This window comes from Leclercia sp. LSNIH3 (assembly GCF_002935105.1).
GTDB lineage: Bacteria > Pseudomonadota > Gammaproteobacteria > Enterobacterales > Enterobacteriaceae > Enterobacter > Enterobacter adecarboxylatus.
Genome location: NZ_CP026387.1, coordinates 1662310 through 1719980, shown reverse-complemented (window position 1 = coordinate 1719980; position 57671 = coordinate 1662310). Strand labels below are relative to the sequence as shown.

The following is a 57671-nucleotide window of genomic DNA, read 5'->3' as shown; positions in this document are numbered from 1 at the left end:
GCTGGAAGGCTTCCTGCCGAACGCAGCCGCGAAGAAACAGGCTTAAGCATCAACGCCGGGTGACGCGCAGCGATCCCGGCCTACCGAATATGCCAACGCCAGTTTGCCGGGTAAGCGAAGCGCCACCTGGCAAACTGCGAGGCAATATTAAAGAGCAATGTTTATGTCTAAATCCGTACAGAGCAACAGCGCGATCCTCGTTCACTTCACGCTGAAACTGGATGATGGCTCTACCGCAGAATCCACCCGCAATAACGGCAAACCGGCGCTGTTTCGCCTGGGCGATACCTCCCTGTCCGAAGGTCTTGAGCAGCAACTGCTGGGGCTGAAAGAGGGAGAGAAGAAAGCCTTCTCTCTGGAGCCGGATGCTGCGTTTGGCGTGCCCAGCCCGGACCTGATCCAGTACTTCTCGCGTCGTGAATTTATGGACGCGGGTGAGCCTGAAATCGGGGCGATTATGCTCTTTACCGCTATGGACGGCAGCGAAATGCCTGGCGTGATTCGGGAAATCAACGGGGACTCCATCACCGTCGACTTCAACCATCCGCTTGCCGGGCGTACCGTCCATTTTGATGTTGAAGTGCTGGAAATTGACCCAGCGCTGGAGGCCTGAAATGCAGATCCTGTTGGCTAACCCGCGCGGTTTCTGCGCCGGTGTAGACCGCGCTATCAGCATTGTTGAAAACGCGCTGGAAATTTACGGCGCGCCAATTTATGTGCGTCACGAAGTGGTGCACAACCGTTACGTGGTCGATAGCCTGCGCGAGCGCGGGGCGATCTTTATCGAGCAGATCAGTGAAGTGCCTGATGGCGCGATCCTGATTTTCTCTGCCCACGGCGTCTCTCAGGCCGTACGTAACGAAGCGAAAAGCCGCGATCTCACCGTTTTCGATGCTACCTGTCCGCTGGTCACCAAAGTGCATATGGAAGTGGCGAGAGCCAGCCGCCGTGGTGAAGAGTCGATCCTGATTGGCCACGCCGGTCACCCGGAAGTGGAAGGCACCATGGGGCAGTACAGCAACCCGGAAGGGGGGATGTACCTGGTCGAGTCGCCGGAAGATGTGCTTACGCTGAACGTGAAAAACGAAGCGCGTCTGTCCTTTATGACCCAGACAACGCTCTCCGTAGACGATACGTCAGACGTTATTGATGCGTTGCGCCAGCGCTTCCCGAAAATTGTCGGGCCGCGTAAGGACGACATCTGCTACGCCACGACAAACCGCCAGGAAGCTGTGCGTGCGCTTGCTGAGCAAGCAGATGTGGTGCTGGTTGTCGGCTCCAAAAACTCCTCGAACTCCAACCGTCTGGCCGAGCTGGCGCAGCGGATGGGGAAAGCGGCGTTTTTGATTGACGATGCGACGGACATTCAGGAGGCGTGGGTTAAGAATGCCGCCTGTGTTGGCGTAACTGCGGGCGCTTCCGCCCCGGATATTCTGGTGCAGAACGTCATTGTCCGCCTGCAGGAGCTGGGTGGCGGTGAAGCGGTGCCGCTGGAAGGACGCGAAGAGAACATCGTCTTTGAAGTCCCGAAAGAGCTACGCATTGATGCCCGCGAAGTCGAGTAAGGTTTAAAAATGCCAGTCACTGAATGACTGGCATTTTTTCATTCAGGTAGTCGATCATGGCCCGCATTCTGGCTGGCATATGTTTGTTGCGGGTCCACAGCAGCCAGAGATCGCCCGTATAGCTACTGATAAACTCCCACTCCGGTAAGACCTGCACAATCTCCCCACTTTCCAGCGTCTCACGCGCCGTGAACAGCGGTAAACTCCCGATACCCAGGCCGCGCTTTACCGCATCCAGCCTCACACCCGTGTGGTTAGCGGCGTAACGACCATGGGTCTGTACCGTTTCCGTTTTTCCGTTCAATGCAAACTTCCAGCGTGAATCGGCCGGCGTTTCACCGAGCGAAATACAGCTATGTTGCCGGAGATCGTGCGGATGCTGCGGTATGCCCATGCGACGAAGGTACTCTGGGGTGGCGCAGATGACATGGGTGACCGGCATCAGCGGTTTACCGTACAGGCCAGGAGAGGGAGTATTAGTGATCCGTAGCGCCAGATCGACACCGTCGTCGATCAAATCCATGTAACGATCTTCCAGGCGCAGGCAGACATCAATCTGCGGATAGCGCTCAAGGAATGCCGGGATTAAAGGATGGATCACAAAGCGTCCCACGGCTTTCGGTACGCTCATGGTGAGTTTTCCCTGCGCAACGGTCTGCAGGCTGCTGCCTGAATCCATCGCCTGCTGTGCCGCGTCCAGCATATCCAGCGCATGCTCATAAACCGCTTTTCCGGTCACGGTAAGCGCCAGCTTACGTGTAGTGCGGTGCAGCAATTTACATCCCATCTCTTTTTCCAGACGTGAAACACAGCGGCTGATCGCAGAGGGCGTGGCGCCAGTGAGGCGGGCTGCGGTTGAAAAATTGCCATGTTCTACGATGGTGACGAAAGTGGCGAGATCGGGAAGCAAAGAAGGTTTCATTTGTGCATACCAGGCAAGAGTGCAATGTCTGAGCGGCCGATTATCGACACTTAAGTGATGAATATACTGTCAGGGTACAGAGGAGAACAACCATGACAGAACGACTTTATTACACCAGTGACGCGACAGAAGGGCGTGCACAGGTAATCCGTTGCACTGAGGAGCCTGACGGCCGCTACGCCATTGAACTTAATCAGACCCTTTTTCATCCGCAGGGCGGTGGACAGCCAGCAGATCGAGGATGGATCGCCGGGATAGCGGTAGAAGCGGTATCCCTGCGCGGGGATCATGTCGTCCACATTCTGCCCGCAGCGCTTACGCCAGGCGAGGTGGAGATGCAAGTCGATAAAGATGTGAGAGAACGTCACTCCCGCTGGCACAGCGCAGGTCACTTGATCGGCTATGCTGGGGAGCAGTTTGGTTGGAAGCCGGTAAAAGCCCACCACTGGCCTGGTGAAGGGCGGATTACCTTTACGCCTGGCGAGGGTCAGGATCCCCTGCCAGATGCCAGTGCCCTGATGGCCATTATTGACGGTTGGAAAGCCGATAACCTGCTTCGCCATACTGAAATTGAAACGGGCAGACGCAAGGTTCGCTTTGGCGATCTCCCGCACTACCTTTGCGGTGGAACGCACGTTAAACAGCTGGCGGATGTGGGGGCAATGCAAATCCTCGGGCTGAAAATGAAAAAAGGACAGTTGATCGTCATCTATAGCCTCGATTAACAGGGTTGTGATTAACCCGACATCGCGGGTGGCCTGGTATTTCTATTGAAAACGATGCCAGGCTCAGCGGTGATCCTCAACACTGCATGTTGAACGTTACATTGATGAACCATAACCTGGGCTGCTGGGTGCGGCTCGCGTAACGCCACGTACTTTTCTCTATGGCCGGAAGCGGGCCATATCCTGGCGATCATGTCTTTAACTGATATCTCTCCCTGTTTATCATTAAATTCTAATTATCGGCGTTTTCTGTGGCAGCCTTCGTCAGGGCTGGTTAATCTGAAAGCGGTTTACATCATTTTAACGTAAGAGAATAACTATGCATGATGCAGAGATCCGTGTCGCCATTGCGGGCGCGGGCGGACGTATGGGCCGTCAGCTTATTCAGGCGGCACTACAGATGGACGGCGTGGCCCTTGGCGCGGCGTTGGAGCGTGAAGGTTCATCTCTTCTGGGAGCCGACGCAGGTGAATTAGCAGGCGTGGCGAAAACGGGCGTGACCGTGCAGAGCAGCCTGGATGCCGTTAAAGATGACTTTGACGTCTTCATCGATTTCACTCGTCCTGAAGGCACGCTCGACCACCTGGCTTTTTGCCGTCAGCATGGGAAAGGAATGGTTATTGGCACCACGGGTTTTGATGATGCCGGTAAACAAGCCATTCAGGCTGCATCAAACGAGATTGCGATTGTTTTCGCTGCGAACTTCAGTGTAGGCGTTAACGTCATGCTGAAGCTGCTGGAGAAGGCGGCGAAAGTGATGGGGGATTACACCGACATCGAAATTATCGAAGCGCACCACCGTTATAAAGTCGATGCCCCGTCTGGCACCGCGCTGGCGATGGGTGAGGCGATCGCTCAGGCGATGGATAAAGATCTAAAAGAGTGCGCGGTCTATACCCGTGAGGGTTATACCGGTGAACGTGTGCCTGGCACCATTGGGTTTGCTACCGTCCGTGCTGGCGACATCGTCGGTGAACATACCGCGATGTTTGCTGATATCGGTGAGCGTGTTGAGATTACCCATAAAGCCTCCAGTCGGATGACTTTTGCAAATGGGGCAGTTCGTTCTGCAATGTGGTTGAAAGGCAAGAAAGATGGTCTCTTTGACATGCGAGATGTGCTTGATCTTAATAATTTATAATCATGATTACCCTTCGTGATGTGGTTATTGCAGTCATAATCAATTGATTGCACAGGGCAATATTTTATTGCCCTTTAATTTTGTCTGTTTTGATATAATTTCTTTCTTAAACCCTCATAAACAAACGTTATCCCCACTATTTTTGTTTCAAAAATGTGAATTTTGACCAAATGGTCCACTTTTTTGGGCTTGAGATGAGGGCTTGCTATTAAAACTGAGTCGCAAGCGTTTTCTTACGTGATTTAGTTGATCTTTTTGCCCGTTAATTACTTTCCAGCTCATCAGTGGCGCAAAAACAACAAACAAAACCCACTTTTTAAGTTGACTTTCCCCTGTCAAATCTCCAGAATGCCGCCGTTTGCCGAAAATCCACTGGCAGCAGATTTGCATTGATTCATACTATGGGTATGCATTAATATGCAAATAAAGTGAGTGAATATTCTCTGGAGGGTGTTTTGATTAAGTCAGCGCTATTGGTTCTGGAAGACGGAACCCAGTTTATCGGTCGGGCCATTGGGGCAACAGGTTCGGCGGTTGGGGAAGTCGTTTTCAATACTTCAATGACCGGTTATCAAGAAATCCTCACTGATCCTTCCTATTCCCGCCAAATCGTCACTCTAACTTATCCCCATATCGGCAATGTCGGCACTAACGCCGCTGATGAAGAGTCTTCCCAGGTACATGCACAAGGTCTGATTATTCGCGACCTGCCGCTGATTGCCAGCAACTACCGCAATACCGAAGACCTCTCTTCCTACCTGAAGCGCCATAACATCGTGGCGATTGCCGATATCGATACCCGTAAGTTGACGCGTCTGCTGCGTGAAAAAGGTGCCCAGAACGGCTGCATCATCGCTGGCGATAACCTGGATGTAGCTCTGGCGCAGGAAAAAGCCAAAGCCTTCCCGGGGCTGAACGGCATGGATCTGGCAAAAGAAGTAACCACCGCTGAGGCCTACAGCTGGACTCAGGGGAGCTGGACGCTGGCAGGCGAACTGCCAGAAGCCAAAAAAGAAGAGGAACTGCCGTTCCACGTCGTGGCCTACGACTACGGTGCCAAGCGCAACATCCTGCGTATGCTGGTGGATCGCGGCTGCCGTCTGACCGTTGTGCCGGCGAAAACCCCGGCAGAGGACGTGCTGAAGATGAACCCGGACGGGATCTTCCTCTCCAACGGCCCGGGTGACCCGGCGCCATGCGACTACGCAATCGACGCGATTAAGAGCTTCCTGGAAACCGATATTCCGGTATTCGGTATCTGCCTCGGCCATCAGCTGCTGGCGCTGGCGAGCGGTGCAAAAACCGTGAAAATGAAGTTCGGCCACCACGGTGGTAACCACCCGGTGAAAGATATTGATAACAACACGGTGATGATTACCGCGCAGAACCACGGTTTTGCGGTGGACGAAGCCTCCATGCCTGCCACGCTGCGCGTAACGCACAAGTCGCTTTTCGACGGCACCCTGCAGGGGATTCATCGTACCGACAAACCGGCGTTCAGCTTCCAGGGCCACCCGGAAGCCAGCCCAGGCCCGCACGATGCCGCGCCGCTGTTCGATCACTTCATCGAACTCATTGAGCAGTACCGTAAGACCGCTAAATAATCAGAATCTGTTTATGCCTTGCTGCGCTCAGGCAGACGGCGTCAAAAATTTGTCTGCCAGTCGCTCGCGACGCGCATAAACAGGTTCTCCGGAGAAAGAAGCTATGCCAAAACGTACAGACATAAAAAGCATCCTGATTCTTGGCGCTGGCCCGATTGTGATCGGCCAGGCCTGCGAATTCGACTACTCCGGCGCACAGGCGTGTAAAGCCCTGCGCGAAGAGGGTTACCGCGTTATCCTGGTGAACTCTAACCCGGCGACCATCATGACCGACCCGGAAATGGCCGATGCGACTTACATCGAGCCGATTCACTGGGAAGTGGTACGCAAAATCATCGAAAAAGAGCGCCCGGATGCGGTGCTGCCGACCATGGGCGGCCAGACAGCGCTGAACTGCGCGCTGGAGTTGGAACGTCAGGGCGTACTGGCTGAGTTCGGCGTGACCATGATTGGCGCGACTGCCGACGCGATTGATAAAGCAGAAGACCGTCGTCGCTTTGACGTGGCGATGAAGAAAATCGGCCTCGACACTGCACGCTCCGGTATCGCTCACAACATGGAAGAAGCGCTGGCGGTTGCCGCTGACGTGGGTTATCCGTGCATCATCCGTCCGTCCTTCACCATGGGCGGCACCGGCGGCGGTATTGCGTATAACCGTGAAGAGTTCGAAGAGATTTGCGAACGCGGTCTGGATCTCTCCCCAACCAAAGAGCTACTGATTGACGAGTCGCTGATTGGCTGGAAAGAGTACGAAATGGAAGTGGTGCGTGATAAAAACGACAATTGCATCATCGTCTGCTCTATCGAGAACTTCGATGCCATGGGCATCCACACCGGTGACTCCATCACCGTGGCACCCGCCCAGACGCTGACCGATAAAGAGTATCAAATCATGCGTAACGCCTCGATGGCGGTACTGCGTGAGATTGGCGTCGAAACCGGCGGTTCTAACGTTCAGTTCTCGGTAAACCCGAAGAACGGTCGCCTGATTGTTATCGAGATGAACCCGCGCGTATCCCGCTCTTCTGCGCTGGCATCGAAAGCCACCGGCTTCCCGATTGCTAAAGTGGCAGCGAAACTGGCCGTGGGTTATACCCTTGATGAGCTGATGAACGACATCACCGGTGGCCGTACCCCGGCATCGTTTGAGCCGTCTATCGACTACGTTGTGACCAAAATCCCTCGCTTCAACTTCGAGAAATTTGCCGGTGCGAACGACCGTCTGACCACACAGATGAAGTCCGTTGGTGAAGTGATGGCGATTGGCCGCACCCAGCAGGAATCCCTGCAGAAAGCGCTGCGCGGCCTGGAAGTGGGCGCGACCGGTTTCGACCCGAAAGTAAGCCTGGATGATCCGGAAGCCCTGACGAAAATCCGCCGTGAGCTGAAAGATGCAGGTGCCGAGCGTATCTGGTACATCGCCGATGCCTTCCGTGCTGGCCTGTCCGTTGATGGTGTCTTCAACCTGACCAATATCGACCGCTGGTTCCTGGTGCAGATTGAAGAGCTGGTGCGTCTGGAAGAGAAAGTTGCGGATCTGGGCATCAACGGCCTCGACGCTGACTTCCTGCGTATGCTGAAGCGTAAAGGCTTTGCCGATGCGCGTCTGGCAAAACTGGCGGGCGTACGCGAAGCAGAAATCCGCAAGCTGCGTGACCAGTACAACCTGCACCCGGTTTACAAGCGCGTGGACACCTGTGCGGCAGAATTTGCGACCGACACTGCCTATATGTACTCCACCTATGAAGAGGAGTGCGAAGCGAACCCATCGGTTGACCGTGACAAAATCATGGTTCTGGGCGGCGGTCCAAACCGTATCGGCCAGGGCATCGAGTTCGACTACTGCTGTGTACACGCCTCACTGGCGCTGCGCGAAGACGGTTACGAGACCATCATGGTTAACTGTAACCCGGAAACTGTCTCTACCGACTACGACACCTCCGACCGTCTCTACTTCGAGCCGGTTACGCTGGAAGACGTACTGGAAATCGTGCGTATCGAGAAGCCAAAAGGCGTTATCGTGCAGTACGGCGGCCAGACTCCGCTGAAGCTGGCGCGTGACCTGGAAGCCGCAGGTGTACCGGTTATCGGCACCAGCCCGGACGCGATTGACCGTGCCGAAGACCGTGAGCGTTTCCAGAAGGCGGTTGATCGCCTGAAGCTGAAACAACCGGCTAACGCCACTGTGACCGCGATTGAGCAGGCGGTTGAGAAGGCCAAAGAGATCACCTATCCACTGGTGGTGCGTCCATCCTACGTGCTGGGCGGCCGCGCAATGGAAATCGTCTACGACGAAGCCGACCTGCGTCGTTACTTCCAGACCGCGGTCAGCGTCTCTAACGATGCGCCAGTACTGCTGGACCGCTTCCTGGATGACGCAGTTGAAGTGGACGTTGATGCTATCTGCGATGGCGAAATGGTGCTGATTGGCGGCATCATGGAGCATATCGAGCAGGCGGGCGTTCACTCCGGTGACTCAGCCTGTTCTCTGCCGGCTTATACGCTGAGCAAAGAGATTCAGGACGTAATGCGTGACCAGGTGCAGAAGCTGGCCTTCGAGTTGCAGGTACGCGGTCTGATGAACGTGCAGTTCGCGGTGAAAGACAACGAAGTTTACCTGATTGAAGTTAACCCGCGTGCGGCGCGTACCGTACCGTTCGTCTCCAAAGCAACCGGCATTCCGCTGGCGAAAGTGGCGGCGCGCGTGATGGCTGGCCAGACTTTGGCACAGCAGGGCGTGACCAAAGAGATCATCCCGCCGTACTACTCGGTGAAAGAGGTCGTGCTGCCGTTCAACAAATTCCCGGGCGTTGACCCGCTGTTAGGGCCAGAAATGCGCTCTACCGGGGAAGTGATGGGCGTGGGCCGCACTTTCGCTGAAGCCTTCGCGAAAGCGCAGCTCGGCAGTAACTCCACCATGAAGAAACAGGGCCGTGCGCTGCTGTCCGTGCGTGAAGGGGATAAAGAGCGCGTAGTGGACCTGGCGGCGAAGCTGCTGAAACAGGGCTTCGAACTGGATGCCACTCACGGTACTGCGATTGTACTGGGCGAAGCGGGTATCAACCCGCGTCTGGTGAACAAGGTGCATGAAGGTCGTCCGCACATTCAGGACCGTATCAAGAATGGCGAGTACACCTACATCATCAACACCACTGAAGGGCGTCAGGCGATTGAAGACTCCAAGCTGATTCGCCGCAGCGCGCTGCAGTACAAAGTGCACTACGACACCACCCTGAACGGCGGTTTTGCAACAGCCATGGCGCTGAACGCGGATGCCACCGAGAAGGTCATTTCGGTGCAAGAGATGCACGCGCAGATCACGAAGTAATCGCTTCAGATTGCTCTCAAAACCCGCTTCGGCGGGTTTTTTTATGTCTTTCCGACCATTTTTGGCGGTTGTGCCTCCTCCCTTTTCAACGCACTGTAGGGCGATACCTGAAAAAAGGAGTTTATTGTGAAACAGGCCCTTACGTTGATATCCCTGGTAATACTGCTTGCTGGCTGTGCAGATTTTGCCTCGTCGGTGACCAATACCATCGATGGAATGGGGATGACTCCCGACTATGCAAAAGGCTTAAAGGACGATCTGGAGCCGCAGAAAAAGTTAACCACACCGGTGGTGAAGGTGGCAGATAGCGTGCCTGAGGGCAAGCTCGTCGAGAAGTATGACAATGGCAATAAGAAGTTTGAGACTGTCATCAAGAACCGCTGCTTTAACGACTATATCGACGTCTATTACCCGAACGGCGTCCTGCGGAGCCATACGCCGCTGGTTAACTGTCAGGCGGAAGGGCTGTCTCAGGGTTATACCCAGGACGGGAAGCTGCGCTCGACCATCACCTTCAAAGCGAGCGTGGCGAACGGCGAAGCGAAAACCTATGACGCTGGCGGAAAAGTGGTTCAGACAGTGATCTACAGAGATGGCTTCCCGCAGAAAAGCTAACCTTCAGAGTGTTCTGCATTTTTCCCTGAACGTAGCGTATTACGCTACAGTTTAGCCTGATGATAACAATGACGACCAACAGGGAGAATACTATGCAAAGCAAACTACTGATGGCCTCTGTCTTTGCGGCTGCAACGCTGTTTACCGTAGCGGGATGTTCGTCTAATCAGGCGGTGAAAACGACGGACGGCAAAACCATCGTTACCGACGGTAAACCGCAGGTAGATGATGATACCGGGCTGGTGTCATATGAGAATGCAGAAACCGGGCAAACCGAGCAGATTAACCGCGATCAGGTTAAATCCATGGGTGAACTGGATAACTGATAAAAAAATGCAGTGGCCTGAGCCACTGCATTGTTCGGTCTGGTGATGGGATTACCAGCGGTGGTTCAGCAGGATATGACCGCCATACGCGTCATAACCGTTTTCACCCCACTCGCCGCTGGCGCGTAACGAGATCAGCGTGGTTTCATTCAGTTTGCCGGTAACGCCCAGCTCCAGTTGACCGCGGTCTTCCGGGGTATCGTTACTGAACGCTTCGCCGTTGAAGGCGATATCATTCTGTCCGGCACCTTTCAGCCAGTTCACTGCTACGTAAGGCTGCCATGCCTGCACATCTTTCTGATCGAAGTAGCTGGTTTTCACACCTACGCGTCCCAGAATGCCGTCATTATCAGGGGTAGAGATACGTACGCCGTCGGCGTCTGTATGGTTTTCCTGATCAAGATAGCTGTAGATGGCCTGGATCTGCGGTTCGATTTTCCAGGTTCTTTCGTTTTCTGAGTCAACGATCCAGGCGTGGCCTGCTTCCAGTGATACGGCAAAGCCGTGGCTGTCGTAAGACTCGTCGCTGCGACCGTCACTGGTGAGCGAGTTGTGATACCAGCCGAAAGAGGCCCAGCTGTCGATATAGCTGCCTTTACGCAACTGTTGGTCTTCCTGCCAGGTGGCGTATACGCCGACGTTCACCCCATCGACTTTACCCTGCGCTGAACGTTTACTGCCTGTGGACGTGGAGTCAGTTTTTGCCTGACCGGCACCGAACATCACCCCGCTATGCAGTACACCCTTGTCCATCTTCTTGCTGATGAAATCACTGCCGACCTGCATCACGTACTGGGTGGTGTCATAGTTTACTTTACCGCCCGCCACATCGTTTTCGTGGTAGCGGCCTTTGACATACATCCAGGTGTTGAGATCTTCTTCATTACGCAGCGTCAGCTGATCGCGATCGTCGCGTTTGTGCAGGAACATGTCCTGGGCAGCCAGGTAGTTACCTAAATAGGCACCGACCTCAGGAGCAAGATTGCTCATCTCTGGTGGGGTATAGCCGCCGCTGTTGCCGCCGTCGTTGTTACCACTGTTACCGCCGTCGGTGTTGCCGCCGTTGCCGCCGTCGGTGTTACCGCCGTTTCCACCGTCGGTGTTACCGCCGCTACCGCCGTCAGTGTTACCGCCGTTGCCGTCGTCGTTGTTACCGCCGTTGCCGCCGTCGGTGTTGCCGTCGGTGTTATCGTCTTTGTCAGGAACCGGGGTAGTGTCTGCAGACTCCAGGTACCAGTTGCCATCGCTGTGCTGGTTCAGACTGTATTCCCACGCGCCAACGACGACCGGTCTGGAGAGGCTAAACGCAGCCCCGGAATCGCCACCCACACTCACGATCTGCATACCGTTGACGGTCTTCGCGCCCGCCCCACCGATATTGCTGATACGGATATCCGATACACCTGCACTGTTACCGGTGATGGTAAGATGGTCGGTCAACGCATTGTCATCCCCCAGCACGCTGTTCATGGCGATCAAACTGCCGCTCATGCCGGTGTAATCACCGTTGATGGTGAAATCATTTCCCACACTGTCGTTCAGACCGCTGATTTGCAGCGTACCGCTGTTGGTGACGTTGCCGTTGATGGTATCGGCGGTAGAAGCACTGGACAGCGTATTTCCCTGAACCGCATTCCATGAGGCCAGAACGCCGCCGCTGAGAATATTGACGTTATTGTTTACCGTACCTGCACTGGCGAAGGTAGCCCCGTCCTGAATCGTGACGGTGGCGGAATTGCCTGCACTTCCCAGCGTTGCGCCTTCGGCTACCAGCATCGTGCCGCTGTTCAACTGCGTGTCGCCTGTATAGCTGTTGTTGCCGGTCAGCGTCAGGGTATGGGCATCTGTTTTGATAACAGTACCGCTGCCCGTGATGCCAGTGGCAAAGTTGAAATCAGCAGCCTGATTAAATTCCAGCGTGCCGTTGTTGGTCAGCTTCCCACTTAAGGTACCGGTTTTTTCGCCAGTACCCAGTTGCAGGGTAGCGCCTTCTGCGATGAGGGTATTACCAGCGTTGCTGACGTTGCCTGCGAAGGTGAGCTTGCCGGTATCAACCTTGATTGAATCATCCGTGCCGATGATATCCACATTACCGGTCAGCTCCCAATCGGTGCCTAACATGGTGAGAGAGGCGAAACCGTCGCCTTCATTCAGGCCAATGAAATTGCTGTCTTCAGTTCCTGTGCCTGTTAGTCGTAAAGTATTGGTAGTTGAATTGGTTGAAATAACATCCCCTTCCAACCGGGAGCCGGTCGTCAGAGTAAGAACGTTGTTTTTTTCGCTGGTAAATGAAATAGCACTTTCGCCGCCTTTGATGATTCCAGCATTAGTCACTTCAACTCTTGTGATACCAGAGGTGTGAATACCATGCTCAATCCCTTCAATCGTGCCGTTATTAGTAATTTTACTATTGCTGGTGACGCCGGAGAGTTCGACACCATTATTTAAATTACCTTTTATTTCACCATTATTAATTAGAATTATTCCGATCTTACTGGCAATCCCTGTTTTGCCTTCGATATGGCCAGTTGAAGCATTCTCAATCCTGAGCATCGACGAATCTTCTTCAATTTGGATGCCGCTTTCTGCACCCGTCACGTTACCCGCGTTTTTAATGGTGCCTGTCATTGAGTGAACAGTAATGGCATTTCCAGTGCTCGATGAAATCACACCAGATTGTGTGTTGTTAATGACAGGTTCCTGCGTACCGGTATTAATATAGACAGCATCTCCGGTATTGGTAATTTTTCCCTCGTTATCAACAGTAAGTAACTGATCGCCTGCTATCGTAACAGCCGCAGTGTTTGAACCCGTAGATATGAGTACATTTTCATTAATTGTGTATGACGGGTCGATGGAAAAAGTCTGAGCCTCCGTCGTAGAATCCTCAATGATGGCCGCTGGTGCCATTAATGGAGCAAACATAAGCAAAGCAGGGAATATTCTGCTCATCGATTTTGTTATTTTATTTAATTGCGGGGTTTTTCTTTTCATTGCCACGTCCATTTGTGATTAAAAATGAATGGATATTTTAATGGCGATAAAAATTATTGTAAATATATGTTTTTACAGGTTAATTTGAGGGGTTGAAATTTAAATTATTCATTTTAAAATCAATTCTGTATATCAGTTTATTTTAAATTTTCAATTAACCATGAGTTAAATGCTTCATATTTCTTATTGTTAACAATTAATCGATCTGTGATTATAATATTATATCTTCTGATGATTTATTATTTGCGATATATATCTTTTGCCGCGACGGGATTTGCCAATCCTTGCGGTTAAGCCTGGCACAGGCGCAGACCCCTTCAAACGCCCGCCGTTCCTGTCTACACTGACTGCTACAACAAGAAAGCAGTTCAACCAGGTTAATCATGATACTCATTATTTACGCCCATCCTTATCCGCATCATTCCCATGCGAACAAACGGATGCTTGATCAAGTCAAGACGCTGGAGGGCGTAGAGATCCGTTCGCTCTACCAGCTCTACCCCGATTTCAATATAGATATCGCTGCCGAACAGGAAGCGATCGCCAGGGCCGATTTGATTGTCTGGCAACACCCGATGCAGTGGTACAGCACACCCCCGTTGCTGAAACTGTGGATCGACAAAGTGTTCTCGCATGGCTGGGCATATGGTCATAACGGCAATGCGCTCAGGGGGAAAAGTCTGCTGTGGGCCGTGACCACCGGTGGCGGTGAAAGCCATTTTGACATCGGATCCTTCCCCGGCTTTGAGGTACTGGCGCAACCGCTACAGGCAACGGCGCTGTATTGCGGCCTGAATTGGCTCCCGCCGTTTGCCATGCACTGCACCTTCGTCTGTGACGACGAAACGCTCCAGGCGCAGGCGCGCCACTATAAACAACGTTTACTCGACTGGCAGGAGACGCACCATGGATAGCCATACGCTGATTCAGGCGCTGATCTATTTAGGCGCTGCGGCTTTGATTGTGCCGGTTGCGGTACGCCTCGGGTTAGGATCAGTACTGGGGTATCTGATTGCCGGCTGCGTGATTGGGCCGTGGGGATTCCGGCTGGTTACTGACGCCGAGTCGATTCTGCACTTTGCCGAAATCGGCGTGGTGCTGATGCTGTTTGTCATCGGCCTTGAGCTGGATCCGCGTCGTCTGTGGAAGCTGCGCGCGTCGGTGTTTGGCGGCGGGGCATTGCAGATGCTGGCCTGCGGTCTACTGCTGGGCGGATTCTGTATCCTGCTGGGCATGGACTGGAAGGTGGCAGGGCTGATCGGCATGACGCTGGCGCTCTCCTCCACGGCCATCGCCATGCAGGCCATGAACGAACGTAACCTGACGGTTTCCCGGATGGGGCGCAGCGCCTTCTCGGTGCTGCTGTTCCAGGATATCGCGGCTATTCCGCTGGTGGCGATGATCCCGCTGCTGGCTGTATCCGGGGCGTCGACCACGCTTGGCGCTTTTGCGCTGTCGGCATTAAAGGTCGTCGGAGCGCTGACCCTGGTCGTCCTGCTCGGGCGGTACGTCAGCCGACCGCTGCTGCGCTTTGTCGCCCGTTCCGGCCTGCGGGAAGTGTTCAGTGCCGTGGCCTTATTCCTGGTCTTCGGCTTTGGCCTGATGCTGGAAGAGGCGGGGCTGTCCATGGCGATGGGGGCGTTTCTGGCGGGCGTTCTGCTGGCGAGTTCGGAATATCGTCACGCGCTGGAAAGCGATATCGAGCCGTTTAAAGGGCTGCTGCTGGGGCTGTTTTTCATCGGCGTGGGGATGTCAGTCGACTTCGGAACGCTAGTGACGCATCCGCTGCGCATTGCCATCCTGCTGGTAGGTTTCCTGGTCATTAAAATGACGATGCTCTGGCTGGTGGCTCGTCCGCTAAAGGTGCCCGGAAAACAGCGCCGTTGGTTTGCCGTGCTGCTGGGGCAGGGGAGTGAATTCGCATTTGTGGTCTTTGGCGCAGCCAATATGGCAAACGTGCTCGATCCAGAATGGGCCAAGGCGCTGACGCTGGCGGTCGCGCTCTCAATGGCGGTCACGCCACTGCTGCTGGTTGTGTTGACCCGTCTGGAAGCGGCCGACAGCGGTCAGGAGCGTGAGGCAGATGAAATTGACGAGGAACAGCCGCGGGTGATCATTGCCGGGTTTGGTCGCTTCGGCCAGATCACCGGCCGTTTGTTGCTCTCCAGTGGCGTTAAGATGGTTATCCTCGATCACGATCCCGATCATATTGAAACCCTGCGTAAATTCGACATGAAGGTTTTTTACGGTGATGCCACGCGCGTGGATCTGCTGGAGTCTGCCGGAGCGCACAAAGCCGAAGTGTTGATCAACGCGATAGACGATCCGAAAAATAGCCTGCAGCTGGTCGAGCTGGCGAAGACCCATTTCCCGCACCTGAAAATTATCTCCCGGGCGCGTGATATCGAGCATTACATCAAACTGCGTCAGGCAGGTGTCGATGCGCCGGAGCGTGAAACCTTTGAAGGGGCGCTGAAATCGGGTCGGCTGGCGCTGGAGAGTCTCGGACTCGGGGCATATGAAGCCCGGGAGCGAGCCGATCTGTTCCGCCGGTTTAATACTGAGATGGTCGAAGAGATGGCTGAAATGGCCGAGAATGATGCGAAGTCACGCGCGGCGGTGGTTAAACGTACCAGCGCTATGCTGATGGATATCATCAATGAAGATCGCAATCATCTCTCGCTGACGCAGCGTCACGGCTGGCAAGGAACGGAAGAGGGTAAGCATACCGGCGATCCGGGAGACGAGCCGGAAAGTAAACCACTGGCGTGAAGAGGGGTTGCCAGCAAATATAAAAAATTTCCTGTTCTTTACTCTGCCGCCAGTCGACGAAAGATTAAGCTTTCCGTATAGTGGCGGCAATTTTTTGCATCCGGGAAATAATCAATGATCAGTCTGATTGCGGCGCTTGCGGTAGATCGCGTGATCGGTATGGAAAATGCCATGCCGTGGAATCTGCCTGCCGATCTCGCGTGGTTTAAACGCACTACGTTGAACAAGCCGGTAGTAATGGGTCGCCTGACCTGGGAGTCAATCGGGCGTCCATTGCCGGGCCGTAAAAACATCGTTATAAGCAGCCAGCCCGGCACGGATGATCGTGTTGAGTGGGTCAAATCCGTTGACGAAGCCATTGCTGCCTGCGGTGATGCCGAAGAGGTAATGGTGATTGGTGGAGGCCGTGTGTATGAGCAATTCCTGCCGAAAGCGCAGAAATTATATCTGACACACATTGATGCTGAAGTGGAAGGGGATACCCATTTCCCGGACTACGATCCTGACGAGTGGGAATCGGTATTCAGCGAATTCCACGACGCGGATGCGCAAAATTCGCACAGCTATTGCTTCGAGATCCTTGAACGCCGCTAATGTTTTACTGCACCTTTCCCCACGGGAGAGGTGCAGCTCTCTGCTACGACGCTACCGCTTCATTCTCGCCTAAATCCAGATGCCGGTTCGACGGCTGAACAAAGTACGCTTTATCTTCCCAGCGCAGGCAGGTGAGTTCTCCACCCCAGCAGCAGCCGGTATCCAGCCCGTAAATACCCTCAGGCGTGCCTTTGCCCTCCAGCGACGCCCAGTGACCAAAGATCACGTTGTAATGGTCCGTCACCGGGCCGGGGATCGCAAACCAGGGTTTGAGCGGGGTCGGTGCGTTTTCCGGCACATCCTTGCAGTACATGTCCAACTGACCGTTCGGGAAACAGTAGCGCATGCGGGTGAAGGCGTTGGTGATAAAACGCAGGCGTGCTACGCCGCTAAGCTCCATACTCCAGTTGTTGGGCATGTCGCCATACATGGCATCAAGGAAGAAGGGGTAAGAATCGCTGGAGAGCACAGCTTCGACGTCGCGCGCGCACTCTTTCGCGGTTTGCAGATCCCACTGCGGGGTAATACCCGCGTGCGCCATTACCAGCTGCTTCTCTTCATCGACCTGTAGCAGTGGCTGGCGACGCAGCCAGTTAATTAAGTCATCGGCGTCAGGTGCATCCAACAGCGGGTTGAGCCGGTCTTTCGGTTTATTACGGCTGATCCCGGCGTAAACCGCCAGCAGATGCAGATCGTGATTGCCAAGGACGAGCCGCACGCTGTCACCCAGCGATTTCACATAACGCAGCACTTCCAGCGAGCCAGGCCCGCGCGCAACGAGATCGCCGGTGAGCCATAGTGTGTCCGTACCCGGCGTAAACTCCACCTGCTTTAATAATGCGATCAGTTCATCGTAGCAACCATGAACGTCACCAATGAGATATGTAGACATGTTTAGTGAATGAGTGTTGGAACAGCCAGACGGAAAACAGGAATGGCAACGCGGAATGCGTTGCCGTCGGCATCGACCATTTCATAATGGCCCTGCATGGTACCCAGCGGTGTTTCGATTACCGCACCGCTGGTGTACTGATACTCTTCGCCGGGATCAATGTGCGGTTGTTCACCCACCACGCCTTCGCCCTGCACTTCAATTTCACGACCGTTGCCGTTGGTGATAAGCCAGTAACGCCCAAGCAGTTGCACAGGCGTCCGCCCCAGGTTGCGAATGGTGACCGTATAAGCAAAGACAAAGCGCTCTTCATCCGGGGTGGACTGTGACTCAATATAGATGCTTTGTACGTGAACACATACGCGGGGCAAATCAATCATGGCTTAGCTCTCCTTCGGCGGCGCATTTTCGCTGATGTAATTAGCCAGCTTGCAGTACTGTTCTACAGAGATGTTCTCTGCACGCATTGCCGGATCAATACCCAGCTCAGCCAACACTTCAACGGTAAACGTATTGCCAAGGCTGTTACGAATCGTTTTACGACGCTGGTTAAAGGCTTCAGTAGTAATACGGCTCAGGACACGCAGCTCTTTGACCGGGTACGGCTTGGTTTTATGCGGCACAAGGCGTACAACCGCAGAATCCACTTTTGGCGGCGGCGTGAACGCGGATGGCGGCACTTCGAGTACCGGGATCACGTTGCAGAAATATTGCGCCATCACGCTTAAACGACCATACGCTTTACTGTTTGGCCCTGCAACCAGTCGGTTAACGACCTCTTTTTGCAACATGAAGTGCATGTCGGCAATGGCATCAGTATAGCTAAACAGGTGGAACATCAGCGGCGTGGAGATGTTATACGGCAGGTTGCCGAACACGCGCAGCGGCTGACCAAGCTTCTCCGACAGTTCACCGAAGTTCATGGTCATGGCATCTTGCTGATAAATAGTCAGTTTCGGCCCAAGGAACGGGTGCGTCTGCAGACGGGCTGCCAGATCGCGGTCCAGTTCGATGACGGTCAGTTCATCCAGACGCTCGCCAACCGGCTCGGTCAGTGCGGCCAGACCCGGGCCGATCTCGACCATCGCCTGGCCTTTTTGTGGATTGATAGCCGAAACAATACTTTCGATCACGAACTGATCGTTGAGGAAGTTTTGCCCGAAACGTTTACGGGCTAAATGGCCCTGGTGGACGCGATTATTCATTGAGTATTAACAATCATTTTGATGGCGAGATTAAGCGCCGTAATAAAACTGCCGACATCTGCTTTTCCCTGGCCCGCTAAGTCAAGCGCAGTGCCATGGTCAACAGAAGTGCGAATAAAGGGTAAACCGAGGGTGATATTCACGCCGCGGCCAAATCCCTGGTATTTTAGCACGGGAAGGCCCTGATCGTGGTACATCGCCAGCACGGCATCTGCATGATCGAGATATTTTGGTTGAAACAGGGTATCCGCAGGCAGCGGCCCGCTGAGATTCATCCCCTGGGCACGCATCTCGTCCAGCACCGGAATAATGGTGTCGATCTCTTCCGTGCCCATATGGCCGCCTTCGCCCGCGTGCGGGTTCAGGCCACACACCAGTACGTGCGGATCGGCGATACCGAATTTGGTGCGTAAATCATGGTGCAGAATGGCAATCACCTCGCGCAGCAGGTCCGGCGTAATGGCATCGGAAACCGCTTTGATCGGCAGATGCGTGGTCGCCAGCGCAACGCGCAGCTCCTCGGTAGCCAGCATCATCACCACTTTTGCGCTGTGCGAGCGCGCTTCAAAAAACTCGGTATGGCCGGTAAAAGCCACCCCCGCATCATTAATCACCCCTTTATGCACCGGCCCGGTGATCAGCGCGGCAAATTCGCCGCTCAGGCAGCCATCACAGGCGCGTGCCAGCGTTTCCACCACATAATGACCGTTTTCGGTACTGAGTTGTCCGGGAACAACGGGGGTACGCAGCGGGACAGGCAACAGCGTCAGGGTGCCCGCTTGCTGGGGGAGAGGCGCATTTTCTGCCTGATACGGCAGGAGCGTCAGCGGCAGATTAAGGGTTTTTGCCCGCGCCTCAAGCACGCTGGCATCGGCGCAAATCACCAGTTCGACCGGCCAGCTGCGCTGGGCAAGCTGGACGACCAAATCGGGACCAATCCCGGCAGGTTCGCCGGGAGTGATAACAACACGATGGTGTTTCATTAGTTGCTCAGAACTTTGACGTAAGCGCTGGCGCGTTGTTCCTGCATCCAGGTTGCCGCTTCTTCAGAGAACTTACGGTTGAACAGCATGCGGTACGCACGGTCTTTCTGGGCTGCGTCGGTTTTATCCACGTTACGGGTGTCCAGCAGCTCAATCAAGTGCCAACCGAAGGTGGAGTGAACCGGTTCGCTCAGCTGACCTTTGGTCATTCGCATCAGCGCATCGCGGAAAGCGGGATCATAAATATCCGCTGCCGCCCAGCCCAGATCGCCGCCCTGATTTGCAGAGCCTGGATCCTGAGAGAACTCTTTCGCGGCGTTAGCGAAGGAGGTTTTACCGCTGCGGATATCGGCAGCAATCTGCTGCAGCTTAGCCCGCGCCTGATCGTCATTCATCAGTGGGGATGGCTTGAGCAGAATGTGACGGGCATGCACTTCGGTGACGGAGATGCTCTTGCTTTGGCCGCGCAGGTCGTTCACTTTCAGAATGTGGAAGCCAACGCCGGAACGGATTGGACCGATGATATCGCCTTTCTTCGCCGTGCTCAGCGCCTGAGCGAAGATAGACGGCAGTTCCTGAATACGACCCCAGCCCATCTGGCCGCCTTTCAGTGCCTGCTGGTCAGCCGAGTAGGTGATCGCCAGTTTGCCGAAATCACCACCATTACGCGCCTGATCGACGATTGAACGTGCCTGGCTTTCCGCCTCAGCAACCTGGTCGGAAGACGGGTTTTCTGGCAGCGGGATCAGGATGTGGCTCAGGTTCAGCTCGGTGCTGGCATCATTCTGGTTACCCACCTGTTTTGCCAGCGCGTCCACTTCCTGCGGCAGAATGGTCACACGACGACGCACTTCGTTGTTACGCACTTCTGAAATCAGCATCTCTTTACGGATCTGATTACGGTAGGTCGAATAGCTGATGCCGTCATAGGCCAGACGGCTGCGCATCTGGTCGGCTGACATGTTGTTTTGCTTCGCAATGTTAGCGATAGCCTGATCGAGCTGCTCATCAGAGATCTTCACACCCATCTTCTGGCCCATCTGCAGAACGATCTGATCCATGATCAGACGTTCAAGGATCTGATGACGCAGTGTGGAATCATCCGGAAGTTGCTGACCTGCCTGACCCGCGTTGAGCTTCACAGACTGCATTAAACCATCAACGTCGCTCTCAAGTACCACACCGTTGTTCACAACGGCAGCGACTTTGTCGACAACCTGTGGGGCCGCGAAGCTGGTATTCGCGACCATAGCGATACCGAGCAGCAGCGTTTTCCAGTTCTTCATACTTTTTCCATATCAATTAACCGCAATGCGGATTACGTTGTAAATCAAGCACATTATAAGGAACTACGGTACGGCAGAATCGGTGAGCGCAGCATCTGCTGAGTGCCCAGGCCATAGTTGGAACTCAGGCCACGCAATTCGATGTTAAAGCCGATGACGTTATCGTACTCGCTCTGACCTTTGTCAGGATCCCAGCCATTCAGCTTACGCTCGTACCCGACGCGGATCGCGTAGCAGCAGGAGCTGTACTGCACACCCAGCATCTGATCGGCCGACTTACTCTGATTGGTATCAAAGTAATACGCCCCGACGATTGACCAGCGATCGGCAATCGGCCAGCTGGCGGTCCCCCCCACCTGCGAAATGCCCTCTTTGTACTGATCCGCCGTCGAGAAGTTAGGCAGCGTTGCCTGGATATATTCCGGGCTGGCGTAACGGTAGCTAAGCTGAACCATGCGATCTTCGTCACGGCGATACTCAATGGCGGCATTGCTGGTAGCAACGTTATCCAGACGCGTATCGTACTGCAGACCGCCACGCAGTCCCCAGCGATCGGTCATGCGCCAGTAGGTATCGCCCGCCCAGACCAGTGAACCCGTTTTGTTGTTTTTCTCCCAGTTGATGTTGTCATCGCCGGTACGCGATTCTGTGAAGTAGTAGATTTGACCCACAGAAGCATTAAAACGTTCAACGGAAGCATCATCATATACGCGGGTTGTGACGCCGGTCGTCACCTGGTTGGCCGAGGCAATACGGTCCAGACCGCCGTAGGTACGGTCGCGGAACAGACCGCTATAGTCGGATTGCAGTAATGAAGAGTCGTAGTTGTTGATTTTGCTCTGATCGCGATACGGCACGTACAGGTACTGCGCGCGCGGCTCCAGGGTCTGGGTATACCCCTCGCTCCAGTTCATGTCACGCTCGAAGACCAGCTTGCCGTCCATTTTAAACTGCGGCAGCGTACGGTTAACGGTCTCTTCCAGATGAGTACCGTTAGTGGCGTTGTACGTTTCCAGATTATCCTGCTGATAGTGGGTTGCCATCAGCTTCACTTCGGTATCCAGGCTTGCCCAGTCGTTAGATACCGGCAGGTTGATCGTCGGCTCAAGGTGAATACGGGTGGCTTCTGGCATATCCGAATTGGTATTCACGAAATGCACGGCCTGGCCGTAGATACGAGTATCAAACGGGCCGACATCATTCTGGTACCAGTTGACGTCCAGCTGCGGTTCAGCCCCGTAGGCGCTGGCGTTCTGACTGCTGAACACCTGGAACTGACGGGACGACACGGTGGCGTCAAAGTTTTTCACCGCGTAGCCTGCACTAAAGATCTGCGTGGCATAACCGTCGGTACTGGAACCGTATTTTGACGTAAAATCGTTGAAATAGTACGGATCGCTGACTTTGGTATAGTTGACGTTAAAACGCCATACCTGATCCATTACCCCAGCATGTTGCCAGTAGTATAACCAGCGGTGGCGATCGCCCTCGGTGGGGTGCTCGTCTTCAAAGACTTTATCCGATGGCAGATAGTCCAGCTCCATCAGACCTTCACCCGCGTGCGTCAGATAACGGAACTCGTTTTCCCACATGATGTTGCCGCGCTTGTGGATATAGTGCGGCGTGATCGTGGCGTCCATATTGGGCGCGATATTCCAGTAGTACGGCAGGTAGAATTCGAAATAGTTGTTGGTGCTGTACTTAGCGTTCGGGATCAGGAAGCCTGAACGACGTTTGTCGCCCACGGGCAGCTGCAGATACGGGCTATAGAAGACCGGTACCGGACCGAGCTTAAAGCGGGCGTTCCAGATCTCCGCAACCTGCTCTTCGCGGTCGTGGATCACTTCGCTACCGACCACGCTCCAGGTATCAGAGCCCGGCAGACAGGAGGTAAAGGTCCCGTTTTCAAGAATGGTATAGCGGTTTTCACCGCGCTGTTTCATCAGGTCGGCTTTACCGCGCCCCTGACGGCCCGCCATCTGATAGTCACCTTCCCAGACGTTGGTATCTTTGGTATTCAGGTTCGACCAGGCTTTCGGACCTTTCAGGATGACCTGATTATCGTCATAGTGCACATTACCCAGCGCATCCACGGTTCGTACTGGTTCTGCCGCGCCTTCTGGCTGTTTCTGGTGCAACTGAACTTCATCGGCCTGCAAACGGCTGTTGCCCTGGTTAATATCCACATTGCCGCTAAACACGGCGTCGTCAGGATAATTCCCTTTTGCATTGTCAGCCGTGATGGTGACCGGTAGCGTGTTCGTATCACCCTGTACCAGCGGGCGATCATAGCTGGGCACACCCAGCTTACATTGCGAGGCGAGATCGGCTGCGAGACCCTGTTGACTGTACAAAGCACTCGCTATCATCGTGGCCAGAAGGGTGGGGATACGTTTTTTCATACGTTTTATTTATTGTTCCGTCATCAGTGGCTTATCGCTGGCAAACGGTCAGAGACTATCTTACTCATCATCACAGTGCCAGCGTTAATCCTGCCCGTAAACAAGCCGTGGTGATAGGCTCGTTATTGAATGACGAGTATGATAATGCAAATTATAGGCGATGTCCTTCAATTGACCGTGGCCCGGCCACCGGAATGATGGCGTTCGCGGGATCAAATACATCACCATTTGGGGAGTATATGCAGTATTGGGGAAAAATTATCGGCGTAGCGTTCGCTTTACTGATGGGCGCGGGCTTCTGGGGTATCGTTCTGGGCCTGATTATCGGCCATATGTTTGATAAAGCTCGAAGTCGTAAGATGGCCTGGTTTGCCAACCAGCGTGAACGTCAGGCACTTTTTTTTGCGACGACGTTTGAGGTCATGGGGCATCTGACCAAATCGAAAGGGCGGGTGACCGAGGCCGACATCCATATTGCCAGCCTGTTTATGGACCGTATGAACTTGCACGGCGACTCCCGGGCGGCGGCACAACACGCATTTCGTATCGGCAAGGCGGATAACTATCCCCTGCGTGAAAAAATGCGTCAGTTTCGCAGTATTTGCTTTGGGCGCTTCGATTTAATTCGGATGTTTCTGGAGATCCAGATCCAGGCGGCGTTCGCCGACGGCTCGCTTCACCCGAACGAACGTGCAGTGCTGTATGTGATTGCTGAAGAGCTGGGGATCTCCCGCACGCAGTTTGATCAGTTCCTGCGCATGATGCAGGGCGGCGCGCAGTTTGGCGACGGCTATCAACAGCAGCAGGCGGGCGGTGGTGGCTGGCAGCAGACACAGCGCGGGCCTACCCTGGAAGATGCCTGTAACGTGCTGGGCGTGAAGCCCACCGATGAGCCAACGACCATTAAGCGCGCCTATCGCAAGCTGATGAGCGAGCATCACCCTGACAAGCTGGTGGCAAAAGGTTTACCGCCGGAAATGATGGAGATGGCGAAGCAAAAAGCGCAGGAAATTCAAAAGGCGTACGAACTCATCAAAGAGCAGAAGGGCTTTAAGTAAGGCTATAGGCCCGGCAAGCGTAGCGCCGCCGGGCAAGACATCAGAAATCCGCCGGGGCCTTAAAGGTCATCGGCGTACCGTATTCCGGGTGGGTGATGGTCAGCATCTCTGCATGCAGCTGCAGCCGTGGCGCCATGGCCCGGGCTTCTGGCGTGGCATAGAAGCGGTCACCCAGAATAGGATGACCCAGTGCCAGCATATGCACACGCAGCTGGTGCGAGCGGCCGGTAATCGGTTTTAACAGCACGCGAGCGCTGTTATCCGCCGCGTACTCCAGAACTTCATACTCGGTTTGCGCCGCTTTGCCGGTCTCGTAGCAGACCTTCTGCATCGGACGATTCGGCCAGTCGCAGATCAGCGGCAGGTCAATCAGCCCTTCCGCCGGTTTTGGATGTCCCCAGACGCGCGCAAGGTACTGCTTCTTCGGCTCGCGCTCACGAAACTGCCGCTTCAGTTCACGCTCTGCCGCCTTGGTCAGCGCGACCACAATCACACCGCTGGTGGCCATGTCCAGACGATGCACAGACTCTGCCTGCGGATAGTCGCGTTGAACGCGCGTCATCACGCTGTCTTTGTGATCGTCCAGCCTGCCCGGTACGGACAACAAGCCGCTCGGCTTGTTGACCACCATAATGTGCTCATCCTGATACAGAATGACCAGCCACGGATCCTGCGGCGGATTGTAGGGTTCCATCAACATTTTGCGCTCCGCTTACTGATGCGTCACAACGATGAGACGCAGCGCATCCAGACGCCATCCCGCCTGATTCAGGCTTTCGAGCACCTGCTGACGATTGCTCTCAATCGCCGCCAGTTCATCGTCACGAATGTTCGGATTGACCGCGCGCAGGGCTTCCAGACGCGACAGCTCCGCCGACAGTTTTTCATCCGCTTCGCTGCGTGCCGCGTCAATCAATGCTCGCGCCGCTTTCTCGATCTGCAGCTCACCCTGCTGCAGGATGGTATAGACGTCCTGCTGCACCGCGTTCACCAGCTTGCTGCCGGTGTGGCGGTTCACCGCACTCAGTTGACGGTTAAAGCTCTCAAACTCCACCTGCGCCGCCAGGTTGGTGCCGTTCTTATCCAGCAGCAGACGCACCGGCGTGGCTGGCAGGAAGCGGCTGAGCTGCAGCTGTTTCGGTGCCTGGGCTTCAACCACGTAGATCAGCTCCAGCAGCAGTGTCCCCACCGGCAGCGCCTTGTTCTTCAGCAGCGAAATGGTACTGCTACCGGTATCGCCGGAGAGGATCAGATCCAGACCGTTACGGATCAGCGGATGCTCCCAGGTGATGAACTGGGCATCCTCGCGGGAGAGTGCCACATCACGTTCAAAGGTGATGGTGCAGCCATCTTCCGGCAGGCCCGGGAAATCCGGGACCAGCATATGATCGGACGGCGTCAGCACAATCATGTTCTCGCCGCGATCGTCCTGGTTGATACCGACGATATCAAACAGGTTCATGGCGAAGCTGATCAGGCTGGTATCGTCATCCTGCTCTTCGATGCTCTCGGCCAGCGCCTGGGCCTTTTCGCCACCGTTGGAGTGGATCTCCAGCAGACGGTCACGGCCCTGTTCCAGCTGCGCTTTCAGGGCTTCATGCTGCTCGCGGCAGGTTTTGATCAGATCGTCGAAACCGTCCGTGTTTTCCGGTGCCGCCAGATACCCGGTCAGCTCGCTGTGCACGTTGTCGTAAATAGTACGTCCGGTCGGGCAGGTATGTTCAAACGCATCCAGTCCTTCGTGGAACCAGCGCACCAGTACTGACTGGGCGGTTTTTTCCAGATACGGGACGTGGATCTGAATGTCGTGTGCCTGGCCAATACGATCCAGACGGCCGATACGCTGCTCCAGCAGATCCGGGTTGAAGGGGAGATCAAACATCACCAGACGGCTGGCGAACTGGAAGTTGCGCCCTTCGGAGCCGATTTCGGAGCAGAGCAGCACCTGTGCGCCGCTGTCCTCTTCGGAGAACCACGCCGCCGCACGGTCACGTTCAATAATGGACATGCCTTCATGGAACACTGCCGCGCGGATACCTTCCCGCTCGCGCAGAACCTGCTCAAGCTGGAGCGCAGTGGTCGCTTTGGCGCAGATCACCAGCACCTTCTGCGAGCGGTTGGCGGTCAGATAGCCCATCAGCCACTCAACGCGGGGATCGAAGTTCCACCAGGTGCCACTGTCGCCTTCAAATTCCTGATAAATCTGTTCCGGGTAAAGCATGTCCCGGGCACGCTCTTCTGCTGTTTTGCGCGCACCCATGATGCCTGACACCTTGATCGCCGTCTGGTACTGGGTCGGCAGCGGCAGGCGAATGGTATGCAGCTCGCGTTTAGGGAAGCCTTTCACCCCGTTACGGGTGTTACGGAACAGGACGCGGCTGGTGCCGTGGCGATCCATCAGCATGGAGACCAGCTCCTGACGCGCGGCTTCAGCACCCTCACGATCGCTGTTGGCGGCCTGTAGCAACGGCTCGATATCCTGTTCGCCAATCAGCTCGCCCAGGGTGTTCAGCTCCTCGTTGGAGAGGTGCTTGCCCGCCAGCAGCAGGGCAACGGCGTCGGCTACCGGGCGGTAATTGTTCTGCTCTTCGACAAAGAGCGCGAAGTCATGGAAGCGGTTTGGATCCAGCAGACGCAGACGCGCAAAGTGGCTCTCCAGACCCAGCTGTTCCGGGGTAGCGGTCAGCAGTAACACACCCGGTACGCGCTCGGCCAGCTGTTCAATCGCCATGTACTCACGGCTCGGCGCATCTTCGCTCCAGACCAGGTGATGGGCTTCGTCGACCACCATGATGTCCCACTCGGCGTCGCACAGATGCTCTAGGCGCTGTTTGCTACGGCGAACAAAGTCCAGGGAGCAGATCACCAGCTGTTCGGTTTCGAACGGGTTATCGGCATCGTGCTGGGCTTCGGCGTAGCGCTCATCGTCAAACAGGGAGAAACGCAGGTTAAAGCGGCGCAGCATCTCCACCAGCCATTGGTGTTGCAGGGTTTCCGGCACCACAATCAGCACGCGCTCGGCTGCGCCGGAGAGCAGCTGCTGATGCAAAATCATGCCCGCTTCGATGGTTTTACCTAACCCCACCTCATCGGCCAGCAGGACGCGCGGCGCATAGCGGCGGCCGACATCATGGGCAATGTTTAACTGATGGGGGATCAGGCTGGTACGCTGGCCGCGCAGGCCGCTCCACGGCATACGGTACTGTTCGCTCTGGAACTTACGCGCGCGGTAGCGCAGCGAGAAGCGATCCATACGGTCAATCTGACCGGCGAACAGGCGATCCTGTGGCTTGCTAAATACCAGTTTGCTGTCGAGCAGCACTTCGCGCAGCATGACATCGGCCTCTTCGGTATCGAGGCGAGTGCCGATATAGGCGAGCAGTCCATTCTCTTCTTTTACGTCTTCAATCTTCAGCTGCCAGCCCTCATGGCTGGTAACGGTGTCGCCCGGGTTGAACATCACGCGGGTAACAGGGGAATCATTGCGAGCATACAGACGGTTTTCACCGGTGGCGGGGAAAAGGAGAGTCACCATACGCGCATCCAGCGCAACCACAGTTCCTAACCCAAGTTCGCTTTCTGTGTCGCTGATCCAGCGTTGACCAAGTGTAAAAGGCATATTTGTTCGGCTCTAATCTTTAATTGCAGGCAATAGTTCAACCACCGATCATAAATGACGGCAATTGAATAATGGGTCCGGGAATGGAAAGGGCGCTATGGTACTGGATGGCAGCGATTTCGTCACCTGTCAAAATAGCCCCAACTGACCTGTCATCAGTGTAGCAAAGTCGTCGTCCATGAAAGGTAAAATTCCGTCTGCCACGGGCTGCAGTTGCCGTGTCAGGTAATGCTCATAGTCAAGCGGAGCGCGCTGATAATCCACGGGCTCCGGGCCGCTGGTGGTCCAGACATATTTGATTGTGCCGCGGTTCTGGTACTGCGGCGCCCGCCCAAGACGGACGTTCTCTTCATCGGCAAGCCGGGCGGCACGGACGTGCGGCGGCACGTTGCGCTGATACTCCGCCAGCGGGCGGCGCAGGCGTTTGCGGTACACCAGCTGGTCATCCAGTTCACCCGCCATCAGGCTGGCAATGGTCTCGCGTACAAACTCCTGATAAGGCTCGCGACGGAAGATTTTCAGATAAAGTGCCTGCTGGAAGTGCTGCGCCAGCGGGGTCCAGTCGGTACGGACTGTCTCCAGCCCTTTGAACACCATCCGCTGAGTTTCCCCCTCCTGGATAAGCCCGGCATAGCGCTTTTTACTGCCCTGATCGGTGCCCCGAATGGTGGGCATTAAAAAGCGGCAGAAGTGGGTCTCATACTCCAGTTCAAGGGCGCTGGTTAAGCCAGCCTGCTGCAGATGAGCCTGCCACCACTCATTAACGTACGCCACCAGCGACTGGCCGATGGCGGCCGCCTCGTGTTCGCTGTGCGCGCCCTTAAGCCAGACAAAGGTTGAATCGGTATCGCCATAAATCACGTCATAGCCCCGCGACTCTACCAACACTTTGGTCTGGCGCATGATTTCGTGGCCGCGCATGGTGATCGATGACGCCAGGCGCGGGTCGAAGAAGCGGCACGCGCTGGTGCCCAGCACGCCGTAAAAGGCATTCATGATGATCTTTAGCGCCTGGGAGAGAGGCTTGTTGCCGTGGCGTTTGGCCTCTTCGCGACCGTGCCAGATCTGGCTGACAATCTCCGGCAGGCAGTGTTTTTCCCGGGAAAAGCGCGCCCCGAGGAAGCCTTCAGTGCTGTGCTCATCATCCGGCTGCGCCAGGCCTTCCACCAGCCCGACCGGATCGATAAGAAAGGTACGGATGATCGACGGATAGAGGCTTTTGTAATCCAGCACCAGCACCGAGTCGTACAGGCCGGGGCGGGAGTCCATCACATAGCCGCCGGGGCTGGCCTGAGGCGGCACGTCACCCAGGTTCGGGGCTACATAGCCCGCCCGGTGCATGCGCGGAAAATAGAGGTGGCTGAAAGCGGCTACCGAGCCGCCGTGCCGGTCAACGGCAAGGCCATTGACCGTGGCGCGCTCCAGCAGGAACGGCATGATGTCGGTTTTGTGAAAAATGCGCGTGACCAGCTCGCAATCTTTCAGGTTATAGGTGGCCAGCGCCGGTTTATTTTCGGCGAAGCGGCGGTCGATCTCGTCCATCCTGTCCCACGGGTTGTCGATGGATTTGCCCTCGCCGAGCAGCTCCTGTGACACCGACTCCAGCGAAAACGACGGAAAACTCCAGAACGCCGATTTCAACGCCTCGATACCGTCGATAATCAGGCGTCCGTTCGCCTGGGCGAAGAAGACGCCGTTTTTAAAGCCGTGCTCGCGCCACTCCAGCTCGCTGTTCCCGCGCCCGAGCAACAGCGGAATGCGGTAGCGCTCGGCGTGCTTTTGCAGCACCCGCAGGTCAAACTGTACGACGTTCCAGCCGATGATCACGTCCGGGTCGTGCTGTGCAAACCACGCATTGAGCTTCTCGAGCAGTTGGGGACGGCTGTTCACGTAGATAAGATCAAAATCGAGCGTGGCGGCATCGCCATTTGCCGGGCCGAGCATATAGACAACACGCTGGCCACAGCCCTCAATGCCGATGCAGTACAGCTCGCCGTGGCGGGTGGTTTCAATATCCACCGACGCCCATTTCAGCGGCGGGCGATAGTGCGGGTTAGGCTTGAGGCGGGCATTGATCAGGCGATCGCCCAGAGGTGTACCGTCCACCCAGACCGGGGCGGTAATAAAGCGCTCCATCAGAAAGCGTTCCGGGGGGCGAACATCGGCTTCATACAGGGTCACGCCTGCTTCGCGCAGCAGTTTTTCATAACGCATCAGCTGGCGATGGGCGCGGCAGTAAAGACCGTAGACCGGACGACGCTGGAAATCTTTCAGTTCAAGGGGCGTCAGGCGCCAGCCGCTTTCATCGCGCAGCAGCTGTCGGGTCTTTTCGACGTCTGGCTCAGGGATAAAGGCAACGGACTCCTGCGGCGGCAGGGTGATGTGCAGCGGGCCATTGTCAGTCGCCAGCCAGAATTCCACTTCGGTACCCTGTGGGGTATCCCGCCAGTGTCGGGTCAGTAAAAAGCCTTGTTGCGCCTGCGCCACGCCGTTTTCTCATAAAACAAAACCAGGCGTGAGTATAGCCTGGTTGCGGGTGTTTTGCTGGGGTTTTATACAGGCATTCCTTCACCTTCTCCCAAAGGGGAGAGGGCGAAGGGGGATTTTTTACTGCCCGTAATACGCCTTCGCGCCGTGCTTACGCAGGTAGTGTTTATCCAGCAGGGTTTGCTGCATATCAGGCAGCTGCGGTGCCAGCTGGCGGCAGAAGATGCCCATATAGGCCACCTCTTCCAGCACGATGGCATTATGCACGGCATCTTCGGCATTTTTGCCCCACGCAAACGGGCCGTGAGAGTGAATCAGCACCCCCGGCATTTGCGCCGCGTCGATACCCTGTTTCTCGAAGGTTTCGACAATCACATTGCCGGTTTCCCACTCATATTCACCGTTGATTTCGGCATCGGTCATCTTGCGGGTGCAAGGGATGGTGCCATAGAAATAGTCGGCGTGAGTGGTGCCGGTTGCCGGGATGGGCTGTCCAGCCTGCGCCCAGATGGTCGCGTGACGGGAGTGGGTATGAACGATGCCGCCAATCGACGGGAAAGCCTGATACAGCAGACGATGGGTCGGCGTATCGGAGGAGGGCTTTTTCTTCCCTTCCACCACTTCTCCAGTGGCGATGCTCACCACCACCATATCGTCGGCGGTCATGACCCGGTAATCGACGCCGGACGGTTTAATGACAAATACGCCAGCTTCGCGGTCAACCGCGCTGACGTTACCCCAGGTCAGGGTGACAAGATTATGTTCCGGCAGGGCCAGGTTGGCTTCAAGCACCTGACGTTTGAGATCTTCCAGCATGTATCCTCCAGGAAAAAAGGCCCGCCCTGCGGCAGGCCAAAGGTTCCCCTGTTAACGTTTTGAACCGTAATAGACTTCGTTCCAGCGCAGTGCGTCTTTGAACGCCGGCATGCGGGTGTCGTTATCAATGACGGCCAGCTCGATATCATGCAGCTCCGCAAACTGACGCATATCGTTCAGATCCAGCGCATGGCTGAAGACGGTATGGTGCGCGCCACCCGCCACAATCCAGGCTTCGGATGCTGTCGCCAGATCCGGCTGGGCTTTCCACAGGGCGTTAGCCACCGGCAGTTTTGGCAGGGAGTGCGGCGTTTCCACAGCGTCAACGCAGTTGACCAGCAGGCGGAAACGATCCCCCAGATCGATCAGGCTGGCGTTAATCGCCGGGCCGGTACGCGTGTTGAAGATCAGACGCGCCGGATCGGCTTTGCCACCGATGCCGAGGTGTTGAACGTCGAGGATCGGTTTTTCATCCACCGCGATCGACGGGCAGACTTCCAGCATGTGGGAACCCAGCACCAGATCGTTGCCGTTTTCGAAGTGGTAGGTGTAATCCTCCATAAAGGAGGTGCCGCCCTGCAGACCGGTCGACATCACTTTCATGATGCGTAGCAGAGCGGCAGTTTTCCAGTCGCCTTCGCCGGCAAAGCCGTAGCCCTGCTGCATCAGACGTTGTACCGCCAGGCCTGGCAACTGCTTCAGGCCGTGAAGGTCTTCAAAGGTAGTGGTAAAAGCATGGAAGCCGCCCTGTTCCAGGAAGCGCTTCATACCCAGCTCAATACGGGCTGCATCCAGCACGTTCTGGCGTTTATCACCATTCACCTGCGCCGCCGCCGTCAGGCGGTAGCTGCTTTCATATTCATCCACCAGCGCGTTGACGTCGCCCTCGCTGACGTCGTTGACAACCTGCACCAGGTCGCCCACGGCCCAGGTATTGACGGAGAAACCAAATTTAATCTGCGCGGCCACTTTGTCGCCGTCGGTGACGGCCACTTCGCGCATGTTGTCACCGAAGCGTGCCACTTTCAGCTGGCGGGTATCCTGCTTCGATACCGCCTGGCGCATCCACGAGCCAATGCGCTGGTGGGCTTGTTTGTCCTGCCAGTGGCCGGTTACGACGGCATGTTGCTGGCGCATACGTGCACCGATAAAGCCGAACTCGCGGCCGCCGTGCGCGGTCTGGTTCAGGTTCATAAAGTCCATGTCGATGCTGTCCCATGGCAGCGCCGCGTTGAACTGGGTATGGAACTGCAGCAGCGGTTTGTTGAGGATCGCGAGGCCATTGATCCACATCTTGGCCGGGGAGAAGGTATGCAGCCACACCACCAGCCCGGCGCATTTGTCGTCGTAGTTGGCGTCGCGGCAGATATGGGTAATTTCATCCGGCGAGGTACCCAGCGGCTTCAGCACCAGTTTGCACGGCAGTTTTGCTTCCGCATTCAGGGCGTTAACGACATGTTCTGCATGCTGAGTCACCTGGCGCAGGGCTTCCGGCCCGTAAAGATGCTGACTACCAATCACAAACCACACTTCATAATTATTAAAAATCGTCATTATCGTGTCCTTAATGTGTCAGGGTTGCCGTAGATTCCGGGATGTTCTTAACCGGGGCGGCGACAGGGAGATAGTGCTGTTCAGCGCTCTTCGCCCACTGCTGGTAACGCTGATAAAGTTGTTCAAAACGTTGCGCCTGCTGTGGGCGCGGCTGCAGGGTGCTTTCTACCTGGCTCGCCATGTACTGCTGCGCCGTCGGGATATCCGCATGTACCCCCGCCGCTACCGCTGCGAAGATTGCCGCGCCCAGAGCGCAGCACTGATCGGAGGCGACAATCTGCAGCGGACGATTCAATACGTCACAACAGGCCTGCATGATCACCGGGTTCTTACGGGCGATACCGCCCAGCGCCATCACCTCGTTGACGGCAATCCCCTGTTCGGTGAAGCACTCCATAATGGCGCGTGCGCCAAAAGCGGTGGCCGCCACCAGCCCGCCAAACAGCGCCGGGGCGTCGGTGGCGAGGTTCAGATCGGTAATGACTCCTTTCAGACGCTGGTTGGCATTCGGCGTACGGCGACCGTTAAACCAGTCGAGCACCACCGGAAGATGGTCGAGCGACGGGTTTTTGGCCCAGGCGTCAGTCAACTGTGGCAGGAGTTGTTTCTTGCTGGCGTCGATCTGGGTTTTCAGCTCGGGATGCGCAGCCGCCAGCTGATCCAGCGGCCAGCCCAGCACGCGACCAAACCAGGCGTAAATATCCCCGAAGGCAGACTGACCTGCTTCGAGGCCGATAAAGTCAGGCACTACGCTACCGTCCACCTGTCCGCAGATACCTTTCACGGCGCGGTCGCCGACGCTTGCTTTATCTGCCGTCAGAATGTCGCAGGTGGAGGTGCCGATCACTTTCACCAGCGTATTCGGCTGGGCACCAGCACCGACCGCACCCATATGGCAGTCAAATGCACCGCCGGAGATGGCTACGTGCTGCGGCAGGCCCAGGCGTTCCGCCCACTCGGCGCAGAGGGTGCCCACCGGGATGTCGGCAGTCCAGGTATCGGTAAACAACGGGTAGTTGAGATTCTGGTTAATGATTGGATCGAGTTCGTCAAAGAAGGCGGCAGGCGGCAGACCGCCCCAGCTCTCATGCCAGAGGGATTTATGCCCGGCGCTGCAGCGGCCGCGACGGATATCCTGCGGGCGCGTCGTGCCGGAGAGCAGGGCCGGAACCCAGTCGCACAGCTCAATCCACGACACCGCCGCCTCGGCAACGCGCTGATCCTGACGGGTGACGTGCAGGATCTTCGCCCAGAACCATTCGCTGGAATAAATGCCGCCGATGTAGCGGGAGTAGTCGCTTTTGCCCGGCTGATGGCACAAACGGGTGATGGCCTCGGCTTCTTCCACCGCGGTATGGTCTTTCCACAGCACGAACATGGCGTTCGGGTTGTCGGCAAACTCCGGGCGCAGCGCCAGCACATGGCCGTCGGCGTCAATGGGGGCCGGGGTGGAACCGGTGCTGTCTACGCCAATGCCAACAATCTGGCTGCGCTGTGCCTCGCTTAATTCAGCCAACACGGTTTTGATCGCCGCTTCCATCGACTCGATATAGTCGTGCGGGTGGTGGCGGAACTGATTGTTCGGCGCATCACAGAAGCGCCCCTCTTGCCAGCGCGGATACCACTCAACGCTGGTCGCTATCTCCTGACCCGTTGTGCACTCCACTGCCAGGGCGCGTACTGAGTCACTGCCAAAATCGAGGCCAATCGCAATTGCCATGGTGTTGCTCCATCAAAAAACAGATATGAATGAACATTAGAGAGTGAGGGGGAAAATCGTCAGGCAGGATCCGCTAATCTTATGGATGATTTTGCTGTGGCATGGGAAAGTGTGACGCCGTGCAAATAATGGATGTGGACATTTCTGCCGTAGTTATAGACACTTTTGTTACTGCCGACCCGCTCGATGTTACGGTTAAATCGCAACGGAAGCGTTATGATGGTGGACATAAAAGCAGCCTGATACCTTTTTGTGCTTTGGATGGCCGGTTTTTATGCCGCTTTTGTTGATATGGACAAATGGTTTCCTTCAGGACCGTCAGGAGTACTGAAAATATGGCTGAGACACAAAGTGATCCCCTGCTGCCGGGCTACTCATTTAACGCCCATCTGGTGGCGGGGCTGACGCCCATTGAGGCGGACGGTTATCTCGATTTTTACGTTGACCGACCGCTGGGGATGAAGGGGTATATCCTCAACCTGACCGTGCGGGGGGAAGGGGTGATCAAGAATAACGATCAGACCTTCGTCTGCCGTCCGGGGGATATTTTGCTCTTCCCACCGGGCGAAATTCATCACTATGGCCGTCATCCCGATGCCCGCGAGTGGTATCACCAGTGGGTCTATTTCCGCCCCCGCGCCTACTGGCATGAGTGGCTGGCCTGGCCATCCATGTTTGCCCATACCGGTTTTTATCGTCCTGATGAGGTCCATCAGCCACAGTTTCGTGAGCTCTTTGCCCAGATCATCGAGGCTGGACAGGCCGGAGGACGCTACGCCGAGCTGCTGGCAATCAACCTGCTGGAGCAGCTTCTGCTGCGCCGGATGGAGGCGATCAACGAATCGCTTAACCCGCCGCTGGATCACCGGGTGCGCGAAGCCTGCCAGTACATCAGCGATCATCTGGCAGATAGCCAGTTTGATATCGCAAGCGTAGCCCAGCATGTCTGCCTGTCGCCTTCGCGTCTCTCGCACCTGTTTCGCCAGCAGTTAGGGGTGAGCGTGCTGAGCTGGCGAGAGGATCAGCGCATCAGCCAGGCCAAGCTGTTACTCAGTACCACCCGGATGCCCATTGCCACTGTCGGGCGCAATGTGGGCTTTGAGGATCAACTCTATTTTTCTCGCGTGTTCAAGAAATGCACCGGTGCCAGCCCGAGCGAATTCCGTGCAGGCTGTGAATAGAAGGTAAATAAAACTAAACATATTCGCTGAATGTCGTTCACACCCGGTAAACTATTCAGACAATTGTTGTCTTGACGAAGCAGGCCTCTCTTCGCAGAATCCCTGCTTCGTCACCTGACCGGAACTGTTATGCAGGCATTGCTGGAACATTTCATTACCCAGTCCGTTACTTATTCGCTCATCGCTGTGGCGTTAGTGGCTTTTCTTGAATCGCTGGCGCTGGTCGGACTGATTTTACCCGGCACGGTGATGATGAGCGGGCTGGGTGCTCTGATCGGCAGCGGCGAGGTGAACTTCTGGCAGGCGTGGCTGGCGGGGATCGTCGGCTGTCTGCTCGGGGACTGGATCTCATTCTGGCTGGGCTGGCGCTTTAAAAAACCGCTCCACCGCTGGTCGTTCATGAAGAAGAACAAAGCGCTGCTCGATAAAACCGAGCATGCCCTGCACCAGCACAGCATGTTTACCATTCTGGTCGGGCGCTTTGTCGGGCCGACGCGTCCGCTGGTGCCGATGGTGGCGGGAATGCTGGATCTGCCGGTCGCCAAGTTCATTATCCCAAATCTGCTGGGTTGCCTGTTCTGGCCCCCAATCTATTTTCTGCCGGGTATTCTTGCCGGGGCGGCCATTGATATTCCTGCCGGGATGCAGAGCGGCGGCTTTAAGTGGCTGCTGCTGGCGACCGCGCTGCTGCTGTGGCTGGCCGCATGGCTCTGCTGGCGGCTGTGGCGCAGCAAAAAAGCGTCTGCCGATCGTCTGAGCCATTACCTGCCGCGTGGGCGCTTGTTCTGGCTGGCCCCCGTCACCCTGGGTATCGCTGTGGCGGCGCTGGTGGTGCTGATCCGCCACCCGCTGATGCCGGTTTACGGCGAGATCTTATTGAAGGTGGTGAGCCGCTGACCGCCGTCAGTGGATCCCCAGCAGGCGCGACGCGCTGGCTTTTCCGCTCGCTAACTGTTCCGTATCGCCATCCCAGGCGATACGGCCATCGGCAATCACCACAGACCGCGGAGCGATTCTGACCGCATCTTCCACGCTGTGCGACACCATCAGCATCGTCAGGCTCTGGCGTTCACACACCTCTTTGACCAGCAGCAGCATCTCCTGGCGTAACGCCGGGTCGAGCGCGGAAAAGGGCTCATCCAGCAGCAGGATGGGCTGCTCACGTACCAGGCAGCGGGCAAGGGCGACGCGCTGACGTTGGCCTCCCGATAGTTCGCCCGGTAGCCGTGCCAGCAGATCGCCAATCCCCATTTGCGCTGCGATATCACTCAGCTTCTGCTGCTGTCCGGCGTTCAGCCTGAGTCCCGGATGCATGCCGAGGCCGATGTTCTGGCGCACGGTCAGATGAGTGAAAAGATTGTTTTCCTGAAACAGCATCGACACCGGCCGCGCAGCGGGCGGCGTATGGGTATGGTCCTGACCCTCAATGGTGATACGGCCATTCGCCGGTTGCAGAAAACCGGCCACAAGATTGAGGAGCGTGCTTTTCCCTGCGCCGCTGGGGCCGAGCACGGCAATCAGTTCGCCCTGGCGCACGGACAGGGTGAAACGCATCGGCAGGTGTTGATAAAGCCAGGTTACATCAGTGAGTGTTAGCATCACGCCCCGGAAGTTTCTCAATAACGGTAAATAACGCAAAGCACAGTAACAGCAGCAGCAGCGCCGTGACGGCACCGTCCTGGCTGCGATACGAGCCGATCTGCTGGTACAGCCAGAATGGCAGGGTGCGGAAATCATCATTGCCAAACAGCGCCACCACGCCAAAATCACCAATCGACAGCACGCAGGCAAAGGCCAGCGCTTGCGCCAGCGGGCGTTTCAGGGCGCGCAACTCAACTACCTTCAGCCGCTGCCAGCCGTGCATTCCCAGCGAGTTGCAGAGCAGGGTATAGCGGGCAGCAAGATCCCGCATCGGGTTTTCCAGCACCTTCAGCGCATACGGAATGGCCATTAATGCGTTGGTAAAAATGACGATGCCATCCGCCGATTCGGGCAGGCCGACGGTGCTGTTAAACAGCAGGAAGAAACCGCTCGCCAGCACGATACCGGGCATCGCCAGGATCAGCATCCCGCTGAGATCCAACGCCTGTCCGGCTACTGTGGCCTGACGGGCATACAGTTCGCGGCTGGTCCACAGCAGCATCATGGTTAATAGCACGCAGAGTAGACCGGCCCCCAGCGCAATACGCAGCGAGGTGCCGAGTGCCTGCCACAGCACCGGCTGTTGCAGCACCGACAGCAGGTTTAGATTCAGGCCGTCCACTACCACCGCCAGCAGCGGCGGGAGCAACAGCAGCAGGGCCAGAGTGATAAGCAAGCCATCGGTCAGGCGGCTGCGCAGGCTGTCCTGCGGATCGCGCCAGCCTGCCAACTGGTTACTGCCCACGGCGATAGCTTTACCCAGCCGCTGACTCAGCATCACCAGCCCCAGGCAGCAGATCATCTGCACCATCGCCAGCAGCGCCGCGCGGCCCGGATCGTAGTCGTAGCTCAGGGCCTGATAGATGGCAAGCTCAATGGTGGTGGCCTGCGGCCCGCCGCCCAGCGAAAGCACCGTGGCAAAGCTGGCAAAGCAGAGCATAAAAATCAGCGCGGCCACCGGCGGAATTTGTCGGCGCAGCCACGGCCATTCAACGAAGCGGAAAAAGAACCAGCCGCGCATCCCGAGCTGGGCGGCGAGCTGACGCTGCTCGCCCGGGATATTCTCCAGCGCCTGCAGGAGCAGCCGCGTCGCCATTGGCATGTTGAAAAAGACGTGCGCCAGCAGGATGCCCTGCAGGCCATAAGGCGAGAAGGTCCACTCCAGCCCGAGCGCCTGGCAGAGGGCGGCAAGCCAGCCCTGACGTCCATAGACGCTAAGAATGCCAAATATCGCCACCAGCACCGGCAGTATCAGCGTCATGGCGCACAGGCGCAGCAGCACCTGCCGTCCGGGGAAGCGACGGCGGTAGAGGGCGCGGGCAAGAAATATGGCGGGCACGACGGAGAGCAGGGCAGAAAGAAACGCCTGCCAGAAAGAGAAGCGGATGACGTGCCACAGATAGCTATCGTGCAGCAGCGCCGTCACGTCGGTGGCTGGCGCGTTAAACCACAGCGCCAGAAATGCGCCCAGGGCGACAGCGACCATTAAGATGGCGGCTATCAGCCCCGGGAGTAACCAGCCGGCGATCAGCGGCTGACGGCGCGTTGCCATTCACTGACCCAGGCAGCACGTTTCCCGGCCACTTCCTGCGGGGAGTATTCCAGCGCGGTTTGCGGTTTCACCAGCGTGTCGAAACCGGCCGGTAAGGCGACGTCAGTTACCGGGTACATCCAGTTGCCGGTCGGGATCGCATTCTGGAACGACGGCGAGACCATAAATTTCAGGAACTTGCTTGCCAGTTCCGGCTGTTTGCTGGCGGCGGTGCGGGCGGCAACTTCCACCTGCAGGTAGTGGCCTTCAGCAAAATCGGCAGCAGCGTAGTTCTCTTTTTTCTCCGAAATAATGTGATACGCCGGAGAGGTGGTGTAGCTCAGCACCAGGTCGCTTTCCCCTTTCAGGAACAGACCGTAGGCTTCGCTCCAGCCTTTGGTGACGGTGACGGTTTTGGCGGCCAGCTTCTGCCAGGCTTCCGGGGTCTTATCGCCGTACACTTTTTGCATCCACAGCAGCAGACCCAGCCCCGGCGTGCTGGTGCGTGGATCTTCGTAGATCACACGCCATTTCTGATCGCTTTCCACCAGCTCTTTCAGGCTCTTCGGCGGGTTTTTCAGCTTGTTTTTGTCATACACGAAGGCGAAGTAGCCGTAATCGAAAGGCACAAAGGTGTCGTTCTTCCAGCCGCCAGGGATGTTAACCGCATCGGTCGCCACGCCGCTTTTGGCGAACAACCCGGTTTGCGTTGCCGCTTCCAGCAGGTTGTTATCGAGACCCAGCACCACGTCGGCTTTGCTGTTCTTACCTTCCATACGCAGGCGATTCAGCAGCGAGACGCCATCTTCCAGCGCCACGAATTTCAGCTCGCAGTTGCAGTCGGCTTCAAAGGCTTTTTTGACCGCCGGGCCTGGGCCCCAGTCGGCGGCGAAGGAGTCGTAGGTATAGACCGTCAGGACAGGGCTGGCAACGGCAGGCAGCGCCATCAGCGCCAGCAGGGAAAGAACAGTTTTGAACACTTTGCACCTCTGTATTTGAGAGTGGCAAAGGATTTTGAGCGACAGCCTCAAATCCCTTCGCCGGCGTTATCCGGATCAGGTTCGACGGGTATTTTCTCAGCACACGCTTGCACGTAGCACCCCGTTGAGAACGGCGGTATTGTAATGATTTGGTGAATATTACGAAAGTATTATGGTTCCGGTGGGGCAAACCACGCGGATTTAAAGTCAAACCAGCCCAGGGTATTCATGCGTAAGCCGCGCATACTGCGCTGCCCCTGGATCATCAGCCAGTGGTGGATCAGCGGGACAATCGCCTGCTGGGACAGCAACTGCTGGCACCAGGCGGCAAGGTTCATCTCGCCTGCGCGCCACTGGGCGGCGTCCTGCTGCCAGTCGCGGGGAATGCAGTGTTGCAGGAGCGGGACTTCATACAGATGCGAGAACAGCGAGAAGTCGAGCGGCAGGGTGAAATTGACGCTGTTGAGCCAGATGTCGCTCACCGCCTCGCCGCGATGCCACTCCTCATAGCTGACCTCCTGAATATTCAGCGTCACCTGCTCGGCGGCCAGTAGTTCACTCATCATTCTGGCGATCACCCGATGTTCAATATGCTCGCGGTAGAAGGTGAGGGTGAGGCTCTCCAGTCCGGCCGGTTTGTCGCCGCGTCCCGGGCGGGCGTGATGCCAGCGTGGCAGCAGGCCATAGGCCGGGAACCAGTATGACTGATAGACCTCCTCGGCCTTATAGATCAGATTGGCCGGTGAGAGGATCTGGCTTACCCACTGACGCACCTCTGCGCTGGCGCCGCGATGGGAGCGGGCGTCGAACAGAAGATAGTAACAGCCCTCTTCGAGCCGACTTTCCACTGCCTTTTCTCCCTCGGTCGGGCCCTCCAGCGTCAGGCCGACGCTCAGCTCTTCGTTGATATCCGGCAAGACCCAGACGTTCACCTCGTCAATCAGCGCCCGGTAACCAAAGTAGTCATCGAAGGCGCGGATCTTCAACTGGTTATTATTATTACGCGATACGGCATACGGCCCGGTACCCACCGGCAGACTGGCAAAGTTGTGCATCGATTCCCACTCGCGCGGCAGGATCATCGACGGCACATACCCCAACAACCAGGGGAGCCAGCGGTCAGGCTGCGAGAGATGGATATCCAGGGTCCAGGCGGTAGGGGACTCGACCCGGGTAATGTGTGAATAGAGGGGGAGCTCGCGGGCGCGCTGCAAAGTGGCAATGACGTCAGCCATCTCCAGCTCGCGTCCATGGTGAAAATGGATACCCGGCCGCAAGAAAAAGCGCCAGTGCAACGGGGAAAGTTGCTGCCAGTGGTGGGCAATATCGGCTTCGAGTTCCCCATTTTCCTCATTTATGCGCATCAGCCCGCTGAAGATCTGGCGTGCCATATGGGTTTCGGAGCGTCGTAATGCGCTGCCCGGCAACAAGTTTTTCATCGGACGATAATACAGTACCCGCAGGATGTGTCTGCCCTGGCGGAAGCTGCGGCCCAGATGGGAGACCAGCATCTGGCGTACCGCAGCCTTATCACCTACCAGTTGCACCAGCTGATCGATGCGATCCTGCTCCAGCAAATCTTCTGCCCGCTGCTGCTGCAGTGCGAGGCCAGTGTAGAGAAAGGTGAGGCGGGAACGCTTGCCGCGCCCGGCTTCAGCTTCCCAGCTCAGCCAACCCTGTTGCTGCATGGTGTTCAGCAGGGTGCGCATATGGCGGCGCGAACAGCTGAGTAACTCGGCCAGCTCGCTGAGCGTGGTGACCTGAGCCTGGCCGTCACAGCACTGCCACAGGCGAATGAATTGTTGTTGCAGACGACCAGAGGGCATAAAAGGGGAACTCCTGACAAAAAATCAGCAATTTATTAATCCCTATATTAAGCCAATAATTCACTTCGATGAAGCGAGGAGGTGAATATGAAGAGGTCTACCACCCGTCAGTTTTACCGACAGTACTTCTCAGCGACAAAGGGAGTGTCCTGGCTGGCCCGCCGGTGTGCAGAACAGCAGCTGAAAATACTGGAAGATCTGATGCAGTGGGAGGTGACACCGTCGACCTCGGAACGCTGAATGGCTTCGATCATGTGTGACTGAGTATTGGTGCGAATCACCACGCCAGCAGGTATTATCTGCTGGCTTTTTTCGTTTTCACTTGCGCTAAAGGGAACAGTTAATGCTCTGGTTAATGACGATGGGACGCCGTCTGAACGGTGTTTATGCCGCCTTTTTAGTGGTGGCTTTTATGATGGGCATCGCCGGTGCGCTGCAAGCCCCGACCCTGAGCCTGTTCCTGAGCCGTGAGGTGGGCGCCCAGCCATTCTGGGTAGGGATTTTTTACACCGTCAATGCCGTCGCCGGGATCCTGGTCAGTCTGTGGCTGGCGAAACGATCGGACAGCCAGGGCGATCGCCGCAAGCTGATCCTCTTTTGCTGCGCGATGGCGATTTGTAACGCGCTGCTGTTTGCCTTTAACCGTCACTACCTGACCTTATTGACCTGCGGCGTACTGCTGGCTTCGCTGGCCAATACCGCCATGCCGCAGCTGTTTGCCCTCGCGCGGGAATATGCCGACAGCTCGGCGCGTGAAGTGGTGATGTTCAGCTCGGTAATGCGTGCCCAGCTGTCGCTGGCGTGGGTTATTGGCCCGCCGCTGGCCTTTATGCTGGCGCTTAACTATGGCTTTACCGTCATGTTTTCTATTGCGGCGGCCATTTTTGCTATCAGTCTGGGGCTGATAGCCTTCGCGCTGCCGTCGGTTTCCCGGGTGGAATCAGCGAGTGCCGTACCGGTGACGCAGATCAGTGGCTGGAAAGACAAAAACGTCCGCCGGCTGTTTATCGCCTCCACCCTGATGTGGACCTGCAACACCATGTACATCATCGACATGCCCCTGTGGATCAGCAGCGATCTGGGCTTACCGGATAAGCTGGCCGGGATCTTAATGGGTACCGCCGCCGGGCTGGAGATCCCGGCAATGATCCTTGCTGGCTATTACGTCAAATACTTTGGTAAGCGGCGGATGATGGTGATTGCGGTGGCGGCGGGCGTGCTGTTCTACTTTGGGCTGATCCTCTTTCACAGCCATGAAGCGTTACTTGCCCTGCAGCTGTTTAACGCGGTCTTTATCGGCATCGTCGCCGGGATTGGCATGCTCTGGTTCCAGGATCTAATGCCGGGGCGGGCAGGTTCAGCCACTACGCTGTTTACCAACAGTATTTCAACCGGCGTGATTCTTGCGGGGATTATTCAGGGGGCGCTGGTGCAAAGCTATGGTCATGCCGTGGTGTACTGGGTGATTGCAGCCATCTCGCTGGTGGCGCTGGTGCTGACCTGGCGGGTAAAAGAGAGTGAAATTCTGGAAGGCGGCTTCACGAAATGACGGCCGATTCTGACAGCAGGACGGAATACGAATAGAGTTCACGCGGGTGCTTGAGGCTGTTTGCCTGAAGCATTGCTGGAAGGGTAAACAGAAGAAAGCCCCACTCAACATAACGTTGATGTGAGGCTACCCAACCAACACAACTCAACCCTGTGAGGGTAGCCTCTTCATCGCTGGAAAGCAATAAGGAGGCTGGAATGCCAAAACGTACTCTGCTGTTAGGTTTGTTGATGATCTGTATGGCGTTACTGATCTTCACCTGGATGGTTCGCGGCTCGCTGTGTGAGCTGCGATTCAGACAGAAACAGACAGAGCTGGCGGCAGTGTTAGCTTACGAAGTGAAACGTTAAGGCAAGGGCGGGGGAGACAATTCCCCGCCTTTCCAGACGTTGAGGTTGGCTCAGGCACCTTTTTTAATGGCCCGCTTTGCGGGCCATTAAATCACCCCATAAACGCAGGCTGTTTGTTCTCGTAGGCGGCAATTGCATCTTCATGCTGCAGCGTCAGCCCGATGCTGTCCAGGCCGTTGATCATGCAGTGGCGACGGAATGCATCGATAGTAAAGCCATAAGTTTTATCCCCGGCTTTCACTACCTGCGCTTCCAGGTCCACTTCAAACGTTATCCCCGGCTGGCTCTGCACCAGCGCAAACAGCTCGTCGACCTCTTCATCGCTCAATGTTACCGGCAGTAGCTGGTTGTTAAAGCTGTTGCCATAGAAGATGTCGGCGAAGCTCGGCGCAATCACGACTTTGAAACCGTAGTCGGTCAGGGCCCAGGGCGCATGCTCACGGGAAGAGCCACAGCCGAAGTTTTCCCGCGCCAGCAGGATCGACGCGCCTTTAAATGCCGGGAAGTTCAGCACGAACTCCGGGTTCGGCACTTCGCCTTTGTCATCCAGGAAACGCCAGTCGTTAAACAGATGGGCGCCAAAACCGGTGCGGGTGACCTTCTGCAAAAACTGCTTCGGGATAATGGCGTCGGTATCGACGTTGGCGGCGTCCAGAGGGACTACCAGGCCAGTATGTTGGGTAAATTTCTCTGCCATGATGGTCTCCTTATTTCAGGCTGCGAATATCGGCAAAATGGCCGGTCACTGCGGCTGCCGCGGCCATCGCCGGGCTGACCAGGTGTGTGCGCCCGCCGCGCCCCTGACGACCTTCAAAATTACGGTTACTGGTAGAGGCGCAACGCTCACCCGGATTCAGGCGATCGTTGTTCATGGCCAGGCACATGGAGCAGCCCGGCAGACGCCATTCAAAGCCTGCATCAATGAAAATTTTATCCAGGCCTTCGGCTTCCGCCTGCGCTTTTACCGGGCCGGAGCCTGGTACCACCAGCGCCTGCACACCCGGCGCCACTTTACGGCCTTTCGCCACTTCTGCCGCCGCGCGCAAATCTTCGATACGCGAGTTAGTACAGGAGCCGATAAACACTTTATCAATGGCCACGTCGGTCAACGGGACGCCCGGTTTCAGCCCCATATAGGCCAGAGCTTTTTCTGCGCTGGCGCGCTCAACCGGATCGGCGAACGAGGCCGGATCAGGAATGCTGTCGTTAACGGAGATCACCTGGCCCGGGTTTGTTCCCCAGGTGACCTGCGGCGCGATGGCCTCGGCCTGCAGTGTCACCACGGTGTCAAACTGCGCGCCCTCGTCAGTTTTCAGGGTCTTCCAGTACGCCACGGCGTCGGCATAATCCTGGCCTTTCGGTGCATGCAGACGATCCTTCACATACGCGAAGGTGATCTCATCCGGGGCAACCAGACCGGCTTTTGCGCCCATTTCAATGGCCATGTTGCACAGGGTCATACGGCCTTCCATGCTCAGGGCCTGGATTGCGCTGCCGCAGAACTCCACGACATGACCGGTGCCGCCTGCGCTACCGGTTTTGCCGATGATCGCCAGTACGATGTCTTTGGCGGTAATGCCCGGCGCGGCCTGGCCGGTAACTTCGATCTTCATGGTTTTGGCGCGGCCCTGTTTCAGGGTCTGCGTCGCCAGAACGTGTTCCACTTCCGAAGTACCGATCCCGAACGCCAGCGCACCAAAGGCACCGTGGGTGGCGGTATGGGAGTCGCCGCAGACGATAGTCATGCCTGGCAGGGTAATGCCCTGCTCTGGCCCCATCACGTGGACGATGCCCTGATACGGGTGGTTCAGGTCATACAGTTCCACGCCGAATTCGTTGCAGTTCTTGATCAGCTCCTGCATCTGGATACGCGCCATCTCACCGGAGGCGTTGATGTCTTTCGTCTGCGTCGAGACGTTATGGTCCATCGTGGCAAAGGTTTTGCCAGGCTGACGCACCGGACGTTGGTGCGCACGCAGGCCATCAAACGCCTGCGGCGAAGTCACTTCGTGAACCAGGTGGCGGTCAATATAGAGCAGCGGGGTTTCGTTCGGCGCTTCGAAGACCACGTGCGCATCAAACAACTTTTCGTACAACGTCTTCGCCATGATTACACCCCTTCAGCGACATAGCGGGCAATGATGTCGCCCATTTCATCGGTAGTAACTGCAGCAGCGCCACGGGCCAAATCACCGGTGCGAATGCCTTCTTCCAGCGCACGGTTAATGGCGTTTTCAATCGCCGTCGCCGCGTCGTTAGCATCCAGGCTGTAGCGCAGCAGCAGCGCTAAAGACAGGATCTGTGCAATTGGGTTAGCAATATTCTTGCCCGCGATATCCGGTGCCGAGCCGCCTGCCGGTTCGTACAGGCCAAACCCTTCTTCATTCAGGCTGGCAGACGGCAGCATCCCCATTGAGCCGGTGATCATCGCGCACTCGTCAGAGAGAATGTCCCCGAACAGGTTGGAGCACAGCAGTACGTCGAACTGGGAAGGATCTTTAATCAACTGCATGGTGGCGTTGTCGATATACATATGCGACAGCTGCACGTCCGGGTATTCACGGGCGATTTCATTGACGATTTCACGCCACAGGATCGAGGATTGCAGCACGTTGGCTTTATCGATCGACGTCACTTTATGACCGCGTTTGCGGGCAGATTCGAACGCGATACGGGCGATACGTTCGATCTCAAAACGGTGATACACCTCGGTATCAAACGCTTTTTCGTGCTGGCCGCTGCCTTCGCGGCCTTTTGGCTGACCAAAGTAGATGCCGCCGGTCAGCTCGCGAACGCATAGAATATCGAAACCGTTAGCTGCGATATCGGCGCGCAGCGGGCAAAACTCTTCCAGGCCCTGGTACAGCTTGGCCGGACGCAGGTTGCTGAACAGCTTGAAGTGTTTACGCAGCGGCAGCAGCGCACCGCGCTCTGGCTGCTCTGCAGGTGGCAGGTGTTCCCATTTCGGGCCACCCACAGAGCCAAATAACACAGCGTCGGCATTCTCACAGCCGGTCACGGTCGCCTGCGGCAGCGGGGTGCCGTGATTATCGATGGCGATACCGCCCACATCATAGTGGCTGGTAGTAATTTTCATCGCAAAACGGGTGCGGATCGCTTCCAGAACCTTCAGCGCCTGTGCCATAACTTCGGGGCCAATGCCGTCGCCCGGTAACACAGCAATATGGTAATTCTTCGACATTACACGGTTTCCTTATTGTTCTCTTTATTCTGAGCTTTGCGTTGCAACTCTTTTTCCACTTCGGCGGCACGCCAGATGTTGTTCAGGACGTGAACCATCGCTTTTGCGGAGGACTCCACAATATCGGTTGCCAGGCCCACGCCGTGGAAGCGGCGGCCGTTATAGTTGACCACGATATCGACCTGACCCAGCGCGTTTTTACCCTGGCCTTTGGCCGTCAGGTCATATTTGACCAGCTCAACATCGTACTCGGTGACGCGGTTAATGGCCTGATAGATGGCATCGACAGGCCCGTTGCCGTTGGCGGCTTCGGCTTTGATCTCATCGCCGCAGGCCAGCTTGACGGAGGCGGTGGCAATATCGCTCGAACCTGACTGCACGCTGAAGTAATCCAGACGGAAATGCTCTGGCTCTTCCTGCTGTTTGTTGATAAATGCCAGCGCTTCCAGATCGTAATCGAAGACCTGGCCTTTCTTATCGGCCAGTTTCAGGAAGGCGTCGTACAGGTGATCCATGTTGTAGTCGGTGTCTTTATAACCCATCTCTTCCATGCGGTGTTTTACCGCGGCACGGCCGGAGCGGGAGGTCAGGTTCAGCTGGACCTGGTTCAGACCGATGGATTCCGGGGTCATGATTTCGTAGTTTTCGCGGTTCTTCAGCACGCCGTCCTGGTGGATACCGGAAGAGTGGGCGAAAGCGCCGGTGCCAACAATCGCTTTATTCGCCGGGACCGGCATGTTGCAGATCTGGCTGACGGTCTGGCTGGTGCGCCAGATTTCGTGGTGATTAATGCGGGTCTGCACATTCATGATGTCTTTGCGCACTTTGATCGCCATGATTACTTCTTCCAGCGAACAGTTACCCGCGCGCTCGCCGATACCGTTCATCGCGCCTTCTACCTGACGGGCACCCGCATGAACCGCGGCGATGGCGTTGCCGACTGCCAGACCCAAATCGTCATGGGTGTGAACGGAGATGATCGCTTTATCAATGTTCGGCACACGCTCATACAGGCCGGTGATGATGTTAGAGAATTCGAACGGCATGGTGTAGCCGACGGTGTCCGGGATGTTGATGGTAGTGGCACCGGCACGGATGGCGGCTTCCACTACGCGAGCCAGATCGTCAATCGGCGTACGGCCTGCGTCTTCACAGGAGAACTCAACGTCGTCGGTGTAGTTACGGGCATGTTTCACCATATAGATGGAGCGCTCAATCACCTCATCCAGCGTGCTGCGCAGCTTGGTGGCGATATGCATTGGTGAAGTAGCAATAAAGGTATGAATTCGGAAGGCTTCAGCCACTTTCAGCGACTCAGCCGCCACATCGATGTCTTTTTCGACGCAACGCGCCAGGGCGCACACGCGGCTGTTTTTAATGGTGCGGGCAATGGTCTGAACAGATTCAAAATCACCCGGAGAAGAGACCGGGAAGCCCACTTCCATTACGTCTACACCCATACGTTCCAGGGCCAGCGCAATCTGCAATTTCTCTTTAACGCTCAGGCTTGCCTGTAATGCCTGTTCACCGTCACGTAAGGTCGTATCGAAAATAATGACTTGCTGGCTCATGGGTTAGGTCCTTATCTGAATTTGGGCGCCTTGCTACGAGCATAAAAAAACCCGCGCAGTGGCGCGGGTTTTTTGTCTTACCAGAGAACGATTCAGTGCTGAATTTCGCCCGCCAGTCTACCGCGCACAGTGGATGCGTTTAGTAGTAGTAGACCGGTGAAACGAATGCTGTGAATCATGAATCATGCCCCAGATAAATAAGATATGCTTTTAGTGGTACTGGATACGCGGTTTGATGTCAACCCCTGCACGGTGAAAACGCGCTTTCAACCCGCCAGCTTCATCGCAGGCAATTAGCTTATTGTGCTGGTTTTTCCCTTTCAGACAATTTTATTCGTCTGGCGGTTCGCGGAGAATACATAGTCAGAATCGTTTGCATATACTTGATTGCAATTGTTCAAACTTTTGATACAAAGGTGCCGTTTTTTGAATGCGTTAATTTTCATTATGTTAGCTTGATACTCAACCTATAAAGCGTATACCGGTAGGCGTAGTGATAAAAAAATGTTAATCATTTAAAATAAAAGGCTATTAATAATTCATTAATACTTAAATAAGCCTTAACTAAACGCGATATTGTTTATTCGCGTAATTTATGTTTTCATTCGAACTATAAACTTATAAGTATGTTTCCTCCTGTCAGGATAGGTTCTCACGTTTTATTTTTCAACCCTGTCACGGTTGACGGGTATTTATATATTCCTAATTTGTAACATTTTCCTTTTTCTTGTTTTATATGCGTGGTAAATCATATTTTCAAAATTGATTGTTGCTGACGAGTAAAGGGAGTTTAACGTGACAGTGGAGCAGGATATGTCTGTAGAAAAAGTTGAAAAAACAGCAGCATTCGAGGGGGCAAAACCACAGCTCCGTACGGTGGATCTGAATCTGCTAACGGTATTTGATGCGGTAATGCAGGAGCAAAATATCACGCGCGCTGCCCATTCGCTGGGGATGTCACAGCCCGCCGTCAGTAATGCGGTTGCCCGACTCAAGGTCATGTTTAATGACGAGTTATTTGTGCGCTATGGCCGAGGGATCCAGCCTACTGCGCGTGCATTCCAGCTATTTGCATCGGTACGCCAGGCGTTGCAGCTTGTACAGAATGAGTTGCCTGGGTCGGGGTTCGACTCTTCCAGCAGCGAGCGTATTTTCCATTTGTGCGTTTGCAGCCCTCTCGATACGTATATGACCTCGCTTATTTATAATAAAGTTGAGCAGGTCGCGCCTAATATTCACCTGGTGTTCAAATCTTCGCTTAACCAGAATACCGAACATCAGCTGCGTTATCAGGAAACCGAGTTTGTGATTGGGTATGAAGAGTTCCGCCGCCCGGAATTTTCCTGCGTACCTTTATTCAAAGATGAAATGGTGCTGGTGACCAGCAAAACACATCCACGTCTGCATGGTACGCTGCTGGAGAGCGATATATATAGCGAAGAGCATGCGGTTGTCGCCCTCGATCGCTACGCCTCTTTTAGCCAGCCGTGGTATGACACCCCGGATAAACAGGCCTGCGTAGCGTATCAGGGCATGGCAATGGTCAGCGTATTAAACGTCGTCTCACAAACACAGCTGGTTGCTATCGCGCCGCGCTGGCTGGCAGAGGAGTTTTCCGGGCCGCTGAATCTGCGGATATTACCGCTGCCGTTGAACCTGAACTCGCGTACATGTTATCTCTCATGGCATGAAGCTGCCGGACGCGATAAAGGCCATCAATGGATGGAAGAGCTGCTGGCGAGCGTCTGCCGCCGCTAAACGACTTCAGGATAAATTGCACTGTTGTTGCTATTTATCCTGACTTTCTTTTTGTTCGTGAAATTTTATTCTGTCGCCATTTTTTTCATTGCCGCTTCCGGTCAGTAAAATTGCATGAATTACTGTACCTTTCCCTTTTTAAATGATGAATGCTCACGGCTGTTCGTTATCGTAGTTGATTTATCCATAACAATTATTAATACCTCATATTTCTTCTTTAGTGCTTATGGCTCCGCGCAGGTTTGCTAATTGCCTGCCTTCCGGCGAGCGGTTATGTTAACTGTCACTCTGCACAATAAAAAAACGCCAGGGGTAACCCTGACAAAAAAGACGGCGCAGTGCATATTTCTCCTGTCCGTCTGAAACGATAAGCCTGGAGGCTAATCATGGAGATGTTGTCTGGCGCCGAAATGGTCGTCCGATCGTTAATCGATCAGGGCGTGAAGCAAGTGTTCGGTTACCCCGGGGGCGCGGTCCTCGATATTTACGATGCGCTACATACCGTGGGCGGTATCGATCATGTTCTGGTACGTCATGAGCAAGCTGCCGTGCATATGGCCGACGGACTGGCACGTGCAACAGGCGAAGTTGGCGTGGTGCTGGTGACATCCGGCCCTGGCGCGACCAATGCCATTACGGGTATCGCCACAGCCTATATGGACTCCATTCCGATGGTGGTGCTCTCCGGTCAGGTGGCGACCTCGCTGATTGGCTACGATGCCTTTCAGGAGTGCGACATGGTGGGCATCTCCCGACCCGTGGTGAAACACAGTTTCCTGGTCAAACAGACGGAAGATATCCCCGGCGTGTTGAAAAAAGCTTTCTGGCTGGCGGCGTCCGGGCGTCCCGGTCCGGTCGTGGTTGACCTGCCTAAAGATATCCTCAATCCGGCGAACAAACTGCCTTACGTCTGGCCTGAATCCGTCAGCATGCGCTCTTATAACCCCACCACGCAGGGGCACAAGGGCCAGATTAAACGGGCGTTGCAGACCCTGGTCACCGCCAAAAAGCCGGTCGTGTATGTTGGCGGCGGGGCGGTGAACGCCAAGTGTGAATCGCAGCTGCGCGCGCTTATCGAAAAGTTGAATCTGCCGGTGGCCTCTTCATTAATGGGGTTAGGCGCGTTTCCGGCCACCCACCGTCAGGCGCTCGGCATGCTTGGTATGCATGGCACCTATGAAGCCAACATGACGATGCACAATTCCGACGTCATTTTTGCTGTAGGGGTGCGCTTTGACGATCGCACGACCAACAACCTGGCGAAATACTGCCCCAACGCGACCGTGCTGCACATTGATATTGATCCAACCTCGATTTCCAAAACTGTCCCGGCGGATGTGCCCATTGTTGGCGACGCCCGTCTGGTACTGGAACAAATGCTGGAACTGCTTGGGCAGGAAAACGACGTTCAGCCGCTCGATGAGATCCGCGACTGGTGGCTGCAGATTGAACAGTGGCGCGCGCGTCAGTGCCTGAAATACGACACGCAAAGCGAGAGCATTAAGCCCCAGGCGGTGATTGAAACCCTCTGGCGACTGACAAAAGGCGAGGCTTATGTGACCTCGGATGTGGGACAGCACCAGATGTTTGCCGCTCTTTATTACCCGTTCGATAAACCACGTCGCTGGATCAACTCCGGCGGTCTGGGCACCATGGGCTTTGGCCTGCCTGCCGCGCTGGGCGTGAAGCTGGCGTTACCGAATGAAACGGTGGTCTGCGTGACCGGCGATGGCAGTATTCAGATGAACATTCAGGAGCTGTCCACTGCCCTGCAGTACGACCTGCCGGTGCTGGTCCTTAACCTGAACAACGGCTATCTGGGCATGGTGAAGCAGTGGCAGGATATGATCTATTCCGGCCGCCATTCGCAGTCGTACATGAAGTCACTGCCTGATTTTGTTCGTCTGGCTGAAGCCTACGGCCATATCGGTATACGCATCAGCAGTCCGGCCGAGCTGGAGACGAAACTGAGCGAAGCCCTTGAGCACGTCAACAATAACCGCCTGGTGTTTGTCGATGTCGTGGTTGATGGCACCGAGCATGTCTATCCGATGCATATTCGTGGCGGCGGTATGGATGAGATGTGGTTAAGCAAAACGGAGAGAACCTGATAATCGCCGGATATTATCGGTATTACTGGAAAACGAGTCCGGAGCGCTATCACGCGTGATTGGGCTTTTCGCACAGCGCGGCTATAAAATCGAAAGCCTGACGGTTGCCCCAACGGACGATCCGACGCTTTCGCGCATGACCATCCAGACGGTGGGTGATGCAAAGGTACTGGAGCAGATCGAAAAGCAACTGCACAAACTGGTTGATGTGTTGCGCGTCAGCGAGCTGGGGCAGGGGGCTTACGTCGAACGTGAGATCATGCTGGTGAAAATTCAGGCCACGGGTTATGGCCGGGAAGAGGTGAAACGTAATGCGGACATTTTCCGCGGGCAGATCATCGACGTTACTCCCTCCATCTATACCGTTCAGCTGGCCGGCACCAGCGATAAACTGGACGCCTTCCTCGCCTCGGTGCGGGATGTCGCCAAAATTGTTGAAGTGGCGCGTTCAGGCGTCGTGGGTCTTTCCCGCGGTGACAAAGTGATGCGTTAAGGATAAAAAGGTTCGCCTCTAGCTTGCCCGGTATGAATGACCGGGCTTTTTTTTGTGCACCGATGTCGCTGCACCGACAAAAGCGGTTGCCGGACAGGCTATTCTGCGCTTAGATGTTACAAGATTTAGCCATAACCCTGACGAGGTCATGGACTCTTTTCTTTTTTTTAAGGGGCAATTGTGAAACTGGATGAAATCGCCAGGCTAGCCGGGGTATCGCGAACAACGGCAAGTTATGTGATTAACGGTAAAGCGAAGCAGTATCGTGTCAGCGATAAGACCGTTGAGAAAGTCATGGCAGTGGTTCGTGAACATAACTACCATCCGAATGCCGTCGCGGCAGGTTTACGTGCCGGGCGCACCCGTTCGATCGGTCTGGTGATCCCGGATCTGGAAAACACCAGCTATACCCGGATCGCAAACTACCTTGAGCGCCAGGCCCGTCAGCGTGGTTATCAACTGCTGATCGCCTGTTCGGAAGATCAGCCCGATAACGAGATGCGCTGCATTGAGCATCTGTTGCAGCGCCAGGTTGATGCCATTATCGTTTCCACCTCCTTACCCCCTGAGCATCCTTTCTATCAGCGCTGGGCCAATGATGCGTTTCCGATTGTCGCCCTCGACCGTGCGTTAGATCGTGAGCATTTCACCAGCGTGGTCGGCGCGGATCAGGACGATGCTGAAATGCTGGCGGCAGAGTTGCGTACTTTTCCGGCGGAAAATGTCCTCTATCTGGGAGCACTGCCGGAACTCTCCGTGAGCTTCCTGCGTGAGCAGGGTTTCCGCACAGCATGGAAAGACGATCCCCGTAAAGTTGATTACCTCTATGCCAATAGCTATGAACGCGAGGCCTCGGCCCAGCTGTTCGAAAAGTGGCTGGAGACCCATCCGATGCCGCAGGCTCTGTTCACTACCTCGTTTGCACTGTTACAGGGGGTAATGGACGTGACCTTACGTCGTGAAGGCAAGCTGCCATCCGATCTGGCCATTGCGACCTTTGGCGATCATGAGCTGCTCGATTTCTTGCAGTGCCCGGTGCTGGCTGTAGCGCAGCGTCATCGCGACGTGGCCGAGCGGGTGTTAGAGATTGTACTGGCAAGCCTCGATGAGCCACGTAAGCCGAAACCGGGGCTGACCCGTATTCGTCGTAACCTTTATCGTCGCGGTATTTTAAGCCGCGCGTAAAGACATCAGGGCAGCGAAAGCTGCCCTGAAATTCTCATCCTGAATCAACATATTAATTCCCACAGTATTTTTAAGATAATTCCTTTAAAACCTTTGCCTGCTACGCTTTTTAATTCCTTTTATTGTTTAAACCTTCTCTTGATGTTTATTTTATTGTCAGTAGCGCCTTTAATTGTATTATTTTGTTACATAACCGACAGTCAGTGCTGAATTATCAGCCATTTTTTCGCCTGGCGTTACCTGCTTACGCCTGCCCGCTACAGGCTTCGCGCCCGCAGCGCAGCTAGCGCTGTTATCCCCCCGCAATATGGCTTAAAATGCCGCCCGCGTCGCAAACTGACACTATATATTTACCTGCGATGATAGACGTGGTTTTAAAGACGGATATGCGTATTCGCGTTTTTTCTCACAGCTATTCATCACGTTAATTTTGCCGCGCCAGTTGGGTAGTTAATAGCCGGACGAACTTCCATTCGTAAATCAGTGACATTTAGACAGATGTCGCGGAAGTCCTGGCTTGACAAGCTTTTCCATCGCTCCGTAAACTCCCTTAAGTGGGAATTTGTGGGTTAAAGTGGTGAGGAGGGGTGAGACTGGCATGTTCCGTGGAGCGACGTTAGTCAATCTCGACAGCAAAGGGCGTTTATCGGTACCAACCCGATATCGCGACCAGCTGAACGAGAGCGCTTCTGGTCAAATGGTCTGCACCATTGACATCAACCACGCCTGCCTGCTGCTTTACCCCTTGCCTGAATGGGAAATCATTGAGCAAAAGCTGTCTCGACTGTCGAGCATGAACCCGCAGGAACGCCGCGTGCAGCGGCTGTTATTGGGTCATGCCAGTGAATGTCAGATGGACAGCGCGGGGCGTTTATTGATTGCGCCCGTGCTGCGGCAGCATGCCGGTCTGACAAAAGAAGTGATGCTGGTCGGACAGTTCAATAAGTTTGAGCTGTGGGATGAAACGACCTGGTATCAACGGGTCAAGGAAGATATCGACGCTGAGCAGTCTGATTCCGCAACATTGTCGGAACGATTGCAGGATTTGTCTCTATAAAAAATGATGGAAAATTATAAACATACGACGGTGCTACTGGATGAAGCCGTCAATGGCCTGAATATTCGTCCTGATGGCATCTATATTGATGGCACTTTTGGCCGGGGTGGCCACTCACGTTTGATCCTCTCCCAACTGGGCGCGGACGGCCGTTTGCTGGCAATCGATCGCGATCCGCAGGCTATCGCCGTGGCGAAAACCATCGATGACCCTCGCTTTTCCATCGTACATGGTCCTTTCTCCGCGCTGGCTGATTACGTCAGCGAGCGCGATTTAACCGGCAAAATTGACGGGATCCTCCTCGATCTTGGCGTCTCCTCACCACAACTTGATGATGCTGAACGTGGCTTCTCCTTTATGCGCGATGGCCCGCTGGACATGCGTATGGATCCGACGCGCGGCCAATCTGCCGCCGAGTGGCTGCAAACCGCCGAAGAAGCCGATATCGCCTGGGTGATCAAAACCTTCGGGGAAGAGCGTTTTGGCAAACGTATTGCTCGCGCCATCGTGGAACGTAACCGTATCGAACCCATGACCCGCACCAAAGAGCTGGCGGAAGTGATCGCCGCGGCCACGCCGGTAAAAGACAAGTACAAGCACCCGGCTACCCGCACCTTCCAGGCGGTGCGTATCTGGGTTAACAGCGAGCTTGATGAAATCGAGCAAGCCCTGAAAAGTTCGCTTAGCGTGCTGGCTCCGGGCGGTCGCTTGTCGGTAATCAGCTTCCACTCGCTGGAAGACCGCATTGTGAAGCGCTTTATGCGTGAACAGAGCCGTGGCCCGCAGGTTCCGGCCGGGTTACCGATGACGGAAGAGCAGCTCAAAAAACTGGGCGGCCGCCAGCTACGTGCCTTAGGTAAGTTAATGCCGGGCGAAGCGGAAGTGGAAGAGAACCCGCGCGCCCGCAGTTCAGTGCTGCGCATTGCAGAAAGGACTCATGCATGATCGGCAGAGTGGCAGACACCCTCAGCAAGGTGAAAGAGACGTTAGGCAGCAACGAGCGTCATGCCTTGCCGGGTGTTATCTGGGACGACCTGTTGCGTTTCGGCAAGCTGCCACTGTGTCTGTTCATTTGCATCATTGTGTCGGCGGTCACCGTTGTGACCACCGCTCACCATACCCGTTTGTTAACGGCGCAGCGCGAACAGCTGGTGCTGGAGCGTGATGCGCTGGATATCGAGTGGCGAAATTTGATCCTCGAAGAAAATGCGCTCGGCGATCATAGCCGGGTTGAACGGATCGCAACGGAAAAGCTGCAGATGCAGCATGTTGATCCTTCTCAGGAAAATATCGTAGTACAAAAATAAGGGAAAACGCGACGCATGAAATCCGCGGCGAAGGCGCTAAAACCAAAACGTCAGGAAGAACAGGCCAGCTTCATCAGCTGGCGTTTTGCGTTGCTTTGCGGCTGCATTTTACTGGCGCTGGGTTTCCTGCTGGGACGCGTGGCGTGGCTGCAAATCATTGCCCCTGACATGCTGGTACGTCAGGGCGACATGCGCTCCCTGCGCGTGCAGGAAGTGTCAACTTCGCGTGGTCTGATCACCGACCGTTCCGGCCGTCCGCTGGCGGTCAGCGTGCCGGTGAAAGCGATCTGGGCCGATCCCAAAGAACTGCATGATGCCGGTGGGATCTCGCTCGATAACCGCTGGAAGGCTCTCTCCGACGCGCTGAAAATGCCGCTCGATCAGCTGGCTGCCCGCGTCAATGCGAACCCGAAAGGGCGCTTTATCTATCTGGCGCGTCAGGTTAACCCTGATATGGCCGACTACATCAAAAAACTGAAGCTGCCGGGTATTCACCTTCGTGAAGAGTCGCGTCGTTACTACCCATCCGGGGAAGTGACCGCGCACCTGATTGGCTTTACCAACGTCGACAGCCAGGGCATTGAAGGCGTCGAGAAAAGTTTCGATAAGTGGCTGACCGGCCAGCCGGGCGAGCGTGTGGTCCGTAAAGACCGTTATGGCCGCGTCATTGAAGATATCTCTTCCACCGACAGCCAGGCGGCGCACAACCTTGCGCTGAGCATCGACGAGCGTCTGCAGGCGCTGGTGTATCGTGAACTGAACAACGCCGTCGCTTTTAACAAAGCGGAATCCGGCAGTGCGGTACTGGTGGATGTCAGCACCGGCGAAGTGCTGGCAATGGCCAGCAGCCCATCCTATAACCCGAATAATTTTGCCGGAACCGCCAAAGACGCCATGCGTAACCGTTCGATCACTGACGTCTTCGAGCCAGGTTCAACGGTCAAACCGATGGTGGTGATGACGGCGCTGCAGCGTGGCATCGTCAATGAAAATACCGTGCTGAACACGGTGCCTTACCGAATCAACGGTCACGAAATCAAAGACGTGGCGCGTTACAGCGAATTGACCCTCACCGGGGTTTTACAGAAGTCGAGTAACGTCGGCGTTTCTAAGCTGGCGTTAGCGATGCCGTCCTCAGCGTTGGTAGAAACTTACTCGCGTTTTGGACTCGGAAAGGCGACCAATTTGGGGTTGGTCGGAGAACGCAGTGGCTTATATCCTCAAAAACAACGGTGGTCTGACATAGAGAGGGCCACCTTCTCTTTCGGCTACGGGCTAATGGTAACGCCGTTACAGTTGGCGCGTGTCTATGCAACGATTG

General features: G+C 55.6%; 49 protein-coding genes and 1 riboswitch (2 of these 50 only partly in view). Of the genes, 26 read left to right on the top strand and 23 right to left on the bottom strand.

Going from position 1 to position 57671, the window contains the following annotated elements; translation table 11 throughout:
- The 3 genes from lspA to ispH form a co-directional block, all read left to right on the top strand.
- On the top strand, positions 1 to 46 hold the end of the coding sequence (gene lspA / locus C3F35_RS08310) for a signal peptidase II (RefSeq protein WP_032616454.1). The gene continues 455 nt to the left of window position 1, outside the view; 46 of the gene's 501 nt are visible here — the last part of the coding sequence; its start codon lies beyond the left edge, outside the window; the stop codon is at positions 44 to 46.
- Between the two features lie 117 nt (positions 47 to 163).
- The gene (fkpB, locus tag C3F35_RS08305) at positions 164 to 613 is read left to right on the top strand and encodes an FKBP-type peptidyl-prolyl cis-trans isomerase (RefSeq protein WP_032616512.1); all 450 of its coding nucleotides are present in this window, start codon (positions 164 to 166) and stop codon (positions 611 to 613) included.
- A gap of 1 nt (position 614) precedes the next feature.
- Positions 615 to 1565, top strand: coding sequence for a 4-hydroxy-3-methylbut-2-enyl diphosphate reductase (gene ispH, locus C3F35_RS08300; RefSeq protein ID WP_014882496.1), 951 nt, complete (start codon positions 615 to 617; stop codon positions 1563 to 1565).
- A gap of 16 nt (positions 1566 to 1581) precedes the next feature.
- Here ispH and C3F35_RS08295 read toward each other — a convergent pair whose 3' ends face one another.
- The gene (locus C3F35_RS08295; protein ID WP_032616457.1) at positions 1582 to 2487 is read right to left on the bottom strand and encodes a LysR family transcriptional regulator; all 906 of its coding nucleotides are present in this window, start codon (positions 2485 to 2487) and stop codon (positions 1582 to 1584) included.
- A gap of 92 nt (positions 2488 to 2579) precedes the next feature.
- Between C3F35_RS08295 and C3F35_RS08290 the strand changes: the two genes are divergently transcribed.
- From C3F35_RS08290 to C3F35_RS08260, 6 genes are all read left to right on the top strand, one after another.
- Positions 2580 to 3212 carry a hypothetical protein gene (locus C3F35_RS08290; protein ID WP_103792717.1) on the top strand — a complete coding sequence of 211 codons (633 nt, stop codon included), beginning with the start codon at positions 2580 to 2582 and terminating at the stop codon, positions 3210 to 3212.
- Between the two features lie 319 nt (positions 3213 to 3531).
- A complete protein-coding gene (gene dapB, locus C3F35_RS08285; protein WP_032616459.1) occupies positions 3532 to 4353 on the top strand; it encodes a 4-hydroxy-tetrahydrodipicolinate reductase in 822 nt (273 codons plus the stop codon).
- A 455-nt stretch (positions 4354 to 4808) separates the two neighbouring features.
- Positions 4809 to 5957: a glutamine-hydrolyzing carbamoyl-phosphate synthase small subunit gene (carA, locus tag C3F35_RS08275; RefSeq protein ID WP_103792719.1), complete on the top strand. Its 1149-nt coding sequence runs from the start codon at positions 4809 to 4811 to the stop codon at positions 5955 to 5957.
- Between the two features lie 103 nt (positions 5958 to 6060).
- On the top strand, positions 6061 to 9285 hold the full coding sequence (gene carB / locus C3F35_RS08270) for a carbamoyl-phosphate synthase large subunit (RefSeq protein WP_032616462.1): 3225 nt from the start codon (positions 6061 to 6063) through the stop codon (positions 9283 to 9285).
- A 126-nt stretch (positions 9286 to 9411) separates the two neighbouring features.
- Entirely contained in the window at positions 9412 to 9900 is a 489-nt protein-coding gene (locus tag C3F35_RS08265; RefSeq protein ID WP_103792720.1) for a toxin-antitoxin system YwqK family antitoxin, read from the top strand.
- A gap of 92 nt (positions 9901 to 9992) precedes the next feature.
- On the top strand, positions 9993 to 10226 hold the full coding sequence (locus tag C3F35_RS08260) for a YgdI/YgdR family lipoprotein (protein WP_059308751.1): 234 nt from the start codon (positions 9993 to 9995) through the stop codon (positions 10224 to 10226).
- A 51-nt stretch (positions 10227 to 10277) separates the two neighbouring features.
- On the opposite strand, the gene C3F35_RS08255 is transcribed toward C3F35_RS08260, so the two are convergent.
- Entirely contained in the window at positions 10278 to 12854 is a 2577-nt protein-coding gene (locus C3F35_RS08255; RefSeq protein ID WP_233211652.1) for an autotransporter family protein, read from the bottom strand.
- Positions 12855 to 13603: 749 nt separating this feature from the next.
- Between C3F35_RS08255 and kefF the strand changes: the two genes are divergently transcribed.
- The 3 genes from kefF (at position 13604) to folA (ending at position 16586) form a co-directional block, all read left to right on the top strand.
- Entirely contained in the window at positions 13604 to 14134 is a 531-nt protein-coding gene (kefF, locus tag C3F35_RS08250; RefSeq protein ID WP_032616468.1) for a glutathione-regulated potassium-efflux system oxidoreductase KefF, read from the top strand.
- On the top strand, positions 14127 to 15992 hold the full coding sequence (gene kefC, locus C3F35_RS08245; protein ID WP_032616469.1) for a glutathione-regulated potassium-efflux system protein KefC: 1866 nt from the start codon (positions 14127 to 14129) through the stop codon (positions 15990 to 15992). Before kefF ends, kefC begins: the two co-directional genes overlap by 8 nt.
- A 114-nt stretch (positions 15993 to 16106) precedes the next feature.
- Positions 16107 to 16586, top strand: a complete 480-nt coding sequence (gene folA, locus C3F35_RS08235) for a type 3 dihydrofolate reductase (protein ID WP_032616470.1) — start codon at positions 16107 to 16109, stop codon at positions 16584 to 16586.
- Between the two features lie 43 nt (positions 16587 to 16629).
- On the opposite strand, the gene apaH is transcribed toward folA, so the two are convergent.
- Genes apaH through lptD form a run of 6 tightly spaced genes read right to left on the bottom strand, consistent with a single transcriptional unit; the run spans position 16630 to position 23354 of the window.
- Complete coding sequence (gene apaH / locus C3F35_RS08230) at positions 16630 to 17478, bottom strand: bis(5'-nucleosyl)-tetraphosphatase (symmetrical) ApaH (protein WP_077227138.1); 849 nt, start codon at positions 17476 to 17478, stop codon at positions 16630 to 16632.
- A 2-nt stretch (positions 17479 to 17480) separates the two neighbouring features.
- Positions 17481 to 17858, bottom strand: coding sequence for a Co2+/Mg2+ efflux protein ApaG (apaG, locus tag C3F35_RS08225; RefSeq protein ID WP_103792722.1), 378 nt, complete (start codon positions 17856 to 17858; stop codon positions 17481 to 17483).
- 3 nt (positions 17859 to 17861) lie between these two features.
- Entirely contained in the window at positions 17862 to 18683 is an 822-nt protein-coding gene (gene rsmA, locus C3F35_RS08220; protein WP_077227139.1) for a 16S rRNA (adenine(1518)-N(6)/adenine(1519)-N(6))-dimethyltransferase RsmA, read from the bottom strand.
- Entirely contained in the window at positions 18680 to 19666 is a 987-nt protein-coding gene (pdxA, locus tag C3F35_RS08215; protein ID WP_032616475.1) for a 4-hydroxythreonine-4-phosphate dehydrogenase PdxA, read from the bottom strand. Before pdxA ends, rsmA begins: the two co-directional genes overlap by 4 nt.
- Positions 19666 to 20952: a peptidylprolyl isomerase SurA gene (gene surA, locus C3F35_RS08210; protein WP_059308746.1), complete on the bottom strand. Its 1287-nt coding sequence runs from the start codon at positions 20950 to 20952 to the stop codon at positions 19666 to 19668. The genes pdxA and surA overlap by 1 nt, the downstream gene beginning before the upstream one ends.
- 53 nt (positions 20953 to 21005) lie before the next feature.
- Complete coding sequence (lptD, locus tag C3F35_RS08205; RefSeq protein WP_103792723.1) at positions 21006 to 23354, bottom strand: LPS assembly protein LptD; 2349 nt, start codon at positions 23352 to 23354, stop codon at positions 21006 to 21008.
- A gap of 239 nt (positions 23355 to 23593) precedes the next feature.
- Here lptD and djlA point away from each other — a divergent pair, with 239 nt between their 5' ends.
- The gene (gene djlA / locus C3F35_RS08200; protein ID WP_103792724.1) at positions 23594 to 24412 is read left to right on the top strand and encodes a co-chaperone DjlA; all 819 of its coding nucleotides are present in this window, start codon (positions 23594 to 23596) and stop codon (positions 24410 to 24412) included.
- 40 nt (positions 24413 to 24452) lie between these two features.
- Here djlA and rluA read toward each other — a convergent pair whose 3' ends face one another.
- The 6 genes from rluA to araB form a co-directional block, all read right to left on the bottom strand.
- Positions 24453 to 25112 (bottom strand): bifunctional tRNA pseudouridine(32) synthase/23S rRNA pseudouridine(746) synthase RluA, encoded by a 660-nt coding sequence (rluA, locus tag C3F35_RS08195; protein ID WP_032616479.1) that lies wholly within the window; start codon positions 25110 to 25112, stop codon positions 24453 to 24455.
- A 12-nt stretch (positions 25113 to 25124) separates the two neighbouring features.
- The gene (gene rapA, locus C3F35_RS08190; RefSeq protein ID WP_103792725.1) at positions 25125 to 28031 is read right to left on the bottom strand and encodes an RNA polymerase-associated protein RapA; all 2907 of its coding nucleotides are present in this window, start codon (positions 28029 to 28031) and stop codon (positions 25125 to 25127) included.
- A 129-nt stretch (positions 28032 to 28160) separates the two neighbouring features.
- A complete protein-coding gene (gene polB / locus C3F35_RS08185) occupies positions 28161 to 30518 on the bottom strand; it encodes a DNA polymerase II (protein ID WP_103792726.1) in 2358 nt (785 codons plus the stop codon).
- A gap of 120 nt (positions 30519 to 30638) precedes the next feature.
- On the bottom strand, positions 30639 to 31334 hold the full coding sequence (araD, locus tag C3F35_RS08180) for an L-ribulose-5-phosphate 4-epimerase (protein WP_103792727.1): 696 nt from the start codon (positions 31332 to 31334) through the stop codon (positions 30639 to 30641).
- Positions 31335 to 31385: 51 nt separating this feature from the next.
- Complete coding sequence (gene araA / locus C3F35_RS08175) at positions 31386 to 32888, bottom strand: L-arabinose isomerase (protein WP_032616483.1); 1503 nt, start codon at positions 32886 to 32888, stop codon at positions 31386 to 31388.
- Positions 32889 to 32898: 10 nt separating this feature from the next.
- Positions 32899 to 34608 (bottom strand): ribulokinase, encoded by a 1710-nt coding sequence (gene araB, locus C3F35_RS08170; RefSeq protein ID WP_103792728.1) that lies wholly within the window; start codon positions 34606 to 34608, stop codon positions 32899 to 32901.
- A 335-nt stretch (positions 34609 to 34943) separates the two neighbouring features.
- Here araB and araC point away from each other — a divergent pair, with 335 nt between their 5' ends.
- Both araC and C3F35_RS08160 read left to right on the top strand, forming a co-directional pair.
- Entirely contained in the window at positions 34944 to 35789 is an 846-nt protein-coding gene (gene araC / locus C3F35_RS08165; RefSeq protein ID WP_032616486.1) for an arabinose operon transcriptional regulator AraC, read from the top strand.
- 129 nt (positions 35790 to 35918) lie between these two features.
- Positions 35919 to 36686 carry a DedA family protein gene (locus C3F35_RS08160; protein WP_059308743.1) on the top strand — a complete coding sequence of 256 codons (768 nt, stop codon included), beginning with the start codon at positions 35919 to 35921 and terminating at the stop codon, positions 36684 to 36686.
- Positions 36687 to 36692: 6 nt separating this feature from the next.
- Here C3F35_RS08160 and thiQ read toward each other — a convergent pair whose 3' ends face one another.
- From thiQ to sgrR, 4 genes are all read right to left on the bottom strand, one after another.
- Positions 36693 to 37388 (bottom strand): thiamine ABC transporter ATP-binding protein ThiQ, encoded by a 696-nt coding sequence (thiQ, locus tag C3F35_RS08155; RefSeq protein ID WP_103792729.1) that lies wholly within the window; start codon positions 37386 to 37388, stop codon positions 36693 to 36695.
- Entirely contained in the window at positions 37372 to 38982 is a 1611-nt protein-coding gene (gene thiP, locus C3F35_RS08150; protein WP_103792730.1) for a thiamine/thiamine pyrophosphate ABC transporter permease ThiP, read from the bottom strand. The genes thiQ and thiP overlap by 17 nt, the downstream gene beginning before the upstream one ends.
- Positions 38958 to 39908, bottom strand: a complete 951-nt coding sequence (thiB, locus tag C3F35_RS08145) for a thiamine ABC transporter substrate binding subunit (protein ID WP_222128273.1) — start codon at positions 39906 to 39908, stop codon at positions 38958 to 38960. The genes thiP and thiB overlap by 25 nt, the downstream gene beginning before the upstream one ends.
- A 67-nt stretch (positions 39909 to 39975) precedes the next feature.
- Positions 39976 to 40075, bottom strand: a riboswitch (TPP riboswitch).
- Between the two features lie 36 nt (positions 40076 to 40111).
- On the bottom strand, positions 40112 to 41767 hold the full coding sequence (sgrR, locus tag C3F35_RS08140; RefSeq protein WP_032616492.1) for an HTH-type transcriptional regulator SgrR: 1656 nt from the start codon (positions 41765 to 41767) through the stop codon (positions 40112 to 40114).
- Positions 41768 to 41854: 87 nt separating this feature from the next.
- Between sgrR and sgrT the strand changes: the two genes are divergently transcribed.
- The 3 genes from sgrT to C3F35_RS08125 all read left to right on the top strand — a co-directional run bounded on the left by sgrT (position 41855) and on the right by C3F35_RS08125 (position 43666).
- On the top strand, positions 41855 to 42007 hold the full coding sequence (gene sgrT, locus C3F35_RS08135) for a glucose uptake inhibitor SgrT (RefSeq protein WP_077227149.1): 153 nt from the start codon (positions 41855 to 41857) through the stop codon (positions 42005 to 42007).
- 103 nt (positions 42008 to 42110) lie between these two features.
- A complete protein-coding gene (locus C3F35_RS08130; RefSeq protein ID WP_032616494.1) occupies positions 42111 to 43316 on the top strand; it encodes a sugar efflux transporter in 1206 nt (401 codons plus the stop codon).
- 197 nt (positions 43317 to 43513) lie between these two features.
- Positions 43514 to 43666: a Hok/Gef family protein gene (locus C3F35_RS08125; RefSeq protein WP_103792732.1), complete on the top strand. Its 153-nt coding sequence runs from the start codon at positions 43514 to 43516 to the stop codon at positions 43664 to 43666.
- 91 nt (positions 43667 to 43757) lie between these two features.
- On the opposite strand, the gene leuD is transcribed toward C3F35_RS08125, so the two are convergent.
- From leuD to leuL, 5 genes are all read right to left on the bottom strand, one after another.
- Complete coding sequence (gene leuD, locus C3F35_RS08120) at positions 43758 to 44363, bottom strand: 3-isopropylmalate dehydratase small subunit (RefSeq protein ID WP_103792733.1); 606 nt, start codon at positions 44361 to 44363, stop codon at positions 43758 to 43760.
- Between the two features lie 10 nt (positions 44364 to 44373).
- A complete protein-coding gene (gene leuC / locus C3F35_RS08115) occupies positions 44374 to 45774 on the bottom strand; it encodes a 3-isopropylmalate dehydratase large subunit (RefSeq protein WP_103792734.1) in 1401 nt (466 codons plus the stop codon).
- A gap of 2 nt (positions 45775 to 45776) precedes the next feature.
- Positions 45777 to 46868, bottom strand: a complete 1092-nt coding sequence (gene leuB / locus C3F35_RS08110) for a 3-isopropylmalate dehydrogenase (RefSeq protein WP_059308730.1) — start codon at positions 46866 to 46868, stop codon at positions 45777 to 45779.
- Positions 46868 to 48439, bottom strand: a complete 1572-nt coding sequence (gene leuA / locus C3F35_RS08105; protein ID WP_032616521.1) for a 2-isopropylmalate synthase — start codon at positions 48437 to 48439, stop codon at positions 46868 to 46870. The genes leuB and leuA overlap by 1 nt, the downstream gene beginning before the upstream one ends.
- A 92-nt stretch (positions 48440 to 48531) precedes the next feature.
- A complete protein-coding gene (gene leuL, locus C3F35_RS27345; RefSeq protein ID WP_077227153.1) occupies positions 48532 to 48618 on the bottom strand; it encodes a leu operon leader peptide in 87 nt (28 codons plus the stop codon).
- 634 nt (positions 48619 to 49252) lie between these two features.
- Between leuL and leuO the strand changes: the two genes are divergently transcribed.
- From leuO to C3F35_RS08060, 8 genes are all read left to right on the top strand, one after another.
- Positions 49253 to 50197 (top strand): transcriptional regulator LeuO, encoded by a 945-nt coding sequence (gene leuO, locus C3F35_RS08095; protein WP_032616522.1) that lies wholly within the window; start codon positions 49253 to 49255, stop codon positions 50195 to 50197.
- Between the two features lie 386 nt (positions 50198 to 50583).
- A complete protein-coding gene (ilvI, locus tag C3F35_RS08090; protein ID WP_032616524.1) occupies positions 50584 to 52308 on the top strand; it encodes an acetolactate synthase 3 large subunit in 1725 nt (574 codons plus the stop codon).
- A 10-nt stretch (positions 52309 to 52318) separates the two neighbouring features.
- Positions 52319 to 52801 (top strand): acetolactate synthase small subunit, encoded by a 483-nt coding sequence (gene ilvN / locus C3F35_RS08085; protein ID WP_103792735.1) that lies wholly within the window; start codon positions 52319 to 52321, stop codon positions 52799 to 52801.
- Positions 52802 to 52981: 180 nt separating this feature from the next.
- Entirely contained in the window at positions 52982 to 53986 is a 1005-nt protein-coding gene (cra, locus tag C3F35_RS08080; RefSeq protein ID WP_032616526.1) for a catabolite repressor/activator, read from the top strand.
- A gap of 598 nt (positions 53987 to 54584) precedes the next feature.
- Positions 54585 to 55043 carry a division/cell wall cluster transcriptional repressor MraZ gene (mraZ, locus tag C3F35_RS08075; RefSeq protein WP_032616527.1) on the top strand — a complete coding sequence of 153 codons (459 nt, stop codon included), beginning with the start codon at positions 54585 to 54587 and terminating at the stop codon, positions 55041 to 55043.
- A gap of 3 nt (positions 55044 to 55046) precedes the next feature.
- The gene (gene rsmH, locus C3F35_RS08070; RefSeq protein WP_032616528.1) at positions 55047 to 55988 is read left to right on the top strand and encodes a 16S rRNA (cytosine(1402)-N(4))-methyltransferase RsmH; all 942 of its coding nucleotides are present in this window, start codon (positions 55047 to 55049) and stop codon (positions 55986 to 55988) included.
- Complete coding sequence (gene ftsL, locus C3F35_RS08065) at positions 55985 to 56350, top strand: cell division protein FtsL (RefSeq protein WP_032616529.1); 366 nt, start codon at positions 55985 to 55987, stop codon at positions 56348 to 56350. Before rsmH ends, ftsL begins: the two co-directional genes overlap by 4 nt.
- Positions 56351 to 56365: 15 nt before the next feature.
- A protein-coding gene (locus C3F35_RS08060) for a peptidoglycan glycosyltransferase FtsI (RefSeq protein WP_032616530.1) crosses the window boundary here: on the top strand, positions 56366 to 57671 show its 5' portion. Its footprint extends 461 nt past the window's final position; the window shows 1306 of its 1767 coding nt (coding positions 1–1306); its start codon is at positions 56366 to 56368; the stop codon falls past the right edge of the window.

Excerpts from the sequence above, each read along its gene's own strand:
- fkpB (WP_032616512.1), top strand. The coding sequence starts at position 164 with ATGTCTAAATCCGTACAGAGCAACAGCGCGATCCTCGTTCACTTCACG.
- dapB (WP_032616459.1), top strand. The coding sequence starts at position 3,532 with ATGCATGATGCAGAGATCCGTGTCGCCATTGCGGGCGCGGGCGGACGT.
- C3F35_RS08290 (WP_103792717.1), top strand. The coding sequence starts at position 2,580 with ATGACAGAACGACTTTATTACACCAGTGACGCGACAGAAGGGCGTGCA.
- leuO (WP_032616522.1), top strand. The coding sequence starts at position 49,253 with ATGTCTGTAGAAAAAGTTGAAAAAACAGCAGCATTCGAGGGGGCAAAA.
- leuA (WP_032616521.1), bottom strand. The coding sequence starts at position 48,439 with ATGAGCCAGCAAGTCATTATTTTCGATACGACCTTACGTGACGGTGAA.
- rsmH (WP_032616528.1), top strand. The coding sequence starts at position 55,047 with ATGATGGAAAATTATAAACATACGACGGTGCTACTGGATGAAGCCGTC.
- araC (WP_032616486.1), top strand. The coding sequence starts at position 34,944 with ATGGCTGAGACACAAAGTGATCCCCTGCTGCCGGGCTACTCATTTAAC.
- ispH (WP_014882496.1), top strand. The coding sequence starts at position 615 with ATGCAGATCCTGTTGGCTAACCCGCGCGGTTTCTGCGCCGGTGTAGAC.
- leuL (WP_077227153.1), bottom strand. The coding sequence starts at position 48,618 with ATGATTCACAGCATTCGTTTCACCGGTCTACTACTACTAAACGCATCC.
- leuC (WP_103792734.1), bottom strand. The coding sequence starts at position 45,774 with ATGGCGAAGACGTTGTACGAAAAGTTGTTTGATGCGCACGTGGTCTTC.
- leuB (WP_059308730.1), bottom strand. The coding sequence starts at position 46,868 with ATGTCGAAGAATTACCATATTGCTGTGTTACCGGGCGACGGCATTGGC.
- kefF (WP_032616468.1), top strand. The coding sequence starts at position 13,604 with ATGATACTCATTATTTACGCCCATCCTTATCCGCATCATTCCCATGCG.
- rluA (WP_032616479.1), bottom strand. The coding sequence starts at position 25,112 with ATGTTGATGGAACCCTACAATCCGCCGCAGGATCCGTGGCTGGTCATT.
- rapA (WP_103792725.1), bottom strand. The coding sequence starts at position 28,031 with ATGCCTTTTACACTTGGTCAACGCTGGATCAGCGACACAGAAAGCGAA.
- ftsL (WP_032616529.1), top strand. The coding sequence starts at position 55,985 with ATGATCGGCAGAGTGGCAGACACCCTCAGCAAGGTGAAAGAGACGTTA.
- araB (WP_103792728.1), bottom strand. The coding sequence starts at position 34,608 with ATGGCAATTGCGATTGGCCTCGATTTTGGCAGTGACTCAGTACGCGCC.
- leuD (WP_103792733.1), bottom strand. The coding sequence starts at position 44,363 with ATGGCAGAGAAATTTACCCAACATACTGGCCTGGTAGTCCCTCTGGAC.
- rsmA (WP_077227139.1), bottom strand. The coding sequence starts at position 18,683 with ATGAATAATCGCGTCCACCAGGGCCATTTAGCCCGTAAACGTTTCGGG.
- C3F35_RS08125 (WP_103792732.1), top strand. The coding sequence starts at position 43,514 with ATGCCAAAACGTACTCTGCTGTTAGGTTTGTTGATGATCTGTATGGCG.
- ilvI (WP_032616524.1), top strand. The coding sequence starts at position 50,584 with ATGGAGATGTTGTCTGGCGCCGAAATGGTCGTCCGATCGTTAATCGAT.
- C3F35_RS08260 (WP_059308751.1), top strand. The coding sequence starts at position 9,993 with ATGCAAAGCAAACTACTGATGGCCTCTGTCTTTGCGGCTGCAACGCTG.
- sgrT (WP_077227149.1), top strand. The coding sequence starts at position 41,855 with ATGAAGAGGTCTACCACCCGTCAGTTTTACCGACAGTACTTCTCAGCG.
- lptD (WP_103792723.1), bottom strand. The coding sequence starts at position 23,354 with ATGAAAAAACGTATCCCCACCCTTCTGGCCACGATGATAGCGAGTGCT.
- araA (WP_032616483.1), bottom strand. The coding sequence starts at position 32,888 with ATGACGATTTTTAATAATTATGAAGTGTGGTTTGTGATTGGTAGTCAG.
- araD (WP_103792727.1), bottom strand. The coding sequence starts at position 31,334 with ATGCTGGAAGATCTCAAACGTCAGGTGCTTGAAGCCAACCTGGCCCTG.
- djlA (WP_103792724.1), top strand. The coding sequence starts at position 23,594 with ATGCAGTATTGGGGAAAAATTATCGGCGTAGCGTTCGCTTTACTGATG.
- apaH (WP_077227138.1), bottom strand. The coding sequence starts at position 17,478 with ATGTCTACATATCTCATTGGTGACGTTCATGGTTGCTACGATGAACTG.
- C3F35_RS08160 (WP_059308743.1), top strand. The coding sequence starts at position 35,919 with ATGCAGGCATTGCTGGAACATTTCATTACCCAGTCCGTTACTTATTCG.
- apaG (WP_103792722.1), bottom strand. The coding sequence starts at position 17,858 with ATGATTGATTTGCCCCGCGTATGTGTTCACGTACAAAGCATCTATATT.
- C3F35_RS08130 (WP_032616494.1), top strand. The coding sequence starts at position 42,111 with ATGCTCTGGTTAATGACGATGGGACGCCGTCTGAACGGTGTTTATGCC.
- pdxA (WP_032616475.1), bottom strand. The coding sequence starts at position 19,666 with ATGAAACACCATCGTGTTGTTATCACTCCCGGCGAACCTGCCGGGATT.
- surA (WP_059308746.1), bottom strand. The coding sequence starts at position 20,952 with ATGAAGAACTGGAAAACGCTGCTGCTCGGTATCGCTATGGTCGCGAAT.
- thiP (WP_103792730.1), bottom strand. The coding sequence starts at position 38,982 with ATGGCAACGCGCCGTCAGCCGCTGATCGCCGGCTGGTTACTCCCGGGG.
- mraZ (WP_032616527.1), top strand. The coding sequence starts at position 54,585 with ATGTTCCGTGGAGCGACGTTAGTCAATCTCGACAGCAAAGGGCGTTTA.
- thiQ (WP_103792729.1), bottom strand. The coding sequence starts at position 37,388 with ATGCTAACACTCACTGATGTAACCTGGCTTTATCAACACCTGCCGATG.
- kefC (WP_032616469.1), top strand. The coding sequence starts at position 14,127 with ATGGATAGCCATACGCTGATTCAGGCGCTGATCTATTTAGGCGCTGCG.
- sgrR (WP_032616492.1), bottom strand. The coding sequence starts at position 41,767 with ATGCCCTCTGGTCGTCTGCAACAACAATTCATTCGCCTGTGGCAGTGC.
- carB (WP_032616462.1), top strand. The coding sequence starts at position 6,061 with ATGCCAAAACGTACAGACATAAAAAGCATCCTGATTCTTGGCGCTGGC.
- folA (WP_032616470.1), top strand. The coding sequence starts at position 16,107 with ATGATCAGTCTGATTGCGGCGCTTGCGGTAGATCGCGTGATCGGTATG.
- C3F35_RS08255 (WP_233211652.1), bottom strand. The coding sequence starts at position 12,854 with ATGACAGGCACCATTAAAAACGCGGGTAACGTGACGGGTGCAGAAAGC.
- thiB (WP_222128273.1), bottom strand. The coding sequence starts at position 39,908 with ATGGCGCTGCCTGCCGTTGCCAGCCCTGTCCTGACGGTCTATACCTAC.
- C3F35_RS08295 (WP_032616457.1), bottom strand. The coding sequence starts at position 2,487 with ATGAAACCTTCTTTGCTTCCCGATCTCGCCACTTTCGTCACCATCGTA.